The following is a 57671-nucleotide window of genomic DNA, read 5'->3' on the forward strand; positions in this document are numbered from 1 at the left end:
CTGAAACAGACGTACCTGCAGGAGACATTGGTGTAGGAGCAAGAGAAATCGGATATCTTTTCGGACAATACAAAAAAGTAAGAAACGAATTTACCGGAGTACTTACTGGAAAAGGTCTTGCCTACGGAGGTTCACTGATCCGTCCTGAAGCTACAGGTTATGGCGTTGTATACTTCGCAGAGCAGATGCTTAAGACGATCAATGAAACTTTTAAAGATAAGATTGTAAGTGTATCAGGTTTCGGAAATGTAGCATGGGGAGTAATCAAGAAGGCTACTGAGCTTGGTGCTAAAGTAGTAACGATTTCTGGTCCTGATGGATACATCTATGATAAAGACGGTATCAGCGGAGAAAAGATCGATTATCTATTAGAATTGAGATCTTCCGGAAACAACAGAGCTGAAGACTATGCTAAAAAATATCCTTCTGCTGAATTCCATGCCGGAAAACGTCCTTGGGAAGTTAAATGTGATGTAGCATTCCCTTCTGCAACTCAAAACGAACTGGATCTTGAAGATGCTAAAGTTTTGGTAGAAAACGGATGTGTTTGCGTTACTGAAGCGGCTAATATGCCTTCTACTTTAGATGCAATCAATTATTTCCTAGACAATAAAATATTATTCTCGCCTGGTAAGGCTTCCAACGCTGGAGGTGTTGCTACTTCAGGTCTTGAGATGACACAGAATTCTATCCGTCTTAACTGGACTTCTGAAGAAGTTGATGCAAGGCTGAAAGAAATCATGATCGGAATCCACAAGGCTTGTAGAGATTACGGAAAAGATGAAAATGGCTACGTAAACTACGTGAAAGGAGCCAATATCGCCGGATTCGTAAAGGTTGCGGAAGCAATGTTAGCTCAGGGAGTGGTATAAAAATAAATAAAGGTTGGGTATATTCCCAGCCTTTTTTGATAAAGCCTGTTCCCGGGATAATGGGAAAAAAGTAAAAAGTGAAAGGAGAAAGCGCAGTACATCTACTGCGCTTTTTTTATTTTTCTGGAATGTAAAAAATACTTTCTTGTGAACATTCAGATGATAAATTCTCTCTGTACATCATTTCAAGTATTCGTTGATTGATATTCTCCTGCTTTCGTTATTGGCATCTTCGATACCCTTCAGGATTGTCTTGATTTGGACCTTGTTCATTATATATGTATTAAAAAACACATATTCAATCGCCTTTGTGTTTTTAATGTTGCTTAATGGATTGCCGGCTAGCAACACCAGGTCCGATTGATACCCCTCTTTTATTTTTCCAGTCTTACTTTTCATCCATTCACCAGGGGCAACCGTGGCAGAGTAAAGGGCTTGGGAATTGGTCATTCCAGAATTAGACAGAGACTCCAGCTCATCATGTAGAGAAAACCCGGGGACAACAGTTGCTACATTAGCATCCGTTCCTGCCATAATAGTAACCTTATGATTGACCAGCGCTCGGGTCATGATATGAATCGCCTCTGCATAGGTCTTCCAAAAAGTCAATGATAGTTTCTTTGCATCAGGATCATCTTTTCCATTGTATTCATATCCGTTTCTACCTGGCAGCCAGCCCAATTTGTAAAGTGGAGTTCCTTCAATAATTTGTGGGTTAGCATATTTTAATTCAATTTCTTTAAGTTTAGAATCTAAATTAAATCTTTGGCTGACAAAACTTTCACATAACCATACCGTTGACGTAACACTAATGTTTCTCTCCTTTAGTTTTTGTGCGATTTGCTCAGAACGTATTGTAAGAAAACGGAGGTACTCCTGCGGATTTTTAGAGATTGATTTTCCAAACTCATCAATCGTTTTAACCGTTATTTCTTCAATATGTGCCACTTCTTTCTGACCCGACTGATAAAAGGTTTCTAAATTAACCAATGGGATATGTCCAATAACCGGAATATGATTTTGTTCGGCAATTCCGATTGTTGTTTTAAACATTTGGGGATTCACAAACCCATACATTTTAATAGCATCATATCCCTGCCCGCTTATTTTCTTTATTGCTTTCTGAGCATCTTTTTTATTAGAATAATTAACGGCCCGCCTGGTCCAGCTATAATAATAACCGGCTAACCCATTCTCACTAAATATCGGTGGTGAAGCAACATACATTCGTGGCCCCAAACCATTTTTCTGTATCGATCTTCTCCATTCTAAAATAACAGGCTGTCCTGCCATTTCTCTAATGTAAGTAACCCCATTCACAAGATATAAAAACAAATCATTTCTGCTTTCTTTTAAATGAACATGGCTATCTACCAGTCCCGGGATCAGATACCGTTCTTTCCCATCAATAACTACAGCTGTTTCATCTATTACCTGATCCGTCCCTAATCTGACAATTATACCGTCTTTTATAACGACATCCTGATTCTTCATAAAATGAGTGCAGTCTTCAGATAGAACATTGACATTTCTTATATGAGTAATTTTTGACTGTTTAATAACTGAAGAAAAATCAATACCCTTTACCAACTTACCCGACACCTTATTCAACTCATTATCTGCCCATAAAAATCCACACAGAAGAAGACCTAATACTATTAGAACCGAATACAGAACTCTCCTAAGCCAAAGCTTTTTCATAAATTATTTATATTTATTTCAAAAGCAAAATAAATACAAATGCTCACGAAAACATTGTAAATAAAATGATTAGGGATGAAATGCGCTGTTTTAGGGATGAAAGTTATAGGGATAATACATACTCCTTATAATTTTTAGACACCGGAATTTCAATTTGAGTAAGAGATATTGTATCCTGATTTTTCCAGGCTTTAAAATGAGACGGGTTTATCAGATGGGAACGATGAACCTGAATCAAAAAATCAAAGTCCTGCTGAATCTTTTTCAGGGTGCTTCGGATGAGTTTTGTTTTTAACTCAGTTCCGTCCATAAAGAAAATTTCAACATAATTCTGTGAATTGGAAACACAGATCAAATCATTTCTTCTGATCTTTAAAATATCAAGTTTATTTTCCCCTCTAATAATAATGTTATCGTCTTTGGCAGGAATTAATGTAACAGCATATATCCTGGCCAAAACCAGTATTGGTGTAGAAATCAAAGCCAGTTTAAGAATGATTGTCATGAAAAATTTAGAAAAATCATACCCTCCATCTAAAACGGGACTTTTGTAAAAACAATAAGTGCTTATCGTATAAAACAGCTGAAAAAAAACAATAGCTGCTATTTCAAGTCCAGAGTTCCATTTCAACAGCTTATCAAAGACTCTTTTTTGAATGACAGCAATTAAGCTATAACATAAAAATGCGATGGTGCTAAATCCAATGCTGATAAGAATCCATACTTTAAAACTTACCGTTCCATCATCGAAAGGTCTTATAAAAAAAGCGAAAATGAAAAGCCAGATACTGAGAAATATTCCAATCAGTATATGATGCTTAATCGAAGGGTTTAATCTTTTCATTAAAAAAAGGGCTGGCTGCCAGATGAGTTTATGGTTATTCTTTATGAAGAGGAAATATACATAAATATATATTGACTCGTTCACTACCCATAAAAAATCCTGAGACATACTGCCTCAGGATCCCCTTTCTGCTTTGTTCAATATTTATATTTACTTAGATGACTTTGCTTTTTTCTTACCTTTCTTTTCTGCTTTTGCAGTCTCAGAAGGCTTTGTAGCATCTGTGGCAACATCAGTACTCACCGGTGCCGCCGTTTCAGCTGTTGTCGCAGGAATCGCTGCTGGTTCTGCTGTAGTCGTTCCTGTAGTATTCTGTTTTTTGGCATCTGTAGAAGTGCTCGTTTGTGTATCCTGCTGTTGAGTTTGAGTGGTCTGGTTAACAGGTGTGCTGGCTGGCTTTTGAGTTTGTGTCTGCGCCTGAGCAGATACCGCGATTACGCCGACTAAAGTAAACGCTGCTGTTAAAACTAACTTTTTCATAATAAAATATTTAAATGGTTGTTTAATTTAAACGACACTCTTTTTATTAAATTATGCGTAAGGGTCTTATTTAACGTACTTTATCATTATTTAAGAGTTTTTACAAACTGCAATTTTACTTTGAGATATTCTTCATCATCTTTTCTACAAATTCAAATGCTGCCGGACAGATGACCGTATTTTTAATCATCAGGTCATTGATCTGGTATATTTTTTTTCGGTCTGTATGGGGGTATTCTCTGCAGGCTTTCGGCCTTACTTCATAAATAGAACAGGTATTGTCGTTATTTAGGAAAAAACAGGGAAGATTCTGAAGTACTTTATCATTATCTTCATCCACCCTTAAAAACTTGGCTTCAAAATCAGCCTGCTTCATACGCAGATGTTTTGAAATGCGCTCAATATCTTTTTCTGTATATAGAGGTCCTGTTGTTTTGCAGCAATTGGCACATTGAAGACAGTCCACTTCATCAAAAACTTCCCCATGGGTTTCCTGAACTATATAATCAAGGTTTTTGGGCTGTTTCTTTTTCAATCCGTCCAGAAACTTTTTATGTTCCTTCTGCTTCTGTAAAGCCTGCTTTTTATAGAGGTCTAAATTCATTTATTCATTATCTCCAGCTATGACCGGAAGTTCTGTTTTTTGATATTCGTTAATTTTATCCAGGTCCAATATGGTTGTCTGATCGTTATTATCCGGATAGTACATCGGGGTAAATTTGGCCCCGTACACAATCTCTTTAGAGACATATGAAGATCTCTGAACGACAGTGTTGGAAAAGACTTCATCAAAAGCGCGAACCTGGACTATAATCTCAATATCCGTATTTTGAAAGTCATCTTCAGAAAAACCATAAAATGGCGAGTCTACTGTGATCTCATGAACAACCGTCCAGTTTAGCGCCAGTGTATTGATCTTGCTCAAATGCGTCTTTAAAGAATAAAAATTGCTTTTTGGAGCCCCGTTTTCAATTACTTCAATAGCGGTAGAAACGATGACATCAGCATCGGTCAATGCATTATTTTTAAACGGTGCCAGCCTGAACATCAGAGCCCTTGAATCTTTGAACGGAGAAATAACTGCAATATCCGAAAATCTTAGATAAGCTCTCGGTCTTGAAAACCTTCCATAAAATAGCCCGGTTGCAATCGCAAAGGTAAGCAATCCCAGAAAAGCTTCAAAAGTAGCTACAAGACTTGCCGTAAAACCTACCGGCGCAATCCTTCCATAACCTACCGTAGTAAACGTCTGTGAACTAAAGAAAAACACATCAATAAATTCGTTCAGGGGATCACTTTTATCAATACCCGTCAAATGCTCTACTCCGATGAGGTAATAGATCATTGCGAATACCAGATTAATGAGAATATACGCAATCACCAGATAGGATAAAAAACGAAAAGTAGACAGGTTCAGCATCGTGTGATACCAACTTAGCCTGTTGAATACATTCACGCCTCTTCGCTTTACATTCGGAAGCCCGTCTTTATTGATAAACCTTCCGGATGCATTGCTTCCGAAACCGCTGTTTTCAGTGTTTTTCTGACGAATCTTCTGCCTGAAACCTCTTGCCATTTTTTTAAGATTTATGTTTGTTCGGATTTCTTAAAAAACATATTTGTTCTATTACCAGCAATCCCTTTAACAATGCAAAGATAAAATATTGTTTTCATGAAATTTATCAAGCTGATGATTGAATTTTTAATTTGATTTTGCAGTACTTTTGAAATATGAAAAAATTGGAATCACGAGAGGATATCGAACACCTTGTCAATTCATTTTACGCAAAAGTAATTAAAGATGAGACGATTGGGTTTTTCTTTAATGATGTGGCCAAAGTAGACTGGGACCGACATCTTCCCAAAATGTATTCATTCTGGGAATCTATTCTATTTGGAGAAATGAGTTACAAGGGAAATCCCATGGGCGTCCATTTTCCCATCAATGAGATCCAGGCCATGGAACAGAAACATTTTGACCGCTGGCTCGAACTCTGGAGAACATCCATTGAAGAAAACTTCGTAGGAGAAAATGCTGAAATGGCTATTTATAAATCTGAAAACATTGCTAAACTGATGGCTTTTAAAATGGATCTTGCCAGGAGGCTGTAATGCAGATCCTGGTTTTGTAAGTCTTTTTAATATGCCGAATTCCTAAGTATTAATTAAGGAACAATTACAGTAAAGATGTATGCGGCGAGATTCACTAATAAAACGGTTCCATACAGGATATTCGTTTTCCCCCGGCTTAAAGAAAGCATGACAATAAACACCGAAAGAGAAAGCAGGATAATATCTTTTTTATCAAGCCCCAATACCAACGGAATATCATACATAATACAAACAGTAGATACTGCCGGAATCGTAAGACCAATACTTGCCAGTGCTGACCCCAATGCCAGATTCAAACTGGATTGTATCTGATTGCTTCTTGCTGCACGTATAGCGGCCACCCCTTCAGGCAGAAGGACAACTCCTGCAATAATAACCCCAACTAAAGATTTGGGAGCTCCGATGCTCTGTACCATACCTTCAATGGTTCCGGAAAGTCCTTTCGCCATCAGTACGACAATTACCAGACAGACAACCAGGAATCCAAAGCTTATCAGTGTTTTATTCAGTGAAGGAATATAATGTTCTTCAGGATGTTCATCGGGAACGATAAAGTAGCTTCTGTGGCGCACTGTCTGTACCATCAGAAAGACTCCATAAATCACAAGACATGCAATAGAAATAAAAATTAGCTGGGCTTCGTTATAGAAAGGTCCGTTGACACTTGAAGTAAAATTGGGAAGAACAAGGGTAAGTACCAGAATGGAGACAATACTTACAAGATAGGTTGTTGCGGAAGTTCTTGCGAAAAACTGTTCATGATATTTGACGCCACCTACCAGGATACATATCCCCAAAATTCCGTTAAGAATAATCATTACGGCAGCAAAAACGGTATCTCTGGCCAGCGTGATCGCCTGATCTCCGCCGGCCACCATCAGTGAGATGATCAGCGCGACTTCAATGATCGTGATACAGAGTGCAAGAATAATAGTTCCAAACGGCTCCCCTACTTTATGGGCGACCACTTCTGCGTGATGTACTGCAGATAAGACACTTCCGGTGAGGAGAAGGCCTGCAATAATGTCATAGAAAACTCCGCTTCCCATCAATCCTGAAAAGTAATAACCCACCGCTAAAACGGGAAAGATATACGTATAATGTAAAAGTTCTTTTAATCTCATAAGCTGTCTACAAAATACAAAAAATCTATGAAATTTGAAATATCAAAAGAAAATATTAATAATATTTTAATGAATCCACAGGTTAAAATCCAGAAAATCCGTCAGCATATGGAACAAAAGACCAATAGCTGCAATTCTGATATTTCCTTTAAAAAACAGCAGCAAAAAATACACCGCAATGGCATAATAGGAATGTAAAAAATGAAAACCTATGCTATTTCTTGAAGGATCGAAGACAGGATTGGCAAAAAGATGGTCCAAATCTACGGCCATTGTACCCAGCATAATGAGATACGCTTTTTTCCAGTTTTTGCGAAAAAAGATCAAAGCAATAAAAACCGGAAAAACCAGATGTAAAAAATAGTGTGTGAATGTTTTCAGTAATGCAATTTCAGATAATGTCATTAATAATCAGTCAGTTTTAGGATTACAGGTTTCTTACCATCTCAAAATTAAAGGCAGTTCTCCCTTCTTGGCTTTGATCTTCATCCAGTAGCTTTCTGCTTTATTTCCGTAAAAAACATACTCCAAATCAGAAAGTATTCTTTTCTCACTCGCCGTTAAAGTACTTAAAGAAGACAGCAGCAATGGACTGTTGGCAATAAAGATATAATTTTCCTTAAGTTTTGGAGAAGATGGTATTGGTTTCTTTGTAGATGTAATGATAAGTCCTTCATTACTTTTTTCAATTAAATTAGGCTGAAAAGGAATTGCTGTGAATTGGTTCTGAGCGTTGATCCATTTTTTATGCTGAAAATATTGCCAGCTTTTTTCAGGAGCTTTACTCTGTAGTTCAATCACATAATTGGGTTGGATAATTTTCTGATAGGTCTTTTTCTCAATCTCATTAAAATTATCGTCATAACCATAAGTGATGATGGTATCATTCACCTGCTCAAGATCAGCAGTTGACTTTAAAGAATAGATCTGAGCTGAATCTGCAAGCTTTTTATCAAAAAAACGAGCATATTTTTTTATATTCTCCGCATCCAGTTCAGCATCCAAAAAGTGTTTTTTCTTCTTCGCTTCAGCAACCACAGATGAGAAATTTCCTGTTTCTTCCGTATTTTTTATTTCAATTTCATCAGCTTTCAGGTCAATAGAAAAATTCTGAATTTTCTCTCCTGAAATAAAAGAAATGCTCCCCAAACTGCTGTGAATAAACTCATCTGCAGAACGTGTATTCTTGTCTGAAGATTGAAAAATCATTTGGTTTATATTTTCAAATGCCAAAGCAGACGTTCCAACGATGCCATGCCCTCCCACTATTTTAATGAAAATCTGATCCTTTTGAAAGACATCAGAACCTTTACTGATAAATTGATTGCTTTTTAAATAAGCTGAAAACTGTTGTGGATCTTTCAGTTCAACCACAGTGTACCACTCTGAAAACCGGGTATCCTTAAGATGGAATATTTGTAAAAAATCCGGGATTCTGATTCCTGAGTCTTTTAATGAAATCCCTTTTTTATCTTTTGTTCTGCTTCCTGACCATTTTGAAGGATGGGCAATGAAGCTTGAAATATATTGTCCCATTAATTTTTTCACGTCGATTAAAACGATCACATCTGCATTTTTAGGGACAAATTTTAATGTTTTGTCTTTATAAAAACACACAAAATAAAGCGCAACTGCCAGTACAATAACTAACGGGACAATAAGTTTCTTTTTGTTCATCTATAATATTTGAGGCTTTTTTTCTGATTCTTTAATTTTAAAGATCTCATCAAACAGATCAAAGAAATACATCAGGCTGTTTTCTGAAGAGTTTTTAATCTTATAATCCATTTCTGTCTCTACGCTGTCTCCTTTTACCTCAGTTTTAAAATACACTTCACCCACATTTTTTCTAAACAGATCAAGCGTTTTTCTTTCAGAAGGTGTTTTAAATTCTTTTTCTAAACCGATCACAAGTTTCTGCATATCCAATCTTCCTGACAGTGGATATTTGGATGAATCTTTTGCCCATTGTTTAGAAATATCTGACTGGTTCTGAGGCATAATATTTTCTGTTGCACTTGTAAGATATACAATACCATCCTTCACAATAAAGTACAGCTGGTCCATATATCCATCTCCTTTAGCATCTTTAAAAGAATAAAAGTTTCCGGTTTTTGAGAACTTTTTAGAAGTATGCTTATTGGTCGCCAATACATTAAAAACACGGTTCCAATAGCCTTCATTTTCTGTTGCAAAAGCAAATGTAAAATTAGGAACTGCTACATCTTTGGTTTTCTTTACTTCTTTTTCATTGTAGTCCTCATCATACTCGTAGTCTGTATATTCTACTTTTTTAGATTTCAATTCATTCAGAACAAAGATTCCGTTTCCTGGAGCAATTTTAGTGATCGCTTCTTCATCCAAAACAATTTTCATTGTTTCCATCATCAGCTCCATTTCCTTTTTATATTCTCCTTCTCCTGAATCCTGAAGGAGACTGTACATCATGTCAAAAGATTTTGCTCCATTTATATTCATCACATAATAGCCGATACTTTTTTCATTGATAAGTTCTGCCAGTTTCTTGTTTTTCTTACCTTTATAGACTGATGAAATTGTTTTCTGCGTTTCAGGATCTTTATGCTGATAATTATTCACCAGCCTTACTTTATCTTTATCAAAATACAAGTTGTAAGACGAATCTGAATTGTATGCATTTCTAAGGAACTGCCAAAATTCCAGCTGCTTCATCATTTTTCCGTAGATCCCTTCGTTGACCATTTTCCCGTAATCTGTATAAACATATACATCAGAATGAGGATCTCTGAAAGTGAGCATTGTTTTTGGAACATCAATTTCTAAATTTGAACTGAAATACTGATCAAAACGGCCCTCTGCAATTTTCTTTACTATTTTGAAATTTTCAATGCGCACAGAATCCAGTTCCTTCTGATAAGCTGAATCCACTTCAGCTTCTGCATACTCTTCTTCTTTAGGGTAAACATCAGGATCACCTTCAGAATGCTGCGTATCTACATTTTCTTTCGGGTATTTATGATTCTTTTCCAGATACTTGATATCTTTCTGAATTCTTATAATTTCCTTATTGTTATCCCTGATGCTCTCTTTTAAATATTTGATATCCTGCTTAAGGCTTATGATTTCTTCCTTATAATCAAAAGCTTTTTCTGGTTCTACAGCATAAGCAGTGTCCACAGCAACAGCGGCACTATCTGTAACAGTTGTTGCACTATCCACCGCAGCATTAGACCACATATCCTTATAAGGCTTTGTATAATTCACCATGCTCAAAACAGCACGGTCATTATTCCAGGCTACAAATACATTATCGTCGATATCTACATAAGAATAACTGTTTTTCTTAGAGATTTCCTGTCCTTTTTTCTTGGTAGAATTGATGAATTCCTGGAATTTCTCCTTGTTGTCTACAATAAAATGCGTGGTGTATGTTTGTATAGAATCATTAAAACTCGCATAGTGATACTGTGTAGCATCATATTTAATCCCGGTTTTCGAATAATCGTTCCACGAAGATTTTTCTTTATCTTTCTTGGTTAATTCATGCAATAAAGGATTCAGCTTTTGCCAATTGATTTTTTGATTAAGCTGTTTCCCGTTGATCTCCATATAGAATACGGCATCCGTAGGAAGCTTCATGCTCTTCTGTGCAAAAACGAGCATAAAACCAAAAAGAACGAAAGTAATGGTTTGTGTTTTTAATAATATAGATTTCATGGCTGAGTGTTTAGAATTTATTGAAATAATATCGTGTTTTGTAATTGTTTCTTTTGAAATATAAGATCTAAAATATCCGATTCCAGTTTCACCGCTTTTTTGTTCGGAGCCAATACGTAAGAAGAATTGGTTTGAGATTTTACCGTGCTTTCAAACTGCATGATGGAAGTATATCTGGCATTATTGAAGACTTCTCTGTCCGCTTTTCCCATCTTGTCATAATCTGCTTTGAAGGTATTGACTTTGTTTCGGGTTAGGGATTTCTTTTCAAGACTCTGACTGTAAATTTGTGTAGGAATCATTTTTCCCAGAATATTTTTAGCCTTCAACTGTTCAAGTCCGGCGTTGATATTTTCTATTTTTTTGAAATTGCAGCTCAGTTTAATGATGTAATTATCAAAATCCATTGAGGTTTTTACATTGCTGATACCCGGTGTTCCTTTGAAAATTTTAGCTGCTTCATTGATTTTATTTTCAATTTCAGATTTTTTGGGAACTTTTTTTCCGTTAATGGTTTCCATTTTAGAGATAGAAGCCAATCTGGTTTTGCTTTTACTGGCATTAAGAATAATCGTATATTCTCCGGTTCCATCAGCTTTGACATTGACTTTATCCAAAATATCAAAACAACTGCTGAGCAATAGTAAAGGAAGAAAAAGCACAAACAGCCTCAGAAAATTTTTCATATTTGAGTTTTAAAACACAAAACTACTTAATTCCGTTTGAAAATACTTTATGGAGTCTGTTATTTCACTGAAAACAACCATTTTTTTAGATTCTGCCTTTCAAATAATCCTGTCTCACCTCTTCATCCAGCTTTTCGATGGCATATCTGAGGCATGTTCTCGGCATTTCATGGTAATATTTATTTAGAAAACTGATCAGTTCTCTTTCGTCCTTCTGCCCCATTTCCCTCAGCAGCCACCCGTTTGCTTTGTGCATCAGATCGTGGGGATGCCTGAGATTTTTGATGACGAATTCTTTAGTAAGTTCAAAAGATCCTTTTTTCACGTAGTGCATTGTTCCTACTACAGCAATTCTCTTGTGCCACATTTCATCAGAATCTGAAAGGTCTCTCAACAGCTCCTCCTTTCCGGTTTCAAAGGCATATCTGCCTAAAATTTTATAACAGGTTGAATCTACCAGATCCCAGTTATTGACATAAGGAAGATGATTGAGATAAAATTGTATGATTTCTTCCTTTACAGCTTTATCTTTCGTTTTTTCAAACTTGGAGATCAGCATAAAGAGCGCGGTAAGTCTATGTTCGTGGTATTTGGAAGACAACAGAATACTTAATTCCTGCAAGCTTATTTTTGAATAATATTCTTTGGCCACCGATCTCTGGTCCGGAACTTTTACGCCCAGGAATACATCTCCTTCTCCATATTCACCTTTTCCAGTTTTGAAGAATTTGGGAAAGAATTCAGCCTTCTCAGAAATGGATAATACGGCTAATGCTTCCTGTATTTCTTTGATTAGATGATCTGCCATCCTTGTAAAAATTTTTATGATGAACTGTTTTTTCGAAAATAGATCTGTCCCTTTTTTAAATATATTAAAGTAAGACCCTTGGTTCAAATTTTATTCCCCGCGAAATAATTTATTTATTTCAATGGTGTTTTATTTAGTTAAGCATGCTCGTCTAAAACCGCCGTCTCCTCTGCCTCTTCTTTCGCAATCGCTTTTGGATTGGCTACTTTAGCAATAGTAAGCCCCTGAACAATAATAGAAAATACGACCACGCAGTAGGTAATACTTAAAATGATCTCACTGTATTCACTTTTGGGAATAGACATGGCCAAGGCAATGGAAACCCCTCCACGGATTCCTCCCCACACCAAAACTTTTATGGTCTGTGGACTAAATCTTGTTTTCAGAGACATAAATCTCGTAGGCACCCAAATTGATATCAAACGGGCAAATAAAACGACTGCAATAGCCAGAAGACCCGGAACCATAAAGTGTTTCAAATCTTTGATCATTAACAGTTCAAATCCGATAAATAAGAATAATACCGCATTCAGAATTTCATCAATAAGTTCCCAGAATTTGATCAGATAATCCTGAGTGATGGATTTCATTTTAAAACTGACGTTAAAGTTACCCATGAATAAACCTGCTGCAACCATCGTCAATGGTCCGGAAATATGCATCTGTCTTGCGATAAGATATCCACCCATCACCACAGACAGTGTTACCAAAACGGAAATAATGTAGTCATCCACTTCACGCATCAGTCTGGAAGTAATCCATCCCAGTACGACACCGAGTAAAATACCTCCACCGGCTTCTTTCATCAGAAGCAATCCTATGCTTTCAACACCCAGATCCACTTCTTTTCCAACCGCCAGCTGCAAGACTACAGTAAACACCACAACAGCCATACCATCATTGAAAAGAGATTCACCAGCTACTTTGGTTTCCAGTGATTTGGAAACATTAGCCTGCTTAAGAATACTCAAAACAGCAACCGGATCGGTAGGTGAAATAAGCGCCCCAAAAACCAGACAGTAGATAAACGGAAGCTGAATTCCTAAAAACGGAAGCATATAAAACATTCCGAATCCAACTACAAATGTAGAAATGACAACTCCGGCCGTCGAAAATATGAGGACCGGCCTGAACTGCTCTTTGAGGTCGTTGATATTGATATGGATTCCTCCTGCAAAGAGCAGGAAATTAAGCATGGCACCCATAAGAACTTCTGTGAAGTCTATACTAATCATTAACTTGTTAAGATGCCTATAAGTCTTGGGAAGCGCTACTTCTCCAAACATTACCAAGAAAATAGAAACTACTATGGCAATGACCATAATTCCGATGGTACTCGGAAGTTTCAAAAATCTGTAGTTAAGATACGCGAAAATCGATGCCAGGACTATCAAGACTGAAAATGAATAATATAACTCCACTAAGTGTTCTTTTTTGTATTAAGTTTATAGGTCTAAATAAAGTATTTTAATATAGAGCTTACGCCCGTCTTTTTCCCAGATATCAAACATCCCGTCTTTGGCAACTTTTGAACCTCTTTCGTAATCTTTTCCAATATTCAGAATATTCAGAAGGATATATTCATCTCCTACAGAATTCACCAGATAGGCTGTTTTCTCAGAGGCTCCGTCTCCTGAATCCCTTATTCCCTCCGTAAGAGAACGGAACTGGCTGAGATGGTGCATGAAATTACTTCCGTCCTTCTGGGAATCATAGGCTCTTAGAAGGACCAGAAGAATATCAAGATTCGTGGGATCTTTTTCATAGAGAATTTTTCCCTGTTTGATGCATTCTTCAAAATTATTCTGTTTAAATGCATCTGCCAAACTCTTGAAGCTGTCGTCAAGCGTTGAAATTTTATCTTCTCTGAAATTTCTGCCGTAATAAAGATATTGAGCCTCAATACTGTCAAGAGATTTTGGATATACTTTATATTTAAAAATCAGTTTCTCATAATTGTATGGAGAATCTGGATTTTTAAGGCTTTTTTCAATGTTCTTTAAATCAATTTTTGACTTCTGACTGAATCCAAAAACCGAAAATAAAACCAATAACAGGAAAAAGGGATATTTCATTAATCGTTGTTTTCTTCTTCCTCGTCGTTGTCGAAATATTCGAAAAGAAAATCATTGTAAGGAAATCTGGAGATATGAATCTTCATCACCTCATCGTAGATCATTTTCTTCATTTCCGGGAAATTTTCTTTTGTTAAGGCAGAGATGAAAACTGTTGGATATTTTGATTTTCCCATCCAGGTTTTTTTCCATTCCTCTAAAGAAATATTCTTTTTCGTAGATGGCGTAAGATCATCATCATCCTTTCTGTCGTAGCTGAAACCATCAATTTTATTGAAAACCATGATCATCGGTTTTTGATGAGCATTGATCTCCATTAAAATATTATTAACAGATTCTACCTGATCTTCAAAGCTTTCATGAGAAATATCCACTACATGGATAAGCAGATCTGCTTCTCTTACCTCATCCAAAGTAGATTTAAATGATTCTACAAGCTGAGTCGGAAGTTTTCTGATAAATCCTACTGTATCGGTAAGCAAGAATGGTAAATTTCCAATAACTACTTTTCTTACTGTGGTATCAAGCGTTGCAAACAGTTTGTTTTCTGCAAAAACGTCAGACTTGGAAAGCGCATTCATCAACGTAGATTTCCCCACATTGGTATACCCTACCAAAGCAGCACGTACTACCTTTCCACGGTTATTACGCTGGGTAGCCATCTGTCTGTCTATTGTTTTAAGCTTCTCTTTTAACAGGGAAATTCTGTCGCGGATGATACGACGGTCAGTTTCAATCTCTGTTTCTCCGGGACCTCTCATCCCAATCCCCCCTTTCTGACGTTCCAGGTGGGTCCACATTCTTGTAAGACGTGGCAAAAGATATTGATACTGCGCCAATTCTACCTGAGTTCTTGCATAAGAAGTCTGTGCTCTCTGAGCAAAAATATCAAGGATAAGATTGGTTCTGTCAAGAATTTTAACTTCTATTTCTTTTTCAAGATTTTTAAGCTGAGAAGGAGATAATTCGTCATCAAAAATAACCGTCCCTATCTCATTTTCTTTTACGTACTCTTTTATTTCCTGTGCTTTTCCACTTCCTATAAATGTTTTGGAATCCGGCACCGTTAATTTTTGTGTAAAACGTTTCTGAACTGTTGCGCCTGCTGTGAAGGCCAAAAACTCCAATTCATCCATATATTCCGTAAGCTTATCTTCATCCTGATTTTGGGTAATAACCCCCACCAAAATGGCTTTCTCGTAATTATGTTCTTTCTTATCTAGCATTAATTTCTGTCTATGTTTGTGATTTTCACAAGATACCAATTTTCAGGAAAAAAAACAAAATCATTTTTTAATATTCTCTATTTTTTAATGTTAATTTAAGTTTTAGTAATCTTTCTTTTATAAAAAATTATTAACTTTATAAAGAAGATTTATGAATAATAAACATTTAAAATTATAGATCTTATAAAAAAACTAACACTACATCATGATTGCGCATATTAAATGTATGATCATTGATGATGATGAACTGGACAGACTGGTTCTTCAGCATCATATCAGACAATATGAAACTATAGAAGTTATTGCGTCTTTTAATTCGGCGGAAAAGGCTGTTCCATACCTTGAATTTCCGATCGATCTCCTGATCTGTGAAACTAAACTTCCAGGGATGAACGGATTGGAATTCAGAAAGCTCGCACACAAGATTCCTGCCTGTATCTTTGTAAGTTCCCATACCGAAATGGCTGCTGCAGCTTTCGAAATTAATGCATTAGATTTTGTTTCAAAACCTCTAATAACAAAGCGCTTTCATCATTCAATAGAGAAAGTCTTCGCCTTTTTTGAAATGAAAGAAAAATGCGAGTGTTTTGATGCTCTTCTCGGCGAAAACTGTATTAAGATAAAGGAAGGCGGACATATCACCCAGATTAAACTTACGGATATTCTTTACCTTGAAGCACTGAAAGATTATACACGGCTCGTCACCCATGATAAGAAACACTGCATCCTCGATTCGCTTGGAAATCTTCTTCATAAAAGCTTTTTCGACTCTTTTGTCAGGATACACCGCAGCTATGCTGTTCCCCGTCATTTCATCCGTGGAAAAAACAGCCACGAGATCGAACTGATTCACCAAATCAAACTGCCAATAGGAAGAACCTATAAAGAGAATCTTTCTTTTCTCAATCCATAATTCTGGAATACCTACATTTTTGCAGTAAAATGACGTTGGTCGATTATATTTACCGTTAGTCTATTTTTCTCTGATCAGGTTGTGATATGTGGTAATTTAGTGTTTACAAATTTTCTATTGAAAGTTTTGAAAACCAATTAATAACCACAAAATTATTTTACATGAAAAGAACATCTATTCAATGCTTCTTTCTAACTCTGTTCTCTTTTTCGGTCAGTATTCTCAACGCCCAGTCGGCAGTTCTGACTACAGGAACAGATGCATCAGGAAGCAGCGGCTCGGTTTCTTACAGTGTTGGCCAAACCACTTATCTGTACAAGGGAGCAAACTCTCAGGTTATGGAAGGTGTGCAGCAAGCCTACGAAATCACAACACTATCTGCCAATGAAACCGTATCAAAGCAAGAAGGCATTCTACTCTATCCCAATCCTGTCAGAGATTATCTCTACATAGATTTTACTTCAGCTCCGTATAAAGGATCCGAATATCAGCTATTTGACGCTCAGGGTAAACTGATCAAAAAGGACGTGATTTCACAATCAAAGTCTGAACTCGATTTTTCTGCTCTTCCATCGGCTGTTTATTTGATCAGAATCAATCAGAACGGGGAAAACCTAAAAACATTTAAAGTCATAAAAAAATAACGCCATGAAAAAAATATTATTATCGCTGGGGATCATGCTGGGCCTTTTTATCGGGCATGCACAGGCTCCGGAAAAAATGAGCTATCAGGCCGTGATGAGAAACGGATCCGGCCAGCTGCTGGCCAACCAAAGTATTGCAGTTAAAGTAAGTGTTCTTCAAGGTTCTCCTGCCGGAACACTGGTTTATTCTGAGAGGCTGGCAGGAAATACAAATGCAAACGGACTTATCAGTTTGGAAATAGGAACAGGAACAGTGCTTTCCGGAACCTTTGCTACGATCAACTGGCCTTCAGGCAGCTATTATTTAAAAACAGAAACTGACCCTGCAGGGGGTACCAACTATACCATCGCAGGAACAAGCCAACTTTTAAGTGTTCCCTATGCTATGTATGCAAAGTCTGCGGGAGGAACCGGTGGCAACTTCACTATACCTTATACAAACACGGTAAATAATGCATCTACTCTTTTTTCATTAGTTAATGATGGAGACGGAACATCTGTGGAAGGCATTAATAATACAACCTCTTCCAGCATAGCTGCTGTACGCGGAATCGTAAGCAACACCGCACCTGGAGGGTTCTCCAGTGCGGTGCGGGGTATCAATAACGGAACCGGCGGACTCGGAATAGGAATCTGGGGAAGCCAGGCCGGAAGCGGATGGGGCGTATATGGGGTTACTCCCGGCGGACTCGGAGTTTATGGAAATTCATCAGGGGCAGGAACGGGAGTGTATGCAAACAGCAATACAGGAACCGGCCTTACTGCAACCAGTACTAACGGGATTGCAGCAAGCATGTCTATTTTCAATAATGCCAATAACAACAATGTCCTTAATGCCAATACCCTTGGAAACGGAACAGTCATTAATGTTTCCTCTTCAGGAAGTGGTGCAGGTGTTCTCAGTTCAACAGGAACAGGATTTGCGATACATGGTATTACCAATGCTCAAACCTCCGCAGGTATCATAGGGGATAATAGCGGAGCTGGTGAAGCAGTAGTAGGCAGAACAACGAGTGATATTGCAGGAGCTGTAGTGGGTAGAAATGATGGAGGAGGTTATGGTGTAAGAGGTTTTATTTCCACCAATACTACCGGAACAGCCGTTGGGGTGTTAGGCCAGGTAGGATCAAACAATAGTAAAGGGCGTGCAGGACGCTTTGAAAACTTTAATGCTTCCAATGATATCAATAATGTATTTGAAGTGGAAACTAACGGTAACGGAAACATTCCTGATAACACGCAAGGTAATGCTGCTTCCTTCATAGTTGACAATACCAATAGTGTCGGGGCAGCGGTAAGAGGTGAAGTGAATACCATTTTCGGGAACTTTGGTGCTGCAGGTATTTTTGGGATTTCTTCAGGGACAGGCGGCCGTGCAGGTTTGTTCTATGCCTCAAACCCCTCCGGAAACGGAGCCGCACTGATTTCCCTAACTGATGGAAACGGAAATGCGATCACAGCCAATGCAGGCAAAGATGGAAACGGTGTAGAAACCAATATCGACGGTGCAGGAAATGCTCTTTATGCATGGGTCCCCACTTTTGCAACAGGACGGGCAGGAAAGTTTAATATATTCAATGACGCAAATACAAGTGATGTTATAACAGTAACTACCGTAGGTAATGGTAATGCCGGAAACTTTAAGGTTGACCGGGTAACAGGCACCTCTGCTGCTGTAAGAGGAGAAGTCAATTCACAATTTGCCAACTTTGGGACTGCGGGAATTTACGGTATTTCGTCAGGTACCGGTGGATTTGCCGGATTATTCCATGCCAGCAATCCGGCTGGAAACGGTCCTGCTCTGATCGCCATAGCAGATGGTAATGGAAATGCTATTACTGCGAATGCGGATAATCTTGGAGATGGTATAGAGAGCACGGTAAATGGCAGCGGAAGTGCTATTTATGGCTGGGTACCTAATTTCGGAACGGGACGGGCCGGATATTTCAGAAATTTTAACGCTGCCAATGGAACGCCTGTACTTTCTGTAACCAATGCAGGAACCGGAACCGGGGTATTTGTCAATCATACAGGTCCTTCAGGAAACATTGCTGTATTCCAAAGTGCCGGTGTCAATGTAGCAAGAATCAATAAGGCAGGAATGGGATTCTTCAACGGAGGGACTCAAAACAGTGGTGCTGACGTTGCTGAAGCATTTGACGTAGAAGGTAATACTTCAGATTATGAACCCGGTGATATTTTGGTGATCTCAACAGATTCGGACCGTACCGTAGAAAAATCATCAAAAGCCTACTCTACTCTTGTGGCCGGAGTGTATGCAACGAAACCCGGTGTTCTTTTAACGGAAGAAAATATTGATTCTGAATTAATCGGAAAAGTTCCGATGGGTGTCATTGGTGTGATTCCTACAAAAGTTTGTCTTGAGGGCGGAAAAATTAAAAGAGGAGATCTTTTGGTAACCTCATCAAAATCAGGAACAGCCATGAAAGCAAATCCTAAGAGGGTAAAAATCGGGCAGGTCATCGGAAAAGCTCTTCAGGATTATGACCAAAACTCTATCGGTAAAATTAAAGTATTGGTAAACATTAAATAAACGATCATGAAATCACTATATATCATCGCATTTTCAGCATTAAGCATGAGTATTTATGCTCAGGAAAACAAGAAAGCCATGGAACAGGAAGATCAGGCTCAGGAGGTGAAACAGCTCAGGGAGCGGGAAGCTCAACTGACAAAATCGTCTCAGGAAAATGCTCCGAAAAAACAGAGCGCTACCACACTTGCTTCAGAACAGTGGCTGGAAGTGAAAAAACAGGAAACAAAACCTCAAGTTTCTCAATCAAATAATCAATCAGGAAAACTACTCCCCAACACAGCAAGCCTTGCCGAAATCAAAGCTTCTATTCCCAATAGACAGGTATCCCATAACCGCACAGTAAATTCTAGGAACACAAATAATAATGTCGTAGGTCTGCCCAATACGGCGACTTTGGAAGAAATAAAAAAAACAATCCCAAAAAACTGATAACCAAAACAGATTTCAAAAAGAAAGTCCGCCAAGTGCGGACTTTTATATTTTTAAGCTCAACAACCTGAGTTAATCCCAATCTGCTGCAACAAACTTCATAGCGTTACCATTATTATCTGACAAGGTAAGAAAATGTCCTTCGATTGTATAATTGGTCATTTTATCGAATTTTTGCCCGAAAGCTGTTTCCAATTCCATATTCTGGCAGGCTTTCAGTGTACTTCCCACTCCTGATATTTTTACATTTCCATCGCTTTTAAATTCAGACGTAAAAAACATACTGTTGCATCCCATATGAGCGCCTCCGCGAATTTTTCCTTTTTCTATTGCTCCTGTCAGATTGATTTCTGCTCTATTTTTAATCAATTCTTCTTTAGAAAACTGATCAAAAGAAATCAGCATCCACTGCCTTTGAAGACCTGGATTTTTTTCGGGAACAGCAGAGCAATTGACAACGGCAGCTAAAAGCAAAACAGCAAAAAATGATGTAAGTATTTTTTTCATGCGGATTATCCTTCCATTTTCATACCATTCCGGGACAGAATATCGTAAAAATTAGTAAATTAGCGACACAAAAATTATTTTATAAAATGAAAAGACTATTTCTACTGTTCACTTTCTTATTGGGCTTTGCTCAGATGAGGGCGGATGAGGGGATGTGGCTGTTAATGCTCATCAAAAGACTTAACGGGGTCGACATGCAAAAAGAAGGACTGCATTTGACACCTGAAGAAATTTATTCGGTAAACAATTCAAGCTTAAAAGATGCTATCGTAAGCTTTGGAGGCTTCTGTACCGGGGAAATTGTTTCTGACAAAGGACTTATTTTCACGAACCACCACTGTGGTTACGGTGCTGTTGCTGCCGCTTCTACTCCTGAAAAAGATTATCTTAAGAACGGATTCTGGGCTATGAAGCAGAAGGATGAATTTAATGCAAAAGATCTTTATGTAAGATTTTTAGTAAGAATGGATGATGCTACGCAGAGAATTAATTCTAAGCTAAACAACAATATGACCGGAGCAGAGAGAAAAGCAGTTATTGATGCTGAAACAAAGGCAATCCAGACTGAAAACTCTGAAAACGGAAAATATACAGTAGTCGTAAGAGATTTCTTCAACGGAAATGAATTTTACTATTTCGTATATCAGGATTATAAAGACATCAGATTAGTAGGAGCACCTCCTTCATCATTAGGTAAATTCGGTGGTGATACAGATAACTGGGAGTGGCCAAGACATACAGCTGACTTCACCGTATTCAGAGTATATGCTGATGCAGCAGGAAATCCTGCAGAATTTGCTCCTGGTAATGTACCATTGAAGCCTAAGCATTTCCTTCCTGTTTCTCTTAAAGGAATTAAGCCTGGTGATTTCTCTATGATCTTAGGATATCCTGGAAGAACAAACCGTTATCTTACTTCTTATGGAATCCAGCAGATGGTAAACAAAGATTATCCGGCCTGGGTAGAAGCTTCTAAACTGGCTATGGATGTCATGAAAAAGTATATGGACAAAGATAAAGCTACTCAGCTTAATTATGCGTCTCAATATGCTTCTGTAGCAAACTACTGGAAAAACAGACAGGGAACTATTGACGCCGTAGAGAAAAACGGAACGATCTCTGACAAACAAAAAATCGAGGATACTTACAGAAAATGGTCTGTAATGCCTGGAAATACAGAATATGACGGAATCCTTGAAGATATTGAAGCCTATTACAAGCAGGTTTCTGAAAGAAATGTTGAGAGAAATTACGCTTCTCAGTTTTCAAGAAATGCAAAATATATCACGCTTGCTTTACAGGTAGGATCTGTTCTTAAGGCTTATTCTGCTCAGGATATGCAGGGAAGACTTGCGATGAAAGCTAAGACTGAAGCTGCGCTTAAAGCAGCTTACGAAAACTTCAATCCATCTCTTGAAGGAGAAATGCTTGCTTCTATGACCAATCTTTACCAGACAAGAGTGACTAATAAAGAAGTGGCATCTGCAACAATTCTAGGATTGGATGCTAAGACGCTTTCTAATGTAGCTTATTCTTCAATCTTCGCTAATAAGACTTCTGCTACGAATTTCTTATTGAATCCGGATGCATTGAAACTTGATGCTGATCCACTTTGGAAAATTGCCAACGGAATTGTTGCTGACCAAAAAATGGGTATGGAAAGATATGCGAAAGTTGATGATAACTTCAGCAAAAACAACCGTCTATTCTTAGCCGGATTGATGAAAGCAATGCCTGAGAAAAAATTCTATCCGGATGCTAACTCTACGATGAGATTAACATACGGAACTGTAGATAAACTTCCGGTAAGACAGGACAGAAACTACTTCGGTGTTACAGATAACTATTATACTGATATGACAGGTCTTGTAGGAAAATACAAGAAAGGTGACGAAGAATTCGATCTTCCACAAAGAGTGATCGATCTTTATAACCTTAAAGATTTCGGACAGTATGCTGATGCTGCAGGATATATGCCTGTAAACTTCCTTTCTAACAACGATATTACAGGTGGAAACTCTGGATCTCCGGTAATTGACGGAGACGGAAACCTTATCGGTATTGCATTCGACGGAAATAGCGAAGCATTAAGCGGTGATATTGTATTTGAACAGGATTGGCAAAAAACGATCAACGTAGATGTACGTTTCGTTCTTTGGACTATTGACAAATATGCAGGGGCAAGAAGACTGATCGATGAATTAAAGCTTGTAAGAGGAGAAAACACTCCTGCTGATACAAAGACTAAAAATTCAGGAACAACTCAAATGCCTAAGAAAACAAAAAGCAAAAAATAATCTTTTTAGATTTATTTTTGAAACCGTGAACAGATGTTCACGGTTTTTTTATTTTTGAGTATTAAATTTTTTATGATGAAACCCATAGAATTTACAGCAGTCATACAAAAGAACGGTGAAATGAATGCTGCATTTGTAGAATTTCCGTTTTCTACAGAAAAGCTCTTCAACAAAAAAGGACAGGTGAAAATCAGAGCCTTATTTGATCAAAAAGTGGAATACAGAGGAAGTTTAGCCAAAATGAAGTCTGACTGTCATATTTTAGGCCTGACTCAGCAGGTTCGGGATCAACTTGGAAAAAGATTCGGGGATGAGGTTTTTGTTTCCTTAATTGAAGATAATGAAGAAAGAGAAGTGGAAATCGCTGATGATATTGCTTCTGTTTTTAATGAAAATCCTGATGCAAAATCCCTGTTTGATAAAATGAGCTATACCCACAGAAAGGAATATATCCGGTGGATTGAGGAAGCTAAGAAACCGGAAACCAGAGAGAAGAGAAAGGTCAGGATGATAGAAATGATTCTGAAGGGGAAAAAGGGAATATAAAAAGAGCCCAGGAAAATCCTGAACTCTTTGGGTTTATTTTAAATTAAATTATTTATTATGCAAATGGGGCTCTTAAGCTATTAATGATATTGGCAGGCAATCCTGAAACGCCAGCATATCTTACATTATTAACCAATGATACATCGTCAGCTGAAGGAAATACGTAATTTCCGGTAAAAACACAGTTTTGAAACAGAGCATGGGTCAAGTGTTCAATTTTACCACCTTTCCATTCTACATTTTTGAACTGGATGTTGCAAGTATTGAATTCCCCTACTGTCTTATCATTGTCAAAATTACTCATCTCTCCTCCCTGAGCAATAAGATTTTTCACACCCATACCGTTAAATCTTAACCTGTTGTATCCAAAACAATTATTCAATATAACTTCTGCCCTATTATTATAATCATTGTTGTCCCTTGAGTGCACGTAAGCACTTGTTGCATTACCTACATTCGTTGTTAACGTCCCTTCAATTTCTACTGTTATATTATGATTTTCCTGATAAATACTATCTTTCAATATAAGGGCGGCAACATACGAAGATTCAGGTTTTGCATTAAGTATAGTATCGGTTATTTTCAAATGCTTAACGTTATTATACTTTGCATTAATTGCTCCTAAATTATAACAAGAAATGTCAATAGCATCTGTATTAATTATTGGTTTCATAATATTTATTCTTTCGGGAAGAGTCGGAGGAGTACTAAATGCTGGAGGAGTAGCTATACCTCCCGTAGAAGTCAATGCAAACATAAAAATATCAGCTATAGAATATGTATTAAATACCGGATTATTTATATTCACTATCCCTCCTAAATTGGGAGTATCAGCTCGGATTCCAAAAAATATTCTTGCACTCCCATTGACTATTGGAGAATTCAGGGTAACATCATTTCCTGCAAACTGAAATGCAGCCGCGTCCGGTTCCGTTTTTATGATAGTGTCATTAGCTGTAAATCTGTCCGTCCAGTGATCATCTATTCCATCCTCCCAAACGCCTCTGTTGATGGTGACGTCTACGCTGTTTCTCCCAGTATATCCGTGTCTGCAGTCCATTACATTACCATCATTAATGACTACACCTATTGATTCATAGTTTGCTATACCATAACCAACTCCATCTTTTCTAAATCCTATTATAAAAGGACTGTTGATGATAATATCAGCACATTGTTTTATTTCTAGTCCCACGAGTCCGACATTATTAAGCGTATTAATAATTCTTGGATTATTTAGCGTCACATTATCTCTATTAACAAATAAATATCTTTCTTTGTTTAGCTTTCCACCTGTTTCAATACTCAGGTTTTCTATCGTAATAGGATCTTCCAATACATACTTGGTAACGGTCAACTTCTCCATCTTAGTGTATGTGCAAACTAAGGGTGTCGTTAATTTTCCATCATTACTTCTTACAAATTCCGTTTTCATGTAAGGCCCATTTGGAACGCCCTCCCGTTCGATTAAGATCTCTTTAGAATCAAAATGCAGATTTGCGAATCCTGTATTATTAAAACCTACATCTAAACTGCCTCTTAATATTTCTTGATTCCAACTGGCTGTACTAATAATTTCACCAGCGAAACGACGAGCAATCGTTATGGACACATCCCCATTCTCATTTCTAAGAATAAATTTCCCGTCACATCTTCCGCTCGCTTTAATTTCAAAAGGCTGTTGTACAACAACTTTAAATCCATCCGGAATAACCCAAAACATATTATTGGCATTGACATAATTAAAATATGATAAAACAAACGGCGTATCATTGTATGTTCCATTTCCTTTTACCCCAAAGTATCTGACATCCAGATCGTGGGTGAAATTATGTTCCAGTTTGATTCCTCCTGTTTCGATAATACTTCCTCCATCATCCGTGCCCAATGTAGCAGATAAATGATAAATAACAGGGCCTGGAGTATCTCTTGTTTCATAATATCCTAACAGACAAACTCCCTTATAAATGCCGTTTTGGAGATCTGCTATTTCTGCAGCCGACAGATTTCTCATCTCTGTCATCGTGTTTTTTACAATACATGGAAAACTCATAAAAATATTTTTTGTTGGTTAATTTTAAGACAGAGAGGTTATTCTCTTTCTATCTGAAGCAAATATCGTCACGCACAGCGACAGAACTCGACGTATTATAATGTGATGATAAAATAAAAACTGCCCGGAGCATAGCTCCGGGCAGTCTAAAAAAGAAAATTTTTCTATTATTGCATTGGTTTCGTCAGTACAGGTGTAGAAGGTCCCGTTGTTGGTGTTGTTGTAGAAGGATTTACAGTAACTCCACAGGCACTTGCACATGCTGATATGGAAGAATATTCTCCTTTATAGGTAGTTCCACAATAGCATGCAAATCCTCCCTGTACCGATCTCATGTTTTCTCTTGTTAATTTTTTCAGATTTTTCATAGTAAATATTAATTTTATGATCCCTACTCTTTTAGCTTTTCGGGTTTCGCTTTATTTCCCTAAATATAGAAATAATATTGTTAACATTCAAATTACAACCTGATATTTAATAACTTATAATGAAATTAAATAAAAATAGGTGTCAAACCATTGGTAATATTGCCCGGCAATCCTGAAACATTTGCATATTTTATATTATTAACCAGGGACACACTATCCGCTGAAGGAAATACATAATCTCCGGTAAAAACACAGTTTTGAAACAGAGCGTGAGTCAGCTTGTCAATGCTTTACTTTGAAAACAAAACAACTGATTTTCAACAAATTAAAAACAAATAAATAAAATCCCTGTCAGGATTCACGAACCTTTTCGACAGTATTTGTGTAACAAATAATAATACCAGATAGTCTTGCTATCTGGTATTTACTCTATAACATTAATAGTTACGAAACAGGAATTCCTAAATATTTGAGATAGGCATCCAGCATTTTTTTATCAAATACCGGTTCCTCAATTCGAGAATTTTCCAGAAACTGAATCACATTCGAACAATCCCAGACATAGGTATTCTGATACAACTCCACCGTAGAAAGCCCTTCATGCATATTGTCTTTGAAAAGACTTGTCAGTGGGTACAGCCGGTTCTTACTGTCATCCTCCCACTGTTTTCTCCATTCTTTGTAGGGAAGTCCTTCCAGGGTAAGGGGATAATATTTCTTCAGCAGATCAAAGAAGCTTTCCAGAGTGAGATTGGTTTCCGGTCTGGCAATAAGGTTAAATTTTTTCCCTACCGCTTCTTTATTTTTTGTGATGTGAGCCATGGCTTTGGTCATATAGTCTACCGTGATCAGCCCTTCTCTCAATTCTGTGAGTAGAGGATAGGATTTGAATTCCACACAGTTTTTCACTAAACCAGACCACCACTGATAAGGAGCACTTGCTCCTGTTTCACTATGGCACATTGCGTAGCCCAGACGGTAAGTAATCAATGGAAGTCCTTCTTTAGCGGCCAGATCAGCTACAGCTTCCATTACCCATTTACTTCTTACATACCCAATATCCTTACTTACAGACATCAGATTCTGTTCAATATCATCGCTTTCCAACATCACTGTTTTTCCCGTGAATATATGTCCCCAACTGTAAACAGAAATAGTCGACAATAGCGCAAGGCATTTGGTCTTTTCAGCACCGGCAAGTTTTATAATCTCTCTCAATCCTTCGACGTTAGGAGCTTTCATATAAGAATATGGCTCTATGAAATTTACAGAGCTGCCTGAATGGTAGATAAGGTCAAGCATCCCTGCAAGACTTTTGAACTTTTCATCAGAAAGGCCTAGCAATGGAAGAGACAGATCGCCTATTACCGGAATGATTCTTGGCTTCTGTTCTTCTTTTCTTTCAATATTGTATTGTTTAAAGCAATGGTCTATTTTTTCTACTGCATGGAATTCATCCTGAGCTCTTACAAGACAATAAATATCTGCGTTTGTAGTATCTAAAAGTTCCTGAAGTAAATGAATTCCGACAAATCCGGTGACTCCTGTTACAAACAAGGTCTTTGGATTCTCTAATTGTTTAGGATCAAAACCTCCGGCGAAAACAGTTCCCGGTGCAAGATAGACGTCTTGCTGCAAGGCTACGTAGGGCTCTACATCTTCTTCAGGAATAGCTTCACGGGCTTCTTTCGCTCTTCGGATCAATTCACCGGCGAGCTGCTTAAGGACAGGAAACTGGTAGACATCCCGCATATAGACTTTGGTATCAACTTTTGAATTCAGTGCTGTGGCTACTATAGCTACTAAAAGGGAATTCCCTCCGATATCAAAAAAATTATCCGTTATGTTGATCACAGGTCGTTCCAGTTCCTCAGCCCAGATATCCGCAATAATTCTCTCTGTCTCATTTGTAGGCGGTTCTGTGGAAATGAGTTCATTTGCCTCTTTATCTGCGAGTTCTTTTAAGAAATGGGTATCTGTTTTTCCATTGGCTGTAAGTGGTATCTTATCAACATTTACGATCTGAGCAGGAATCATATACCCCGGTAATTCTTCTTTAAGCTGTTGTCTCAACCATACGGCGTCTGTCTTTTCTCCGGATTTCATCACGACAAAAGCTACGATATACTTATTATTTCCAGTACTGTCTTTTGTGATGACAGCAGCCTCCTGTACTCCTTCGAGTCTGGGCAGAGTCCTTTCTATTTCTCCCAATTCGACACGGAACCCTCTAATCTTTACCTGATTGTCTATTCTTCCTAAAAACTCAATATTACCGTCAGATTTCCAACGGGCAAGATCGCCTGTACGGTATATCTTTTCATTTTCACTGAATGGGCTGGTAATGAATTTTGCGGCTGTCAGTTCCTCATTATTAAGATATCCCTTAGCCAAAAGTATTCCTCCAATATGCAGTTCTCCTACTGCTCCTACTGGTAGCAATTCATTATTTTCTCCTAAAATATAAGCTTTTGCGTTGGCAACCGGTTTTCCGATCGATGGAATGTATTCTCCATTCACATCTTTTACTTTCCTGAACGTAGCATAGACTGTACATTCTGTAGGACCATAGTAATCAACCAGTTCATAACTTAATTCGCTTGTGAGTACAGGTTTGAGCTTTTCCCCACCGGTAAACAGAAATTTAAGCTGAAGGTCTGTATAATTTCTGGTTTCATTGACAAAAGAAGGAACAAGAACAGAAGGAACGAAGCCATGGGTAATATGATTTTTCCGGAAATACTTTACAAGTTCGGCAGCCTCTACCCGATCTTCATTATCTGCAATAAAGATCATCGCTCCGGCAGTAAGCGCTGACCAGGTTTCCCAGACCGAGATATCAAATGCCAGTCCCGCAACAAGGGTAAGCCGCGATGTATGGTCAACATGAAAATGATGATTGTGCCAGGTTACAAGATGCTGAATACTGTGATGTGAAATCATCACTCCTTTTGGGTTTCCAGTGGAACCGGATGTATAGATTGTATAGGCTAATGCATCCTGATGAAGTTCAATATCAGGATGTTCTTCGGATAGATGAGAATGATTTTCCAGATGGTCAAGGTGAAAAATTTCAGCATCAATTCCTTCTCCCAACAGATTTCCCCGCACCCCATCTGTCAGTATAATAACCGCTGAGGTATCTTTGAGGATATATTCTGCTCTTTTTACAGGATAGGAAGGATCTACAGGTACATAGGCCGCTCCTGTTTTCAGTACGCCAAGGATCGCCACAAGCCATTCCATTGAGCGGTCGAGCCAGACAGGTACGTACATCCCTTCCTTGACACCTTTTTCCATGAGAATATGAGCAAGCTGGCTGCTTTTCCTGTCAAGGTCACTATAGGTAATGTGCTTATCCTGATAAACAGCGGCTATATTTTCAGGATGAAGAGATACCTGCTTTCTGAAAAGTGAAACCAGTGTTTCTTCTTCAGGATAATCCCATCCCGTTGTATTGAAATGGTCGAGAAGTTTTTTACGGTCCTCAGCGGATAAAAGAACCTGCACACCAGCTTGTTGTCCTGATGATGCTGATAATGTATTGAGCATATTAGTTTTTCGTTTTGGTTGATGATAAATGGTCAGAATGATCCGCATACACAGCAGAACTGTAGACTTATTCAGAATGGTCTACTACAAATCAAACGATAAAGAATATGATTAATTCTTAAACATTACTATTTAAGACCATGTGGCTAGGTCTTGTTCATCAATTTGTCTTTCATAATGCAATATTTTTAATAATTTGGTAATCAAATTTAACATAATATTTTAAATGAAAGATTAAGCATTTCTTATTTTATCCCAAAAAAGAGAAATAATTTAGATATATCTATTCATCAACTGATAAGATAAGACATAATAAATGGTGGGAAATATTAAAGCAATTTACTTTTTTCTTTAAGACCTAAACATCAAAAAATGTGTTATTTATCGATTGACAATAGGAAACTAAACGTTCCAAAATTCTCTATCCAAACTTCTGTACTGTATGGCTTCTGAAATATGATGAGAAAGTATATTTTCGGTTCCTTCGAGATCAGCAATGGTTCTGGCCACTTTAAGGATCCGGTCATAGGCTCTCGCGGAAAGATTCAACTTTTCCATAGCCATCCTGATAAGATTAAGCGATGTTTCATCAAGGCTGCAAAACGCTTCGGTTTCTTTAGGTCCTATTTGGGCATTATAACTGATATTAAGCGCCTTATACCGTTCATTCTGAATATGACGAGCTTTTAATACCCGTTCCCGTATATCTTCACTTTTCTCTCCTTTCCTTTTTTCAGCGAGCTGTTCAAATTCTACTTTCTGCACTTCAATATGAATATCTATCCTGTCTAATAAAGGTCCGGAAAGTTTGTTCATATACCTTTGCATTTCATAAACGGAGGACGTATTGCCGGGATCATCGGGAAAAAAACCGCTGGGGCTGGGGTTCATGGAAGCAATCAGCATAAAACTGGCAGGATAATTCACTGTAAATCTTGCTCTGGAAATGGTGACTTCACGGTCTTCGAGGGGCTGTCTCATTACTTCCAAAACGGTTCTTTTAAATTCAGGCATTTCATCCAGAAACAGAACACCGTTGTGTGCCAGTGAAATTTCTCCGGGTTGAGGATAGCTGCCACCTGTCAAATATAAAATATAATGCAAAAAAAGAGCAACTAAACTCACAAAACAGCACACAAGATGATGCTAAAAATAGTTGCCAAGTGACTCGCGACAGGGGGGATTTACTAGAAGAAGATGCAAATTTTAGTAAACGCGTGAGAGAAATTACCGCAAAGAGATTTTCTTTGACTGGGGTAGTAAATTCGAAAAGGCTCAAAACAACAATTCAATTTGAATCATCGTTGGAAAGGGATTTTATCTATTTGCTAGAGTATGACGATAATGTAAAGTATTATTTAGAACAACCCTTAGAAATTAAGTATGTCGACTCTCAAGGTAATGATAGACGATATTATCCTGATTTTTTAATAGAATATTTTAATGAACAAATTCCAAGGTTAGTAGAGATTAAGTACGAAAGTACGTTAATCAGTAAAGGTGCGGAACTTCGTGAAAAATTTCATGCAGCAAAACTATTTTGCGAAAACAAAGGCTTTGAATTTTGCGTTATTACCGATTTACAAATTAGATCTGAAAGGGTTATAGAACTAAATAATTATAAATTTATAGACAGATACAAAAATTTTTTTTGTAATATTAATAAAGAAGACAGTGCATTTCCTGAGTTTAATACAGATCTTCAATTGCTATTTTCAGAAATGGAAAAACAAAAGAAAATTACCGTTGAAAATTTACTTAATGAAATTACGGATGATAAAGAGAAACAAGCTGAATTAATTTTCTTAACTTGGTATATGGTATCAAATAATTTCCTTTATACTAATTTAAAGGAAAAGCTAACTTTAAAATCTTTGATATGGCTTCCTTAAAATTTGTTCCTGGTACAAAAGTCCTTTATAATAATCAACCTGCAGTTATTCTTAAAATTGTTGATGTGAATTTAATCACAATTCAGTCATTGCAGACCAATGTATTGCATAGTGTACCTCCGAAAGATCTGCAAGCGGTAAACAATGAATCCGGCCATAATACAAATACTTCAATCGAAGTTATGACGGATTTAGAATGGAACACGGCTGTTTACAGGCATGAGATTGTCAAAAATATTCTTGACAATCAATTATCTACAGAAGAAATAAAAGATATAGCTGCAAAGAATAAAGTTCATTATTCAACCATATATCGCTGGATAAAAAAATTCAATTCTGAAGGCAGTATAAGTGCACTTAGCGCAAAGAAAAGAACAGGCGGAAAAAATAAAAGTAGATTAGACTTACACTTAGATAGCCTTGTTAATGAAACAATTGCCAATATATACTTAGACTCATCTAAAAAATCTATTACGAAAGTGATAAGAGAAATCACTCTGCGATGCAAAGAACTAGATTTGATTCCTCCTCATAAAAATACGATAAGAAATCGTATTAAAAACCTATCCGATGAAGAGGTGCTAAAAGCCAGATTCGGAACGAAAGCTGCAAGGGATAAGTTTGACCCTATTAAAGGTAATTTTCCTGGGGCTAACTTTCCACTCTCTGTTGTCCAAATTGATCATACTACGGTAGATATAATTTTAGTTGACGAGCTTTATCGCAAGCCATTTAAGCGCCCTATACTTACTGTTGCAATTGATGTTTTTAGTAGAATGGTGGTAGGATTTCATTTATCATTTGATCCCCCGGGGGAAATGGGCACCGGCATCTGTATAGCAAACGCAATTTTGACTAAGGATTTATTATTAGATAAATACGGTATTCAAGGTGATTGGCCGTGTTGGGGCACGATGGCGACAATTCATTTAGATAACGCGAAGGAATTTAGAGGAAACATGTTAAAAAAGGCCTGTCAAAATTATGGAATAAATATAGAACATAGACCTATAGCTACTCCCCATTGGGGTGGTCATGTTGAAAGATTATTAGGCACCTTCTCAAAAGAGATTCACAATCTTTCCGGTTCTACTTTTTCGAAAATTAGTGACCGAGAAAACTACAATTCAGTTGAAAAAGCATCATTAACCATAAGTGAATTTGAGAAGTGGTTGACAATTTATATTGTAAATGTTTATCATCAGAAAGTACATTCTTCGATAATGATGTCACCTTTAGAAAAATATAAAAGTGGAATTTTCGGGTTAAATGGCGAAACTGGCACTGGGCTACCACCAAAACTATTTAATGAAAGAAGAATTAAGCTTGATTTCATGCCTTTTGTTGAAAGGACAATTCAAGAGTATGGTGTGTTAATAGATCATATAACATATTATGACGATATACTTAGAAAATACATTCATTCTAGAGAAGATTCCAGTAAATACAGTAAAAAGCAAAAATATATTTTTAAGAGAGATCCGAGAGATATAAGCATTATATATTTTTATGATCCAGTATTAAATGATTATTTTGAAATACCTTATAGAGATACGTCAAAACCACCAATCTCTATTTGGGAGTTTAATGAAGTTGTAACGAAACTTCAAAAATCAAACCTAGCAGTAGATGAAGATTCAATCTTTGAAGCCTATAAAGAGATGGATGAAATTGAAATGAAAGCAATAAGAGAAACAAAAAGACTTAAACGCTTTTCAAGATTATCTGATAAAAGAAATGAAGAAATTCATAGTAATACGAAAACCACACTTCATAAAAGTGAGTTTTTACAAGAATCCATAGATATAAAATCAATACAACCTTTTGATGAAATCGATGATGAAGCATTTACATCCTAAAACAGAAGAATTTATTAATTCTTCAACCGATTCTGAACGGATTAATCATCTTAGAAAACCTCGGTGGATCGGATATACTGGCGCAAAGAAAGTTCATAATAAGTTGGATGAACTTAGAAATTATCCCACTAATTTACGCATGCCAAACCTTTTACTTGTCGGGGATTCTAATAATGGCAAAACCGCCATGTTAAACAGGTTTGCAATGATGAATCCCTCTTTCGTAGAAGAGGAAACGCAAGAATTATTTTTACCAGTCCTCATGATTCAAGCGCCTCCGGAACCCGATGAAAAAAGATTTTATAATACTATTTTAGATAGCTTACATTCTCCCTATAAAATATCTGAAAAAGCAGAATTGAGACAGCAAAGAGTTATACATCTACTTCAAAAGTTAAAGGTTAAACTTTTAATTATAGATGAGATACATCATCTTCTTGCTGGCACCATGAGTAAACAGAGATTATTTTTGAACGTGATAAAGTATCTTTCAAATGAGCTGAAAATTTCGCTTGTTTGTGCTGGAACACGAGAAGCCTTTAACGCCATCCAAACTGATCCCCAATTAGCTAATCGATTTGAACCAAGAGTATTATCGAAATGGAGGAACGATGAAGAATATTTGAGACTTTTGACCAGCTTTGAAAGAATTCTACCTCTAAAGAAGCCATCATATCTTATAGAAAGTTCAATTTCTTCCATCATACTTTCGAAAAGTGAGGGTTTATTAGGCGAAGTATCAAAGATTTTAGAATTGTCAGCTATTCTAGCTATTGAGTCTGGAGTTGAAACGATAAGTAAAAATATAATTGAGAATATAGATTACACTCCTCCTAGCGATAGGAAAAAAATGATTTTCAGATGACAAAGAAATATGTTATCCCAGGCTATATACCACCAGAAGAAGATGAGATATTATCAAGCTGGATCTTTCGCTTAGCTCGCTCTCATAAAATGAAACCTTTCACATTTGCAAAATATGGCTTAGAAGTGCCAGACTTGTGGAATAGGGATTTCGATAAGTTCTATAACCAAAAACTAGTTGATCTACTTACAACCCTGACACCATTAAATCATTGTAAAATTAATTCTCTTCATCTAATTTCTTATCAAGATATAATTTTTAATTCTAAAATAAATTCAGCCTTTACAGAAGGTATATTAAATGTTGGTGTAGAACATAGAATGAGGAATAATAAAGGGCTGTTAGCCTGTCCTCTTTGTTTAAGTAAAAAAGAATTTTATAAAAAAAGTTGGCGATTAGTGAGCTCTATAGTATGTACTGACTGTCTCTGCAATCTAATCGATGAATGTCCGGACTGTAAAATGCCTATTGTATTCCAAAGATTAGATATTGGAAAAAAAGATGTATATCTTGAAAAACCTATGTATTTATGTTGGAACTGCAATAATGATCTTCGCAAAAATTATACTTTAATCGACAAAAATTCGGATATTTTCAAATATCAAGAATACATTAACAGAACTATAGAATATGGTTATAACAAAAATACCCAATATTCATTTAATTATTTTAGCGTTCTATTCTCAATTTTGAGAAAATCCCGCTCTAACTCAACAAAATTTTTTCGACTTAGAGAAGCCTTTACTAAAGAATTTGAAATTAGTAGTGATGAGTTAAGTATTCATAACTTTGAATTATCATTACAATTAAGAAAGCTTCTTCTTCCTTTGATTTACAATCTACTTTCTGATTTAGATCAAAATTTTATACCTTTTTGCGAAAGAAATTTTATTCGAATTAGCGATATAAGAAGTGACGGTCAACCACTACCATTTTGGATATTTAATAAGTTCAGGTAAGAATTCGTTTTATTCGAGTTTCGAAAATAATACTTGCAGTTTTTCTGGTTGCAGTTTTTAAAGCTTCTTTTGGATTCTTTTTATTATCACCATTTATCTTTTTTTGGTGGTTTACTCCCGTATATATAATAATTTTTTTATCACTAACCTCATTTAGTCTTCCACTATCGTATTGATCTTTAATGTAAGTCCACAAAACTTTCCTTTTACCAACCTTTTCTGTATAATTAATAAAACCTTTTACTAATAAAGATAAATAGTCCAATCCTATTCTCTTTAGAGAGATTGATGAGAACACTCCTATAATTCCATTTCCAAATTCAATTAAATACATTGTTTTTGATTGGTTTAGTATCTCCGCTACATAAAATGAATCCTTTCCATTAGGACAATAATGTAAATTTACTTTAAATCTTGGATCAGTCAAAAAGAATTCTTTCTTTAAGATTTCAATCAGGACATTGAAATACTCAAAATTATTCGTCTTAATGACAATAGTCTTGATATTTTCAATAATATTATTAGAATCTATCTCAAGATTTTCAAGTTCTCTAGTTAGATCAGCAACTTGTAAATCATTAGGGATATAGTTTACGTCATAGGCACTTAATTGTTTGTCTCTTTTTATTATTTCCACCGGAATATTAAAAGGATTTGATACAGCATTATTTTCCTGTGTATTCAAGGGTGGATGAGGGTTTGCTGAACCAGCATTTAAGTTAAGGGAAACGCCGTCGATCGTTGGATTTCCAGGCTTGTCAATATTCTCCGGCTTGTGATTTTCTCGATCATCAGTCGAGTTTTTTTCATTTAATGGAAATAATTCTATTTTGTCAATTGTGAAAGGGTTTAAATCATTGAACTTAAAATTACAAATTCGGTGTGCTAGTAGGTAGCTTTTATCTTCATTGTAAAAGGACTTACCAATCACACTAATTTTATAATTCCAGAATTCCTGCCAGAAAAAAAGAGGATAAGAAGATTTACTACCATGAAGAGTATTTAAAAAAGCACTATTGACATGCGAGGAAATACTTTTTAAGAATTTAATACCAGCATTATTCTTTAGGACCAAATAGGGAGCAATTAAAACAGCTTCTTGTTGTGAGAGTTTTGCAACGTCATAACGTAACATTCCAATCAGTTCTCCAGTCTCTGCGCAATTACGATATTTTATTTGACTTACTTTGAAACCATCAAGAAGTTCTCCACACATAGCCTTAGTAATGAGTTCGTCATTATAGAACAGTAAATATTGAAGAATTGTATACGGTGATATAAGAATGTGTCTTTTTCTACTACTGCTTCTACCAAAAGTTTTTAAATAGCTAAAACCCGTAGGTTTGATCTCAGCGGCATTCGGTAAAAAATTTTTGATACCAATTAATGGAAACTCTTTCTTGGCTAGAAATAGATTTTCTTCAACACTAAATTCAAACAGTTCGTTCAAATCTAGATCTTCAAATTTGTTCTCTCTAACATTATAAACTGATCCAATTCCTAATTCTGACAGACTTGAAACAGGAAGTTTTGTTCTAAATAACATGTTTGACCCAGATTTATAATCATTCGCATTATGTTTATTACGAAAGTGGACATCTATCTTTCTTTCCTTTTCATAATGTATTTCATATATCCATTCGACTTCCCAGTAATTACCTGTAGCATTTGGAAAATCAATTTTAATAGGTTTTTTCTTTCTTTTAGCCATTTGCGTTTTCTAATGTACGCAATTTAACATCTTTTTTGAGAGCACAAAAATCAAATTATATTTTATTCTATGTAACTCTTTTATAATAGATTTACAAATAGTAAATCTAATAAGACATAAATGTATTTTACACATGCTAATGATAAAATAGATCTTTAGCCTACAAATAAAAAGTATCAAAAAAGGTTTATTTGCAAAACAACTAAATGAGACGGAAAATATTACTAATTTTATCCAATCAGAAAAAACGTTTATATTGTTTCATAAAACGATCGTTTATTAAAACCAAAAATATGACTGTAGGATATGCAAGAGTTTCGACTTCTGAACAGAACATTTCTAATCAAGTTGAAATTTTAAAAGAAAATGGATGTGAAAAAGTTTTTACAGATATAGCAAGTGGTGTCCGTGAAGATCGAGTGGGTTTAAATGACATGCTTTCTTATTTACGTAAGGATGATATAATAATGGTCTACAAAACAGATCGCATTTTTCGCTCACTAAAAAACATGATTGATCTGATTGAGAGGTTTAATGAAAAAGGGATTCTTTTTAAAAGTATAACTGAACCTGCGTTCGATACTACTTCAGCAAATGGGAAATTTATTATCCAAATTTTTGGAGCTGTTGCGGAATTTGAAAGAAACTTAATTAGTGAGAGAACGAAAGCTGGTTTAGAAGGAGCCCGAAGAAGAAAAAAACTTTTAGGAAGACCTAAAGGCTCTAGCCAAGTTAGTGTAGAAAAATATCAATACGCCAAACATTTATATGAAAATAAGAATATTCCTATCGATAAAGCTTGCAAGCAAGCAAGTATAAGCAAGGCTACTTTTTATAGAATTGATAAAATAAAAAAATAATTACTTTAATACGTCACGATTTGTCGCATTAAAAAATTATTATTGCCAAATAATTATTATTAGAATTAACAGGATTTTATATTATATAAAATAGACTTATGTCAAGTAAAATTTTTTTTATAGGAGGTATTCATGGTGTTGGTAAAAGTACGATATGTAAAGAAATTTGCAGAGAATTAAACTTAGAATATTTATCTGCAAGTCAGCTATTAAAATGGAATGAATTAAATAAAAATCCACAGAATAAAAAAGTTGACAACATCTTATTGACTCAAAATAACTTGATTATTGGTTTAAGAAACAATACCCAAAATGATAAAAATTATCTCCTTGATGGGCACTACTGCTTATTAAACAAAACTAATATGATTGAAGCTATTCCACTTGATACCTTTATTCAAATCAATCCTATAAATCTGAATATTATTTTGGGTAATATAGGTGAAATTAGCAAAAGGCTTGAGGATAGAGATAAAAAAATATATCCAGTTGAACTTCTGCAAAAATTTCAGAATTATGAATTATTCCATGCTAAACAAATATCTAAAGAATTAAATATTAATCTTAATATTGGTCTTCCTAATGATTATGACGAAATAATAAAAACCATTTATATTAAACTAACTAAACCATGAAAGCATTACTAGACACAAACATTATTATCCATAGGGAGGCTTCTAGGGTAATTAACCAAGATGTTGGAATTCTTTATCGATGGCTAGAAAGAGCCAAATACACGAAATGTGTTCACTCTCTTTCAATTGCTGAAATTGAAAAATATAAAGATCAAACAGTTGTTAATACCTTTCATATAAAGCTAGACAGTTATGAACAAATTGAGCTACCCTCTCCCCTACAAAAAGAGGTTTTAGAATTATCTAGTATAATAGATGTGAATGACAATGATAAAAATGACACTCAACTTTTGAATGAAGTTTATATTGGTAGAGTCGATATTTTAATTACTGAAGATAAAAAGATGCATAGGAAAGCTCTTGAGTTAAAAATTCAAGATAAAGTCTTTACTATAGATTCATTTCTGGAAAAAACATTTGCAGAGCATCCTGACCTTGTCAATTATAAGGTTCTTAATGTTCAGAAGCTCAAATTTGGTAGAATTAATTTAGATGATAACTTTTTTGAGAGTCTTAAAGAAGATTATGACGGATTTGACAAGTGGTTTATAAAAAAGTTTGACGAAGAAGCATATATTACCATAAACTCAAATAATGGTCTATTACTATCATTTTTATACTTAAAAATTGAAGACAGTAATGAAAGTTATCCTGATATTACACCTCAATTCCCTCCTAAAAAAAGGCTGAAAATAGGAACTTTTAAAGTAATAAATAATGGATTTCGCTTAGGAGAAAGATTTATGAAAATCATTTTTGATAATGCTTTAAAAAATAAAGTTGAAGAAATATATGTCACCATATTCGACAAAAGAGATGAACAAAAAAGACTCATCGACTTATTGGAGCAATGGGGTTTTGTTCTTTGGGGGAAAAAAAATAAAGAACTAATATATGTAAGAAACTTTACTAAAACTTTTAACAAAGAGAATTTAAAAGCAAATTATCCCTATATTTCAAGATCAGAAAATTGTTATATAGTTCCAATTTATCCTGATTACCATACAAATTTATTACCAGACTCAATCTTAAATACAGAATCTCCAGAGGAATATGTCGAAGATTTCCCTCACAGAAATGGCATTAATAAAGTTTATGTTTCACGAGCATACGAACCACATCCTGAACGTGGAGACATTCTCATTTTTTATAGGACAGGAGGTTACTACAAAAGTGTAATTTCAACAATTGGAATAGTCCAAGAAGTTAAATATGATTTTAAAGACGAAGATGATTTCGTTTTATATTGTAGAAAAAGCACAGTATTTCCAGAACATGACTTACGGAAAATGTGGAATTATTCTACTGAAAAGCCCTTTGTTGTTAATTTTTTATATGTTTATTCTTTTCCTCACAGGATTAATATGAAAGAGTTAATTGATTTAAAAGTTCTTAATGGCGTTAATGATTCACCGCGAGGATTCAAATATATCAGTGAACAAAAATTTGATGATATTTTAAAGAATACAAAGAGTGATGAAAGCTTTATTCTTGATTAATAGTTAATAATATTCTAAAAAATGAAAAGCATAGCTATTTGGGAATCAAGAAATGATAATAATCCATTTCAAGACATTGAATTACATTTTAATTATTGGAAAATACCTAATAAACGAAAAGAATTTCATAGATTTTTAGATATTGGTCTAAAATTAATATCAACTCAAAATACTAATTGTATAAATTTTTACTTTCCGGCTAAAATAGAACAAGATAACTTTCATGAGATAGTGTCTAAATTTATAAATAAACCTGATTTGTTGAGTGCAATATTTAATGAAAACTATAAAGTTGTTAGTCAAGTAAGTAAACAACATAAAATTTTAAATGATCAAGATGAAGAAGTTTTTACTATTTATGAGTTTTCAAGTAATGATTTAACTTTTGAATATAAGTATAATGGAACTATTGTAAGTATAAATCTTCCTAAATTAAATAAACAATTATATATAAGATTTAGAATTTCTGGTCAATTTTTAAATCAATTATCGACAATTAGTACTCCTCCAAATTCAGTTTTTGAAAGTGCTTTTTCTGAATTAGAAATGATTGATTTTAGAGTTAATGAAATAAGAGATTTAAGTAAAGACTTAGTTGAAATCTATGGGAAGATGTGCCATATTAAAAAACAACATTTCTTTTATATTTGCAGCAATAATGAAGATGTTATTGGATATCATACGCCATATTTGAGTTGTCGCAATCTCGAAAACTACAGATGGAACGGATATGTTGATCTACCTAATATTGAGAGTGCAATTTTTCTCGCATATCATTGGAAATGGGATAGCCAAGAAAACAGTTCGCTTTTAATTAAATCTAAATATGAAAAGAACAATTGGAATACTATAGCAAAATATTTGTTATTAGTCGTTGGTATATCATTGCTAGGAAGCTGTTTATATGATATATTTAAGTTAATTATAAAATTATTTATTACTGAGTTAAAATAATGAGAGTATTATTATCAATAAAACCTGAATTCGCTTTCAAAATATTTGAAGGAGAAAAAAAATTTGAATTTAGAAAAGTCATTTTTAAGAAATTGGATGTTACAACTGTTGTCGTTTATGCCTCGTCTCCCGTACAACAAGTTATCGGGGAGTTCGAAATTGATACAATTCTAACTTCTAATCCTGAAGATATCTGGCAAAGAACAAAAAAATTATCTGGAATTACTGAAAAATATTTCTACGAATATTTTGGAGAGAGAGAAATTGCACATGCGATAAAAATTAAGGAGGTAAAAAAGTATTCGAAACCACTATCATTGAAAGATGATTTTAATGTTTCCCCTCCTCAATCTTATATGTATTTGGATATTGCATGATCAAAATTTTAACAAAGAAGCCTGTGAAAAACACAGGCTTCTTTGTTAAAATTTAAATAGATAAATTAGAAATCTATTTATAACTTAAATCCATTCCTCATCAGCAGATGTAATGTTAAAAGGAACAGATCTTTCAAACTCCTGGATGTTACCTGTCAGCCTCTAAACCGACTAAATGGTGTAATAGTTGTGATAATTGCCAATCTTTTATTCTATTGATATCTTCAATTTTTATCTCATTCATTTTTTTACAATATATTTGTGTAGTGAATTTCATCAAATTTACAATCGTTTTATTTAAATCCAAATAAGCATGTGAAATTTCTATATGCTTTCAAAATATATAGACTAGTAATACATATAAATATCAATTATTTATAATAAATTTGTTTCACAGATAGTGAAAATGACTAAAGACCAAATTCATCGCGAAGATTTAAGAAAGAATATGATGAAGAACATCATATTTCGAGTATATTATCAGGGAATTATAGATTCTGAAGATATTATAAGAGTATTTAATGAGAAATTTAGAGAATGTTTTAAATCATTCGAAACAACTTTCTATAGTAAATTAGAGTTAGATTTTAATAATATTGATGATGTTATCGATACTTTATCAATCCCTCGTTCTGAAATTCAATCTCAGGAAATTTTCAGATATACAGAAAACACCTTTGGAACTGATAAGCTAACTTTTGATATTAATAAATATTTTTCCTCATTAACAATTGATTGTACAAACTATGTAAATATAGATCCTTATCTAAGCTTTTTTGCAGATTATTTAGAGTTCTTATATGAGCACAACGAATTTCTAAAGATCAAAAAAATTGCTTTACGTAAATTAGGAGGTGATATTTATCGTAGTCATGAAAGTATTTATGAAGATTTTGAGTCCAATCTTTTTAAATCAGATTTTGAAGAGTATGGTTATCGCCCAATGCAAAACAGATATGAGGATATTTTACAAAGTGGTGTCAAAGAGCCTATTATTAATATCATCCGTTCTTATGAATTTGGAACCTACAAGAACGAAAACTCTGAAGATGCTCCCGCATTTCAGGTTCTATTAGATCTTGAAGGATATTATCCGGAATATATTTTAGAAAAAATTGGTTTTGGAAAAAATCAAGCTGAAAAAACTTTAAAACATATTAATCATAATCATTTATTTAATATCTTTAAATTATCTGTAACAGAAAATTATTTAAATAAACATTCACGAAATGGCTAAAATATTTATTGATAAAAACTTCAGATCCATGAAGGATGGTCGAATTGAAAAAATTGAGTTTAAGCCATCTGTTAGAAAGAGTGCAATATCCAAAGAGGTTAATGTGTCTCATTTTTTACGTACTGCTAAGCCTATTATTCGAAAAGATCAGTGACCTATTTTGTTGAAAATATCAATGAGATCACACTTGACGTCTTTACTATAGGTTATTCTGAGAAAGGAGAAAGTCAAGTAATTTTACTTTATGATAATATCAAAAATCAATGTTTATTTTGTTTTGTTATTGATTGCTATTCCACTGCAACATTCCATAAAACAAAAGACATTTTAGATCAATATAATATTTCAAATATTGATTACTTTATTTGGACTCATACTGACGAAGATCATTCTGTCGGAATTGATATTTTAGTTGATAATTACTGTTCTGCGAAAACAAATTTTTATCTACCTGAAGGAGTTGATGGTAGTGAATCAGATGTTTTCAGCTACAGTGATGATATTAAAAATTGCCTTGAGAAGATTAATTCTTTAAATAAGAATCAAAATTACTCTGTTCATACGTTAACACTGCCTACAGGTGGAAACCTCGAAATTGCAAGAAAAACTATTAAGGAAGAAAAAACCACAAAACAGTTTAACTTTCAGGTTTTTTGTGTAGCTCCTTTCTCGGCCATTATTAGAAGAAGAAAATTAGCTAAAGAAGCAGGTGTAACACATATCAACGCAAATGACTTTTCAATAGCAACTGTCTTCAAAGTTGGAGAATTAAGTTTATTATTTAGTGGAGACATTGAAAACCAAACAATAAATTTAATTCCAGACTATCACTTCGAAGGATTATCATATGTGAAGACCCCTCATCATACTTCTAATACATCTACAAAATTATTGGATAAAATTGGAAATAGTTTTGATGGTATAAAAATTCCAACTGCTGTAACAACAACCTATAAAGTATTCAATCTTCCTAAATCAGAATTAATTGAAGAATATCGGAAGTTTGTTACATCTTTTAATTCTACAGGAAGAGGCACTGAAGGTTATGGATGCGTCAAAACAGTTTTTAATGTTATTAAAAAAGAATATACCGAAGAATTAATTGGAGACGCAATAAAACATTTTTAGATACAATGAAAGCAAAAGTCAAGGTCCCGTTTTTGAAAATCAACTCTTCCCTGTAATTGTTCCAAAATTATAGCATAACATAATTTTTATTATTTATCGATATTTTTGTTTTGTATTTCAATTCTTTCTTTCTCGAGAATATCCGCCATAATTTTCGCTTGTAGTTTGCAATCCATGAGCTCCGCTTTTAAGCTGTCAATTGTTATGTCTTTCTTATCAATAACTTTAAATGAAGTATCTGATTTTGAACAACCAACAAGTAAAAGAAGAATAATAGAGATAAGGAACTTTTTCATGATTTATATTTTCACTCTTAAATAACAGAAACTTCATATTTATAAATTTTCTATTATTTATTTTATTAGCATATTTATATTATTTATCAGGTGATGTTATTTTATCAATTAGAGATGTAAATTATCATCTCCTTTTGTATTTGACAGGTATCTCCAAAGAAATTAAAATTGAAAAGAATCTGTTTATTACCACCTGTGAAAAACAGATTTTTTATGATTAGAAATACTATAGTTTGTAAAAACAGGCCATCTTTCAAATCCCTTATGCTTTCTATTGGAACAAAGCGAAAAACCCTTTTCATCAATTTCATTTGTTCCTTATCAAATCACAGGAAAGAATATAAATAAAATAGTGAAGAGGTGTTAAGAGTAGCAATTCAAAAAGATAGACACTATTTTATTTGATTAATAAACCCTTCACTTAGTCGTCTCACTGTACTTGCCGAATTGTTCACGATCGCATTGTAGAGTGGTTGAATTTTATTTGGTAAATCAGAAAATTCGTCTAATTGATATTTAGTAAGGAAATCAGAGAAATACCCAACCATGTCGTGATGTTTCAGCTTTTCCAAAATAATATCGTCATTCGTAATTCCCTTTTCGAAATATTTTAACCACCTTTCCTCGGTAATTTTCGCAAGTTCATTTTCTGCTGTAGGTACAGCCGCATTTGATCTGCCATAATGATTCCCTAACAATACCACGAGATAGGCTTGTATGCAATCCATTAAGGCTGGTGCTGGAATCGTTCTACCTAAGGTAGCTAATTTTTTCACAGCCATTGGTTCATTATGAAAGTTATTGAATGCGAAATGTACATCAATCAACTGTTTGGCAGCTTTAATAAATGTATTAGAACGCAAATTTTCTGGCACATAATCAAAACCACCAACTTTTGACAAAGCTGTTTTTACACCACTAATGGCAATAGAATTACCAGAAGCAGTGACGTCACGATATGTAGAACCGATATTCCAGCGATCATTCTCACTTAATTTGTCCCATATCTGTGGAAGCATTGTATTTAAATTACCCAATGCGTTTTCTAATTTTGCTCCTATTTCAGTTTTAATGGCTGTAATAAGTATAGTTATGACGGTTCGTAAATAGAAAACAGGTGAATTTATCACTTGATCTAATTGCTTATCATGTAGTGGCATTGTTTCGGTTAGCAAACGGTCTCTAAATTTTGAGAATTCTAATGCTATAGATATGTCCTGTTCACCAAGAATATATTTAACACTAGTTTTAACAATGTCGAAAGCTTCAACATAATCTAAATCTTCTGTTGCGTCTTTTGAGAAATAATGAGTAATAAGTTCGTTTGCTTGCCTAAGTTTTAAAGCTGCCGTCTTCCCGATAACTCCAAGTTGCTCGGCTAATTGAATTGTTGAATAATCAGTTAATACGGAATCAATCGCAGAATATTCATCAATATCAGGTCGGTTCAACATTTCACCAATAAATGTCATACCTAATGTTCCGATTGTATCTTTCAACTTTACTATCGCCTTTTTCCAGGCGTATTCAGCTGCCATATCATATGCTCCCCCGTTGAAAGCATTTACAATGTTTCTTTGCTGAATAGGACTTAGATATGTTGCAAAAGTTATAATTTCAGCTGGTTCCTTAATCGCAGGTGGCAGATCTATACCATCTGCACCCTGCCAAAGTTGCTTGCTTTTCATTGTTTTTCCCAAATTTTTAAGTTTCCATCCTGTGATTTATAAAAACAAAACTCAAAATGACCACAGTTCGTCATTGATAAAAATGCTTTTGAACGAGCTCCTCCAGTAAGTTTGTCCCCCGGGCGAACATCATCTGCTATAAGCATATGATACCCCAGAATCTTTCCTTTATCTGTCATTATCGTAATTCCATCATGGTTCAGCATTGCTTGAAAAATTGCCCCATGTGATCGAAGATTTACAGATGATTGGCTATCGCCCTCTTGGGTTTGCATAAGCAAATTCTGAAAGTCTATTGGGATCTCTAAATAAATACCGCCATTAACCTTCAAGCCACTTTTAACTTTTGCAATATTCTCTTCAGTATCTCGAACGATGCCAATTAAATTTCCATGACCTAATTTTAATGCTTCATCAATTAGCTTCTCAAAATAGGTATTTAACTTTACAACCAGATCAGCATCACAATCTTTAGTCGCAGCATTACAAAGTTTATTTAGCTCATTCTTTGAATAATCCCCAAGTGGTTCAAGATTCAATGATACAATAACCTTGTTTTTTATTCCGGATAGTTCAACAACTTTCTTCCCTATGTTACGGATGTATGCGACTGAATGTTCTGATTCTCCAGACTTTAGATCCCCAACTACTTGCGAATGGATGGAAGGACTAGTTTCATCAACATCGGCACTTACTAATCCATACCTCATTTCGCTCCCATTAACCTCGACAAATATGATCCATCCACTGGTCGCTAATGGGGCGCACAACTTGATAGCCATGCCGAATTCTTCTTTAGTCAATTCTTGACGTTTGATCGTAATAATCTTTGGAATAATCGAATCGAGAAACTCAATATTACTTACTATTATAACTTCAGGAAACAAAGGCTTTCCTTCTTCATAATAATCCGAAATTAAATCAATAATATTTAAGATCCCATCCTTAACAATACCAACATTGGGCATTTTGAAATTTTCCATCAATAGAAAATTTCCTATAGCATTTAGTACTTCTTTACGAAGTGAAGAGTGTTCTAGTTCAGCCACTGAAAGCATTTATTATGGATAAAAATAATGTTTTTTTTTTACAGAATGTCTATAATAAGAAATTTAACGCATTTAACTTTTAATTCACTCTAAAAATGAGGACGTGTAGCTTATTAGTTTATGTCCAATTGCATTTACCTTGCAAAATTACAACATTTCCCAAAGCGCCTTTTAAATTTTAGTGTAGTGTGGCATTCGGAAAGCGACTACTTATTAATTCGCATTACCTTATAGAATTTTCGCGCTAACTAATGTATTTTAGCAATTTCTATTGTAATTGACAAAAATACCCGGAACTCTTTTGGCGAGCATTGTTTTTCCGCTGCCCGGAGGTCCTATCAAAATAATGTTGTGCCCTCCCGCTGCGGCAACTTCCATGGCCCGCTTTGCGGTTTCCTGTCCTTTAACTTCAGAAAAATCAAATGGAAAATCGTTAATCCTTTCCTGAAATTCTTTTCTGGTATCTAACGTTACTTTTTTAATTGGTTTTCCTTCGTTAAAGAAATCGATGACTTCTTTCATATTTTCAGCTCCGTACACCTCAAGACCATCTACAATAGCTGCCTCTCTTGTATTCTGAAGGGGAAGTATAATTCCTTTGAAACCTTCTTCCTTTGCCTGAATGGCAATGGGAAGCACTCCTTTGACAGGTTGTAAACTTCCATCCAGAGACAGTTCGCCCATAATAATATAATCCTGAATGTTTTCTGCCACAATCTGATCTGATGCTGCAAGAATTCCTATAGCTATGCTGAGATCGTAGGCAGCCCCTTCTTTCCTAAGGTCCGCAGGTGCCATATTAATGGTAATTTTTTTTCCCGGAATTTTATATCCCACATTTCTTAACGCTGCAGAGATCCGGTAGCTGCTTTCTTTAATGGCATTATCGGGAAGACCTACCAGGTGATATCCTACTCCTCCGGTATCTACATTAACCTCAATCGTAATGGTTTGTGCAGCTACCCCATGGATAGCACTGCCATAAATTTTTATTAACATGATCTGCGTGTTTTTGTAAAAATAAATAATATATTATTTCAAAATATCCTCATTAAAATTGACAGTTTTAAGTTTCATTATATATTTTAAAAAAAATATCAACAAAAAGACAAACCGATACAGAATGTTTCTGTACCGGCTTATCAGCTATAAAAAAATTAAATTCTAATGTGTACTGTTATTGGTCTATGACCCGGAGATTTATTCTTCACAAGGCATCAGCAGGTTATTACCTATTTTACAGATCGTAAGGCTTGAAAAATAAAAGTCTTTGGCAGGCCCATTTATCTCTAACAACATCTCATCTTTCCTGTCGGATACAACAACTATAATTTCACCATCTTCATTTTTCAAAAGTTTCCATTTTTGGTATTTAACTGCGTTTAACTTTATACAGTTTTGAACCACAATATCCAAAAACCAATAGCAGTTCTCCTGTTCTGCCACATATAATATTCCTTCACTAACACTGATCTTTTCAGAGTATTCAATGAACATTTCGGCTTTGGAAAATTCGTTGTACAACTGATTTGCACAGTTCTCTATTTTCTTATTTTTTCTCATCACGCTCTCATTTTAGCTCGGAAGAAACTTTTTTTGAGTAAAAAAAGCCACTTCAAAAAAATGAATGAAATGGCTCAAAAAAAAAATAATCCTAAATATTTAATATCATTTAATATCACATGGGTTTAATCAATTCCAAGACTTAATCTTCCAGCGTTTACAGTGAAAAATCAGCCTATTTTTATTGGATGGAATACCTTACACCGAATTCTAAATTCAGATTCAGTGGTTTTTCCCTGTAGATGGTTCTAATCTCACTTCCGTCATTAAAATTATATCTTAAGCTCGGCTCAAAATAAATCCCAAAATTTTTAAATAGTTTATACTGAACTCCTCCTCCCGCATTCAACGACATTTGTAATGAGTTTACCGTTAGTTCTTCTGAAAAACTTTCCTTTATTTCATGATTAACTATATAATTTGTTTTCATTTTTCCAAGGATTGATTTTTCAATCTGGGCACCGGCACTTGCATAAGCAGATATATTTCCTTTCTGCCATATTCGATAATTTATCTGAACAGGAATTCCTATATATTTGACGGTTTGCTCTCCTTTGATCATATTGGCTTCAGTTCCAGATAAGAGATCTGATGAAAGCTTTGAATAGGTCAGCCCTGTCGTCACAGACCATTGATCATTGAGCTGGTAAGAAACAGATAATCCCAATTTTACAGGGAGCTTATGCCTTATATCTGTTTTTACATCTTCGTATCTGTTTCCTGCAAAGATTTCACCTAACGGATCTTCTTCTGTTTCCGCTCCACTGTCAGCCGGAATTTCAAGCTGTTGTCCGTTCATCATAACGTAGCCTTCCTGTTGATGGGAAGAAAGAGAAGAATTGGATGAAGGCGGCCCCGATATTAGACCCAAAATCCACTTGTGATTAAAATTGTTCCTGTTCTTATCTCCATCAGTCTGAGCCAGATTTTCCTGGGAATAAGCTTCAGCAGTCAGAGAATCAAGACTGTATTTATCATTTATTTCTGAAACAGAAAAATGTCCAGCCATTAACGGTTCACTTATGTTATCATAGGAGTCCTTCGTTTCAACATCCTTCATGTTTACTTTTAGAGATTCATAAGATAAATCTTCTAATAGCTTTGTTTTCTTATTGGTCCTGATATGAGAAAACACCTTTTCATTCGTTGTGCGAGCTTTATGGTTTACCTCTTTTTTATGAATATCAAAACTGAAAACAATAGCGTCCGTATTTAAGCTTCCTGACAAAGAAGATGCCTGTACAGTCTTTTTTTGTGTTCTATTTCCCGTAAGGTTTTTAAAATCATCGTCCTGTATCTTTAGAAAGAATATAACAGAAACCAAAACTGCGATTCCAGCAGCAATACTTAATGCACCTATTCTGTGTTTTAAATTCTTTTGATCATGCTTTTTGTCATCATTTTTCTCTGTCGAAGGTTGGTCAGGCATCAACGGAAAAACATTGTATTCTTCTTCCGGAAACAGTTCTTTTTCAATACTGAGCCAAAGGCCATCCGGCGGATCATCCTCATGACCTTCAAACTTATTTTTTAGGTCGGCTAACCATTTATCTTTCATAGGGCCTCCTTTTTAAATTGTTTGTATGTATTAATTTCATGTACGAGTTTCCGTTTAGCCTTATGCAGTTGAGATGCCGAAGAACCTTCACTTATAGACAGTAATTGCGAAATCTCTTTATGGGATTTATTCTCAAATACATATAGATTAAAAACAACCCTGTACCCATTGGGCAGCAATTTTATCATGGTCATAAGCTCCTCCATAGGAACATCTGACAGCTCGGGCTCTTCATCATCTTCCTTACCTATCATTTCCTCTTCCATTGTCGAAAACTCCATCTTTGAAAAGCTTCTTATATATTGCAGCACTTCATTAATAACAATGCGTATTATCCAGGCTTTTAAGGAACCCTTTCCCATATATTTAAAAGAATCGATGTGATGAAACATTTTAATAAAGCTGTTTTGAAGTATATCATGAATGTCATCATTTCCTTTCAGATATCTCCTGCATATGGACGTAAGCTCTCGTGAATAAGAATTATATAATTCTTTCCAGGCCGATTGTTCCTTTTTAACCAAACGCGTCAACAGTTGAATCTCTGGACTATCTTTTTCAGGCATTTAACGTATCCCAAATTTAATATGAGTAAAAAGGTGTGCTTTCCCAATTCAAGCACACCTGAACAATGTTTCCTTACGGCAGTTTCTTCAACATCGGAAAATTATATTTTATTTTATCGTAGGGATTTACTGCGGTTCCCTCAACAGTTATTTTAGTGGCTTCCAGTTCGAAGTTTAGATTTTGAGTCTTTCCTTTTGTAAACACTCCTTTTTTAGCTGGGACAAATGTTACAACTACTTTTTTACTCACCCCTTCTATTGGAACCTGAAGGGTCAGCTCCTTGGGAGAAAAAGCAAGTTCAACTTCTTTTTTTTCTTTATTCAGGGCCGAAGTATAATTTAGCTCATACTTAACTTTTCCAATAGCTGTTAAAGCCTGACCCGCTTTCACAGGATCACTAATCACGGATGCAATGATCTCTTTCATTGGAAATTCTGTGAAGTTGATTATATTTTTCTGAGCACTGAAAATCACATTTGTTTCACCATTAACCGTTCCTTTTGATATAACAGCTTTTCCAGTATAATCGCCATTGACGTCTTCTATCTTTAGGGCATCGGGATTGGTTTTAGGTTTATCATCATCATCCCTGCAGCTTATGATACTAAAAGTAAAACTTAGCAGGATGAATAACACGGATAAGGCTTTGAAGCTTACGAACTTTTTCATTTTAAATTTGAATTAATTATTGATTAAAAATATTTACTTTGAGTACTCATTTATAAAATGCAGCAATTGTAAATCCTTGCCTGAAAAATTCAATAAAAAACATAATACACTGATTATCAATATCATTATTTTATAAATAAAACATCATATTTGTTTTAAATCATCATCTTGTAAGAAGTTTTGCAACAGGATTTTATAAACAAAAAGACAAACCGGTACAGACTGTCTCTATACCGGCTTATCAGCGATTAAAAAAAACTAACTCAGGATATTTACTATTACTTTTTTATGAACTTGTTCTTGTAGGTATTTCCTTCAGAATCTTTGGAAAGGATGATATAATTTCCAGGAATAAGACTGCTTACGTCAATAGGTTCATTAAAACGGTGACTGTTTTTCTTCAACGCTATTTTTCCGGACATATCAATAATGGAAATTTCTTTATAAGTCTTATCAGATTCTTTTCCTATAAAAAGGAATTGCGCTGTTGGATTTGGGTATACTTTCAGGCTGTTGGACTTTGTTTTCACGTCGTCTGTTCCCAGGTTACAGAATTCCCAGTCTCCAAAATTCAGTTTTACAAAATTTCCTGTCCCTAAAAATTCACACTGATCAGGACAGTACTCGGTGCACGCGTAGAATCCATATATTCCAGGTTCTGTAGCTGTATAGCTGTCTCCCATTACTCCGCTTATTATACAGGGATCTCCTCCGGGAGGCGGACTTGTCGGAATACATCTGTACCATACGTGTTTACCATACAGATCAGGAAATACATCATCAAATTTTACTGATGCTCCGTTACAAATATTATACTCTCCCTCTCCCACCTGCATAAACGTTCCGGGTGTAAGGGTAGTCATCATTGCTGGAAGTCCGTAAGCAAATCCATCTGCCATAACAGCAGGGCTTTCCGCGCTGCAATCACCTTCTGTAACCTGAACTTTAAAATAATAAAGCTGGTCGTCATTCCCATTAATGGTAAGCGTTTGTGAGGTGGCTCCAGAAATAGGGACCCAGGGATTGGTATTAGGTGTCTGCCAGGTCCATGCCTGTTTGTACCATTGGTAATTTCCGAATGCCTGCGTAGACAGTATCTCTGTTTCGGTATTGCAGAATACAATTTTATCCGGAAATTTCACGCCCAGTCGGGGGCTTGTAATAGTGGGATTACACTGTGCTTTTACATTCATAATACTCATGAATAATAAAGCCAAAAAAATCAGTTTGGTTTTCATATTTAAATATTTAATGGTTGGTTTAGTCTTATTTAAGGGGGTCAGTCGAGTAATATTCTGATCCCGAATTTCATATTGAAGTTTAAAGGTTTTTCTTTGTAAACGGTGTTGAGCGGGCTGTCATTTTTGAAGTGATATCCTATTCCTGGTTCTGCATATATCCCGATCTTATCTACAATTTTCATCTGCAGACCGATGGCAGAATTCACAGAAAACTGAACAGGCTTCACATCCAGGCGTTCCTCCTGTGTGTCCTGTACCTCATCATTAACAATATATTTTGTCCTGAGTTTTCCTGCTACAGCTTTTTCAGCAAGTACGCCTCCGGTTACATATCCCGTAAATCGTCCTTTCTGAATCACATTATAATTGATCTGTACAGGAATGCCAATATAATGGACACTCTGATCTCCTTTTATATAGTTGGAATTACTTCCGGAATGAAGCTCTGAGGTAAGTTTTGTATAGTTGATTCCGGTTCCTATTCCCCATCTTTTCCCAAGATTATAATACATGGATAGCCCGAATGTAACGGGAACTTTATGTCTGATCCTTGCCTCAACTTCTTTGCTCTGATTGGCCAGCAGGACTTCTGTAAGGGGATTACTTTCGGCACCTGAAATCCATACTTCACTGAATGCCATGGGACTTCCACTCATGGAGGCATAACCCGGAAAATTCTGTTCGGAAGAATTTGAGGAAACATTACCTGTAAGCATACTGAGCATCCATTTTCTGGACTTGCGTACCTGAGGTTTGGCCCTGTCATTATCTGCATACTTTTCGGGAATCTCCTTTTGAATATGATTATATATTTCCTCAGCATTCTTATTATCTTTTTCTGTTGGATTTTCAGTGACCAACGGCCTGTTAACGACCGCTGAATGGTCTTCTTTAGCCAGCCCGTCCAGTAGATTTTCTTTTTCATCAGGTGCTGATATGCGCTTATCATGGGTTACAGGCTCGAATATATTTTTAAAATATGGATTCGTTTTTATTTTATCTGTGAGTGCAGCACCAAGGTTGCTGTATTTTTCATTGCCTACAGCCTGTATCTTATCATTCGTCTCTTTTTCTGCAGGTACTGTTGTTTCCTTCCTGTTTATTTTTTGAGTTTTATCAGCAAGTTTAGATCTGTCTGCTATATTCGGATTGGTATTTTCAGGATTCGTCTCTAACAGGATTTTTCCTGTGAATAAGAGCATAGCAACAGCTGCCGCAATTCCTCCGATACGGTACAGAAGAGATTTCCCAGTGCCGGAAGGTTTATTTATATTTTCTTTTACATCATCAGTTTCAGGCATTATAATTCCCGCTATTCTGTTTTCTTCTTCTTCAGAAAAAAGCTCATCTTTTATATCTTCCCACAGCCCATCCGGAACATCCTCTTCGTGGTCTTCCATTTTCCTCTGCAGGTCATTTAGCCACTGATTATTCATATTGTGCTTTTTTTGACATTTTAAATTCTTTAATTTTCTGTACCAGCAGTCCTTTCGCTCTGTGAAACTGGGATGCGGAAGAATTTTCTGCTATTCCTAAGAGTCCGGCAATCTCTTTATGGCTTTTTTTCTCAAATACAAAAAGGTTAAAAACAGTTCTGTACCCATCAGGAAGTGACTGTATCATGTTCATAATTACTGTTTGTGGAATTTCCTCCAAATCGGGTTCTTCATCATTGGGAACATCCGGGAATTCATCCAGATCAGTGTGGGCAGTAAGCCCTGAATGCTGTTTTATATGTTTTAAAGATTCATTGACAGTAATCCGGATCATCCAGGCTTTTAAGGAGCCGCTGCCTCTGTATTCAAATGTTTCTATGGACCGGAACATTTTGATAAAACTATTCTGAAGAACATCATGAATATCATCTTTTCCAGAAATATAACGGGTACAGACCCCGGAGAGGTTTCCGGAATAAGATCCGAAAAGTTCTTTCCAGGCAGCTTCCTCCTTCGTGAGAAGGCGTTTTATCAAAATCTGCTCCTTGTTTTGTTCCATGTATGACTGAGGTCCGGTCTAGTGGCCAATTAAATTTTAAGCAAAAATAGACTGCATCCGGCCAATCACAATCTATTGTTCATATGATCTTATCTATCAATTTGTTTTCACACAGTATGGGAAGTTAAAATTAATCGCCTCAAAAGGATTCAGCACTGTGCCATCTACTGTAATTTGTTCTGCTGCCAAAATATATCTCAACGAATAATCTAATCCTACAAAGTATCCTTTCTGCTTTGCTGTGAGGGTGACGATTGTTTTTTTATTTACTCCATCTACCGGTATCTGAAGCTCCAGGTCCTTCGGAACAAAAGTGAGTTCTACCCAGTTTTTTTCAGCATTTAATACCGATGTATATTTAATATCGTATTTCACTTTTCCCATCGCTGTAAGTGCACTTTGGACTTTTACAGGATCCTTTACTACTGCCGTTACAATTTCTTTGATGGGAAACTCAGAAAATGTAAGGGTATCTTTTTTTACTTTAAAGTCTACAATTTTCTCGGTTCTAAGATCTCCCTGCATGGTAATCAGTCTTCCTTTATAATTACCGTAAACGTTTTCCACTTTTACAGGCGGTATATCTATCCTGTCCTCATTCAAGCATGAGAACAGGGAAAAGATGATTGATATGGCCAAAACGGTGGTAATAACCTTAAGTACTATTAAGTTCTTCATTTCATTATTTTTTTTGCATTAAACATTCATTGTATTGAGTACTCATCTATAAAATCCGTTTTTTCGGAAATCTTGCATGGGATGTTGAAAAAAAGAACAAGAAACCACATAACTTGTTGATTTTAAGTAAATAAAATTTTAGTATTTATTTTAGAAATGAAAAACCAGCGTGAATTTTGACGCTGGTAATTGTTTTTTAAATATAATAGATTTATCCCAAACTGCTAAATATTCCTTATATTTATTCCATGTCAGTACAGATACAATCCTATTGCCTATCCTCATTTCCTTCAGATTTCACTACTGAGAATTACTGCGTGGTTCTATTGAACGGGTCTGGTGTCTTTTCAATTGATCAGATTAATTATTCTTATGAAGGATGTACTGTTCTTTTCCTTACCCCTTATCAAAAATTAAAGCTGATTTCAGAAACTGATGATTATATTTTCATTCTTTTCTTTCACGGAGATGATTACTGCATAGAATACCATAAGGAAGAGGTCGCCTGCAACGGACTTCTTTTTAATAATATTTATCTAAATCCAGGCATTAAACTAAGTCTTGATCATTACCAATATATACTTGGAATCTTTGACCATATCAAAAAGGAGCTTTCCGAAAAACATCTTTTTTCGGGGTCTATTATTAAGACCTATATACAGCTTATACTGGCTATTTGCAGTAAAGAGAAAAGTGGAATTATTGAAGATCAGATTTCCGGCAAAAGGCTTCCGAACAAAAATGCCGTGGAATTCCAAAAACTGCTGGAACTTTATTTCAGAGAGGAAAAAGAGCTGTCATTCTACAGCGGAAAACTCCATATTACAAGTAATGCCTTAAGCAAATCGGTTAAAAAAGAATTTGGAAAGCCCCCCAGCCAGCTTATTAATGAAAGATCCATACTGGAAGCTAAAAAACTTCTTCATTTGACGTATCGTTCCATCAAGGAAATTGCTTTGGAACTTGGATTTGATGATGAGTTTTATTTCAGCAGGTATTTTAAGAACTCAGTAGGATCTTCCCCGAAGAAATACCGGGAAAAAGTAGGCATCTCCATTGTGGCTAAAATGTCCATGTAATATCCTGATATCTCTATTCTCACACGTACAGCATCAATTTACCTTTGTAAAAAAGTAAATCAAATGCAAACCAACACCCTTTACAACCACCTTACCAGATGGGATTCTTACTTCCTTAACTTTTTAAGAATCTCTATTTTTATCGTGATGGCCTGGATCGGCGGCCTTAAAGCTTTCCAGTATGAAGCCGACGGAATTGTTCCTTTTGTGGCCAACAGCCCTTTTATGAGTTTCTTTTATAAAAATGCCAACCACAAAGTCATTAACGACGACCAAAAATTGGTTTCAGAATACACCCTCCATAAAAATCCGGAAGGAAAGACTTTAAAGAAAAATATAGACTGGCACACAGAAAACGGAACTTATGCATTTTCATACGGATTGGGAACAATGATTATCACTATCGCTCTTCTGGTTCTGCTGGGAATATGGTATCCAAAGATTGGAGCTATTGGCGGAGCTTTAACTTTCATCATGTCTTTTGTCACGCTTTCTTTTCTTTTGACGACTCCGGAAGTGTATGTCCCTGATCTGGGTGGAGATCTTCCCACTCCACAGTACGGATTTCCTTATCTCTCAGGAGCAGGCCGTCTGGTTTTAAAAGACATTATCATGATGGCTGCAGGATTAGTTCTTTTTTCCGACAGTTTAAAGAAAGTTTTACGATTAATGGGCAATCATTTGGAGGAACAGAACTAAACATTTAGTTTTAAAGCTTTTGACTGCCTTAAAAATAAGAAAGAAGCTACACAATGTAACTTCTTTCTTTATCTTATCTGTTCAGTTAATTAATTGACACCTCCTCCCAGTGCTCTGTACAGCTCTACCTCAGCATTGAGTTTTTCAAGGGTGACATTCACTGCCTCCAGATCATTCTGCAGTTTATTGTTTTGAGCTGTGATCACTTCAAGATAAGTAGCCATTCCGCTTTTATACAGCTTCAACGCATCATTGATTCCTTTATCTAAAATAGCCGTTCTCTGTTCAAGCAATTCCAGCCTTTCAGATGATCCCTTAGATTTAACCATGGCATCTGATACTTCTCCTACAGCGGTCATTAAAGACTGCTTAAAGTTCATTACTGCTTTTTCCTGCTCTATCACCGCCGTTTCATAAGCTGTTTTCAGCTCTTTTTTTTGAAAGATGGGTGCCGCAAGATTGGCCGCCAGGGTTTTGGTGATGGATCCCGGTAAATCAAACCAGCTATTAAATTGGTTGGAGTTTAATCCTATCTGTGGAGACAGGCTGATGCTCGGGTACATCGCAGCTTTTGCCAATCCGGTTTTTGAATTGAGACTGATCACATTGAATTCTGCAGCTTTCAAATCCGGACGGCGGCTCAGAAGCTGTGCGGGAAGGCCTTCTGAAAGCTTATTTTCAGGAATCATCTGCTGCAAAGTTCCGGTTCTTTCAATACGTCCCGGATATTCGCCACAAAGTATGCTCAGTGCATTTTCCTGAACCGAGATATTCTGTTTTGCCAACGGAATCAGAAGTTCTGCTGTTTTCTTCTGAGCCTCCGACTGCTGCACCGCCAGTGAATTGATTTGCCCTGCTTTGAACTGAAGATTCATCATAGAAAGTGTACTGTTGCTCAATTCTATATTTTCTTCAGCTATTTTCAGCTGTTCGTCAAGGCTTATCAGATTGTAATATGCTTGCGCGACCTGAACAACGATTCTGCTTTTTACAGCATTCAGATTTTCTTTCTGTTCAAAATATCCTGCTGCGGCTGACTCTTTCTGCATTTTGGATTTACCCCAGATGTCCACTTCCCATGACAGTCTCAGTGAAGCACTGAAATCGTCTATATATTTGTTCC

At 35.6% G+C, this 57671-nt stretch carries 52 protein-coding genes and 2 pseudogenes (2 of these 54 cut by a window edge); 21 read left to right on the forward strand and 33 right to left on the reverse strand.

Annotated elements, in window-relative coordinates; all coding sequences use genetic code 11:
- On the forward strand, positions 1-872 hold the 3' portion of the coding sequence (gene gdhA / locus IW16_RS02610; protein WP_034739395.1) for an NADP-specific glutamate dehydrogenase. Its footprint begins 487 nt before the window's first position; 872 of the gene's 1359 nt are visible here — the last part of the coding sequence; its start codon lies off the left edge, out of view; the stop codon is at positions 870-872.
- 180 nt (positions 873-1052) lie between these two features.
- Here the strand turns inward: gdhA and IW16_RS02615 are convergent, their stop codons facing one another.
- The 5 genes from IW16_RS02615 to IW16_RS02635 all read right to left on the reverse strand — a co-directional run bounded on the left by IW16_RS02615 (position 1053) and on the right by IW16_RS02635 (position 5473).
- Positions 1053-2573: an amidohydrolase family protein gene (locus IW16_RS02615; protein WP_034739397.1), complete on the reverse strand. Its 1521-nt coding sequence runs from the start codon at positions 2571-2573 to the stop codon at positions 1053-1055.
- A gap of 103 nt (positions 2574-2676) precedes the next feature.
- Positions 2677-3417: a LytTR family DNA-binding domain-containing protein gene (locus IW16_RS02620; RefSeq protein ID WP_034740506.1), complete on the reverse strand. Its 741-nt coding sequence runs from the start codon at positions 3415-3417 to the stop codon at positions 2677-2679.
- 150 nt (positions 3418-3567) lie between these two features.
- Positions 3568-3897, reverse strand: coding sequence for a hypothetical protein (locus IW16_RS02625; protein ID WP_034739399.1), 330 nt, complete (start codon positions 3895-3897; stop codon positions 3568-3570).
- 115 nt (positions 3898-4012) lie between these two features.
- The gene (locus tag IW16_RS02630; RefSeq protein WP_034739401.1) at positions 4013-4501 is read right to left on the reverse strand and encodes a YkgJ family cysteine cluster protein; all 489 of its coding nucleotides are present in this window, start codon (positions 4499-4501) and stop codon (positions 4013-4015) included.
- Complete coding sequence (locus tag IW16_RS02635) at positions 4502-5473, reverse strand: ion channel (RefSeq protein WP_034739405.1); 972 nt, start codon at positions 5471-5473, stop codon at positions 4502-4504. It lies immediately after the preceding gene.
- A gap of 155 nt (positions 5474-5628) precedes the next feature.
- On the opposite strand from IW16_RS02635, the gene IW16_RS02640 reads away from it, so the two are divergent.
- Positions 5629-6009 (forward strand): group III truncated hemoglobin, encoded by a 381-nt coding sequence (locus tag IW16_RS02640; protein ID WP_034739407.1) that lies wholly within the window; start codon positions 5629-5631, stop codon positions 6007-6009.
- 53 nt (positions 6010-6062) lie between these two features.
- Here the strand turns inward: IW16_RS02640 and IW16_RS02645 are convergent, their stop codons facing one another.
- The 9 genes from IW16_RS02645 to hflX form a co-directional block, all read right to left on the reverse strand.
- Positions 6063-7133, reverse strand: coding sequence for a calcium:proton antiporter (locus tag IW16_RS02645; protein ID WP_034739410.1), 1071 nt, complete (start codon positions 7131-7133; stop codon positions 6063-6065).
- A gap of 66 nt (positions 7134-7199) precedes the next feature.
- Positions 7200-7538 (reverse strand): DUF6122 family protein, encoded by a 339-nt coding sequence (locus IW16_RS02650; protein ID WP_034739411.1) that lies wholly within the window; start codon positions 7536-7538, stop codon positions 7200-7202.
- Positions 7539-7571: 33 nt separating this feature from the next.
- Entirely contained in the window at positions 7572-8810 is a 1239-nt protein-coding gene (locus IW16_RS02655) for a hypothetical protein (RefSeq protein ID WP_034739412.1), read from the reverse strand.
- The gene (locus IW16_RS02660; RefSeq protein ID WP_034739413.1) at positions 8811-10829 is read right to left on the reverse strand and encodes a hypothetical protein; all 2019 of its coding nucleotides are present in this window, start codon (positions 10827-10829) and stop codon (positions 8811-8813) included.
- A gap of 17 nt (positions 10830-10846) precedes the next feature.
- Positions 10847-11515 (reverse strand): hypothetical protein, encoded by a 669-nt coding sequence (locus tag IW16_RS02665; RefSeq protein WP_034739414.1) that lies wholly within the window; start codon positions 11513-11515, stop codon positions 10847-10849.
- Positions 11516-11600: 85 nt separating this feature from the next.
- Positions 11601-12323 carry a DNA alkylation repair protein gene (locus IW16_RS02670; protein WP_034739416.1) on the reverse strand — a complete coding sequence of 241 codons (723 nt, stop codon included), beginning with the start codon at positions 12321-12323 and terminating at the stop codon, positions 11601-11603.
- 137 nt (positions 12324-12460) lie between these two features.
- Complete coding sequence (locus tag IW16_RS02675; protein ID WP_034739419.1) at positions 12461-13744, reverse strand: cation:proton antiporter; 1284 nt, start codon at positions 13742-13744, stop codon at positions 12461-12463.
- A gap of 24 nt (positions 13745-13768) precedes the next feature.
- The gene (locus IW16_RS02680) at positions 13769-14398 is read right to left on the reverse strand and encodes a DUF4919 domain-containing protein (protein ID WP_034739422.1); all 630 of its coding nucleotides are present in this window, start codon (positions 14396-14398) and stop codon (positions 13769-13771) included.
- Entirely contained in the window at positions 14398-15624 is a 1227-nt protein-coding gene (gene hflX / locus IW16_RS02685; RefSeq protein ID WP_034739425.1) for a GTPase HflX, read from the reverse strand. The genes IW16_RS02680 and hflX overlap by 1 nt, the downstream gene beginning before the upstream one ends.
- 205 nt (positions 15625-15829) lie before the next feature.
- On the opposite strand from hflX, the gene IW16_RS02690 reads away from it, so the two are divergent.
- The 4 genes from IW16_RS02690 to IW16_RS02705 all read left to right on the forward strand — a co-directional run bounded on the left by IW16_RS02690 (position 15830) and on the right by IW16_RS02705 (position 20167).
- Positions 15830-16537, forward strand: a complete 708-nt coding sequence (locus IW16_RS02690; protein ID WP_034739427.1) for a LytR/AlgR family response regulator transcription factor — start codon at positions 15830-15832, stop codon at positions 16535-16537.
- A gap of 161 nt (positions 16538-16698) precedes the next feature.
- A complete protein-coding gene (locus IW16_RS02695; RefSeq protein WP_034739431.1) occupies positions 16699-17181 on the forward strand; it encodes a T9SS type A sorting domain-containing protein in 483 nt (160 codons plus the stop codon).
- Positions 17182-17185: 4 nt separating this feature from the next.
- Positions 17186-19735: a beta strand repeat-containing protein gene (locus IW16_RS02700; RefSeq protein ID WP_034739434.1), complete on the forward strand. Its 2550-nt coding sequence runs from the start codon at positions 17186-17188 to the stop codon at positions 19733-19735.
- A gap of 6 nt (positions 19736-19741) precedes the next feature.
- The gene (locus tag IW16_RS02705) at positions 19742-20167 is read left to right on the forward strand and encodes a hypothetical protein (RefSeq protein ID WP_034739436.1); all 426 of its coding nucleotides are present in this window, start codon (positions 19742-19744) and stop codon (positions 20165-20167) included.
- A gap of 72 nt (positions 20168-20239) precedes the next feature.
- On the opposite strand, the gene IW16_RS02710 is transcribed toward IW16_RS02705, so the two are convergent.
- The gene (locus IW16_RS02710; RefSeq protein WP_034739438.1) at positions 20240-20674 is read right to left on the reverse strand and encodes an META domain-containing protein; all 435 of its coding nucleotides are present in this window, start codon (positions 20672-20674) and stop codon (positions 20240-20242) included.
- 86 nt (positions 20675-20760) lie between these two features.
- Here IW16_RS02710 and IW16_RS02715 point away from each other — a divergent pair, with 86 nt between their 5' ends.
- Positions 20761-22971 (forward strand): S46 family peptidase, encoded by a 2211-nt coding sequence (locus tag IW16_RS02715; RefSeq protein WP_034739440.1) that lies wholly within the window; start codon positions 20761-20763, stop codon positions 22969-22971.
- 72 nt (positions 22972-23043) lie between these two features.
- Positions 23044-23517, forward strand: a complete 474-nt coding sequence (locus tag IW16_RS02720) for a YdeI/OmpD-associated family protein (RefSeq protein ID WP_084694500.1) — start codon at positions 23044-23046, stop codon at positions 23515-23517.
- A 55-nt stretch (positions 23518-23572) separates the two neighbouring features.
- On the opposite strand, the gene IW16_RS02725 is transcribed toward IW16_RS02720, so the two are convergent.
- The 4 genes and pseudogenes from IW16_RS02725 to IW16_RS02740 all read right to left on the reverse strand — a co-directional run.
- Positions 23573-25570 carry a hypothetical protein gene (locus tag IW16_RS02725; protein WP_131327827.1) on the reverse strand — a complete coding sequence of 666 codons (1998 nt, stop codon included), beginning with the start codon at positions 25568-25570 and terminating at the stop codon, positions 23573-23575.
- 167 nt (positions 25571-25737) lie between these two features.
- Entirely contained in the window at positions 25738-25938 is a 201-nt protein-coding gene (locus IW16_RS02730) for a bacteriocin-like protein (protein ID WP_034739444.1), read from the reverse strand.
- Between the two features lie 444 nt (positions 25939-26382).
- The gene (locus tag IW16_RS02735) at positions 26383-29490 is read right to left on the reverse strand and encodes a non-ribosomal peptide synthetase family protein (RefSeq protein WP_051889859.1); all 3108 of its coding nucleotides are present in this window, start codon (positions 29488-29490) and stop codon (positions 26383-26385) included.
- A gap of 402 nt (positions 29491-29892) precedes the next feature.
- Positions 29893-30570: pseudogene (locus IW16_RS02740) on the reverse strand (ATP-binding protein); the annotation flags it as partial.
- Between the two features lie 137 nt (positions 30571-30707).
- Here IW16_RS02740 and IW16_RS02745 point away from each other — a divergent pair.
- Genes IW16_RS02745 through IW16_RS02760 form a run of 4 tightly spaced genes read left to right on the forward strand, consistent with a single transcriptional unit; the run spans position 30708 to position 35065 of the window.
- Positions 30708-31382: a Tn7 transposase TnsA N-terminal domain-containing protein gene (locus IW16_RS02745; protein ID WP_228376907.1), complete on the forward strand. Its 675-nt coding sequence runs from the start codon at positions 30708-30710 to the stop codon at positions 31380-31382.
- A complete protein-coding gene (locus tag IW16_RS02750) occupies positions 31370-33241 on the forward strand; it encodes a helix-turn-helix domain-containing protein (protein ID WP_034739453.1) in 1872 nt (623 codons plus the stop codon). The genes IW16_RS02745 and IW16_RS02750 overlap by 13 nt, the downstream gene beginning before the upstream one ends.
- Complete coding sequence (locus tag IW16_RS02755; protein ID WP_051889860.1) at positions 33219-34106, forward strand: TniB family NTP-binding protein; 888 nt, start codon at positions 33219-33221, stop codon at positions 34104-34106. The genes IW16_RS02750 and IW16_RS02755 overlap by 23 nt, the downstream gene beginning before the upstream one ends.
- Positions 34103-35065: a TniQ family protein gene (locus IW16_RS02760; protein ID WP_034739457.1), complete on the forward strand. Its 963-nt coding sequence runs from the start codon at positions 34103-34105 to the stop codon at positions 35063-35065. Before IW16_RS02755 ends, IW16_RS02760 begins: the two co-directional genes overlap by 4 nt.
- Here IW16_RS02760 and IW16_RS02765 read toward each other — a convergent pair.
- Positions 35058-36776 (reverse strand): hypothetical protein, encoded by a 1719-nt coding sequence (locus IW16_RS02765; protein WP_034739459.1) that lies wholly within the window; start codon positions 36774-36776, stop codon positions 35058-35060. The two genes, IW16_RS02760 and IW16_RS02765, sit on opposite strands and share 8 nt — an antisense overlap.
- Positions 36777-37069: 293 nt before the next feature.
- On the opposite strand from IW16_RS02765, the gene IW16_RS02770 reads away from it, so the two are divergent.
- From IW16_RS02770 to IW16_RS02800, 7 genes are all read left to right on the forward strand, one after another.
- Entirely contained in the window at positions 37070-37636 is a 567-nt protein-coding gene (locus tag IW16_RS02770; RefSeq protein ID WP_034740512.1) for a recombinase family protein, read from the forward strand.
- 98 nt (positions 37637-37734) lie between these two features.
- Entirely contained in the window at positions 37735-38271 is a 537-nt protein-coding gene (locus tag IW16_RS25565; RefSeq protein ID WP_051889861.1) for an ATP-binding protein, read from the forward strand.
- A complete protein-coding gene (locus tag IW16_RS02780; RefSeq protein WP_034739462.1) occupies positions 38268-39770 on the forward strand; it encodes a PIN domain-containing protein in 1503 nt (500 codons plus the stop codon). Before IW16_RS25565 ends, IW16_RS02780 begins: the two co-directional genes overlap by 4 nt.
- A 21-nt stretch (positions 39771-39791) precedes the next feature.
- The gene (locus IW16_RS02785; protein WP_034739464.1) at positions 39792-40724 is read left to right on the forward strand and encodes a hypothetical protein; all 933 of its coding nucleotides are present in this window, start codon (positions 39792-39794) and stop codon (positions 40722-40724) included.
- A complete protein-coding gene (locus tag IW16_RS02790; protein WP_034739468.1) occupies positions 40724-41101 on the forward strand; it encodes a hypothetical protein in 378 nt (125 codons plus the stop codon). Before IW16_RS02785 ends, IW16_RS02790 begins: the two co-directional genes overlap by 1 nt.
- Before the next feature lie 406 nt (positions 41102-41507).
- On the forward strand, positions 41508-42338 hold the full coding sequence (locus IW16_RS02795; protein ID WP_034739471.1) for a hypothetical protein: 831 nt from the start codon (positions 41508-41510) through the stop codon (positions 42336-42338).
- 150 nt (positions 42339-42488) lie between these two features.
- Positions 42489-43466: a ComEC/Rec2 family competence protein gene (locus IW16_RS02800; protein WP_034739474.1), complete on the forward strand. Its 978-nt coding sequence runs from the start codon at positions 42489-42491 to the stop codon at positions 43464-43466.
- An 89-nt stretch (positions 43467-43555) separates the two neighbouring features.
- On the opposite strand, the gene IW16_RS02805 is transcribed toward IW16_RS02800, so the two are convergent.
- From IW16_RS02805 to IW16_RS02865, 12 genes and pseudogenes are all read right to left on the reverse strand, one after another.
- Positions 43556-43762, reverse strand: coding sequence for a hypothetical protein (locus IW16_RS02805; RefSeq protein ID WP_034739476.1), 207 nt, complete (start codon positions 43760-43762; stop codon positions 43556-43558).
- A 392-nt stretch (positions 43763-44154) separates the two neighbouring features.
- On the reverse strand, positions 44155-45450 hold the full coding sequence (locus IW16_RS02815) for a hypothetical protein (protein ID WP_131327828.1): 1296 nt from the start codon (positions 45448-45450) through the stop codon (positions 44155-44157).
- A complete protein-coding gene (locus tag IW16_RS02820) occupies positions 45447-46499 on the reverse strand; it encodes a hypothetical protein (RefSeq protein WP_131327829.1) in 1053 nt (350 codons plus the stop codon). Before IW16_RS02820 ends, IW16_RS02815 begins: the two co-directional genes overlap by 4 nt.
- 285 nt (positions 46500-46784) lie before the next feature.
- Positions 46785-47498 (reverse strand): annotated as a pseudogene (locus IW16_RS02825) (magnesium chelatase domain-containing protein); the annotation flags it as partial.
- A gap of 201 nt (positions 47499-47699) precedes the next feature.
- Positions 47700-48062: a DUF6876 family protein gene (locus tag IW16_RS02830; RefSeq protein WP_034739484.1), complete on the reverse strand. Its 363-nt coding sequence runs from the start codon at positions 48060-48062 to the stop codon at positions 47700-47702.
- A gap of 181 nt (positions 48063-48243) precedes the next feature.
- Complete coding sequence (locus IW16_RS25570) at positions 48244-49620, reverse strand: outer membrane beta-barrel protein (RefSeq protein ID WP_051889863.1); 1377 nt, start codon at positions 49618-49620, stop codon at positions 48244-48246.
- Positions 49617-50186, reverse strand: a complete 570-nt coding sequence (locus IW16_RS02840) for an RNA polymerase sigma factor (RefSeq protein WP_034739486.1) — start codon at positions 50184-50186, stop codon at positions 49617-49619. The genes IW16_RS25570 and IW16_RS02840 overlap by 4 nt, the downstream gene beginning before the upstream one ends.
- A 73-nt stretch (positions 50187-50259) precedes the next feature.
- A complete protein-coding gene (locus tag IW16_RS02845) occupies positions 50260-50856 on the reverse strand; it encodes a DUF4840 domain-containing protein (RefSeq protein WP_034739488.1) in 597 nt (198 codons plus the stop codon).
- 278 nt (positions 50857-51134) lie between these two features.
- On the reverse strand, positions 51135-52094 hold the full coding sequence (locus tag IW16_RS02850; protein ID WP_034739489.1) for a T9SS type A sorting domain-containing protein: 960 nt from the start codon (positions 52092-52094) through the stop codon (positions 51135-51137).
- A 41-nt stretch (positions 52095-52135) separates the two neighbouring features.
- Positions 52136-53533, reverse strand: coding sequence for an outer membrane beta-barrel protein (locus IW16_RS02855; RefSeq protein ID WP_034739491.1), 1398 nt, complete (start codon positions 53531-53533; stop codon positions 52136-52138).
- Complete coding sequence (locus IW16_RS02860; protein WP_034739494.1) at positions 53526-54092, reverse strand: RNA polymerase sigma factor; 567 nt, start codon at positions 54090-54092, stop codon at positions 53526-53528. The genes IW16_RS02855 and IW16_RS02860 overlap by 8 nt, the downstream gene beginning before the upstream one ends.
- A gap of 96 nt (positions 54093-54188) precedes the next feature.
- A complete protein-coding gene (locus tag IW16_RS02865) occupies positions 54189-54770 on the reverse strand; it encodes a DUF4840 domain-containing protein (protein WP_034739496.1) in 582 nt (193 codons plus the stop codon).
- 248 nt (positions 54771-55018) lie between these two features.
- Between IW16_RS02865 and IW16_RS02870 the strand changes: the two genes are divergently transcribed.
- Positions 55019-55849 (forward strand): helix-turn-helix domain-containing protein, encoded by an 831-nt coding sequence (locus tag IW16_RS02870; RefSeq protein WP_034739498.1) that lies wholly within the window; start codon positions 55019-55021, stop codon positions 55847-55849.
- Positions 55850-55912: 63 nt separating this feature from the next.
- Entirely contained in the window at positions 55913-56548 is a 636-nt protein-coding gene (locus tag IW16_RS02875) for a DUF417 family protein (protein ID WP_034739500.1), read from the forward strand.
- An 89-nt stretch (positions 56549-56637) separates the two neighbouring features.
- Here the strand turns inward: IW16_RS02875 and IW16_RS02880 are convergent, their stop codons facing one another.
- Positions 56638-57671, reverse strand: partial view of an efflux transporter outer membrane subunit gene (locus IW16_RS02880; RefSeq protein ID WP_034740520.1) — the 3' portion only. It continues 382 nt past the right edge of the window; only the last 1034 of its 1416 coding nucleotides appear in the window; its start codon lies off the right edge, out of view — the gene reads right to left on this strand; the stop codon is at positions 56638-56640.

It is taken from the genome of Chryseobacterium vrystaatense (genome assembly GCF_000737765.1).
GTDB classification, from domain to species: Bacteria; Bacteroidota; Bacteroidia; order Flavobacteriales; family Weeksellaceae; genus Chryseobacterium; species Chryseobacterium vrystaatense.

What these genes read in the sequence shown, in the direction of transcription:
- IW16_RS02615 (WP_034739397.1), bottom strand. Translation starts at nt 2,573, where the DNA reads ATGAAAAAGCTTTGGCTTAGGAGAGTTCTGTATTCGGTTCTAATAGTA.
- IW16_RS02620 (WP_034740506.1), bottom strand. Translation starts at nt 3,417, where the DNA reads ATGAAAAGATTAAACCCTTCGATTAAGCATCATATACTGATTGGAATA.
- IW16_RS02625 (WP_034739399.1), bottom strand. Translation starts at nt 3,897, where the DNA reads ATGAAAAAGTTAGTTTTAACAGCAGCGTTTACTTTAGTCGGCGTAATC.
- IW16_RS02630 (WP_034739401.1), bottom strand. Translation starts at nt 4,501, where the DNA reads ATGAATTTAGACCTCTATAAAAAGCAGGCTTTACAGAAGCAGAAGGAA.
- IW16_RS02635 (WP_034739405.1), bottom strand. Translation starts at nt 5,473, where the DNA reads ATGGCAAGAGGTTTCAGGCAGAAGATTCGTCAGAAAAACACTGAAAAC.
- IW16_RS02640 (WP_034739407.1), top strand. Translation starts at nt 5,629, where the DNA reads ATGAAAAAATTGGAATCACGAGAGGATATCGAACACCTTGTCAATTCA.
- IW16_RS02645 (WP_034739410.1), bottom strand. Translation starts at nt 7,133, where the DNA reads ATGAGATTAAAAGAACTTTTACATTATACGTATATCTTTCCCGTTTTA.
- IW16_RS02650 (WP_034739411.1), bottom strand. Translation starts at nt 7,538, where the DNA reads ATGACATTATCTGAAATTGCATTACTGAAAACATTCACACACTATTTT.
- IW16_RS02655 (WP_034739412.1), bottom strand. Translation starts at nt 8,810, where the DNA reads ATGAACAAAAAGAAACTTATTGTCCCGTTAGTTATTGTACTGGCAGTT.
- IW16_RS02660 (WP_034739413.1), bottom strand. Translation starts at nt 10,829, where the DNA reads ATGAAATCTATATTATTAAAAACACAAACCATTACTTTCGTTCTTTTT.
- IW16_RS02665 (WP_034739414.1), bottom strand. Translation starts at nt 11,515, where the DNA reads ATGAAAAATTTTCTGAGGCTGTTTGTGCTTTTTCTTCCTTTACTATTG.
- IW16_RS02670 (WP_034739416.1), bottom strand. Translation starts at nt 12,323, where the DNA reads ATGGCAGATCATCTAATCAAAGAAATACAGGAAGCATTAGCCGTATTA.
- IW16_RS02680 (WP_034739422.1), bottom strand. Translation starts at nt 14,398, where the DNA reads ATGAAATATCCCTTTTTCCTGTTATTGGTTTTATTTTCGGTTTTTGGA.
- hflX (WP_034739425.1), bottom strand. Translation starts at nt 15,624, where the DNA reads ATGCTAGATAAGAAAGAACATAATTACGAGAAAGCCATTTTGGTGGGG.
- IW16_RS02690 (WP_034739427.1), top strand. Translation starts at nt 15,830, where the DNA reads ATGATTGCGCATATTAAATGTATGATCATTGATGATGATGAACTGGAC.
- IW16_RS02695 (WP_034739431.1), top strand. Translation starts at nt 16,699, where the DNA reads ATGAAAAGAACATCTATTCAATGCTTCTTTCTAACTCTGTTCTCTTTT.
- IW16_RS02700 (WP_034739434.1), top strand. Translation starts at nt 17,186, where the DNA reads ATGAAAAAAATATTATTATCGCTGGGGATCATGCTGGGCCTTTTTATC.
- IW16_RS02705 (WP_034739436.1), top strand. Translation starts at nt 19,742, where the DNA reads ATGAAATCACTATATATCATCGCATTTTCAGCATTAAGCATGAGTATT.
- IW16_RS02710 (WP_034739438.1), bottom strand. Translation starts at nt 20,674, where the DNA reads ATGAAAAAAATACTTACATCATTTTTTGCTGTTTTGCTTTTAGCTGCC.
- IW16_RS02715 (WP_034739440.1), top strand. Translation starts at nt 20,761, where the DNA reads ATGAAAAGACTATTTCTACTGTTCACTTTCTTATTGGGCTTTGCTCAG.
- IW16_RS02720 (WP_084694500.1), top strand. Translation starts at nt 23,044, where the DNA reads ATGATGAAACCCATAGAATTTACAGCAGTCATACAAAAGAACGGTGAA.
- IW16_RS02725 (WP_131327827.1), bottom strand. Translation starts at nt 25,570, where the DNA reads ATGAGTTTTCCATGTATTGTAAAAAACACGATGACAGAGATGAGAAAT.
- IW16_RS02730 (WP_034739444.1), bottom strand. Translation starts at nt 25,938, where the DNA reads ATGAAAAATCTGAAAAAATTAACAAGAGAAAACATGAGATCGGTACAG.
- IW16_RS02735 (WP_051889859.1), bottom strand. Translation starts at nt 29,490, where the DNA reads ATGCTCAATACATTATCAGCATCATCAGGACAACAAGCTGGTGTGCAG.
- IW16_RS02750 (WP_034739453.1), top strand. Translation starts at nt 31,370, where the DNA reads ATGGCTTCCTTAAAATTTGTTCCTGGTACAAAAGTCCTTTATAATAAT.
- IW16_RS02755 (WP_051889860.1), top strand. Translation starts at nt 33,219, where the DNA reads ATGATGAAGCATTTACATCCTAAAACAGAAGAATTTATTAATTCTTCA.
- IW16_RS02760 (WP_034739457.1), top strand. Translation starts at nt 34,103, where the DNA reads ATGACAAAGAAATATGTTATCCCAGGCTATATACCACCAGAAGAAGAT.
- IW16_RS02765 (WP_034739459.1), bottom strand. Translation starts at nt 36,776, where the DNA reads ATGGCTAAAAGAAAGAAAAAACCTATTAAAATTGATTTTCCAAATGCT.
- IW16_RS02770 (WP_034740512.1), top strand. Translation starts at nt 37,070, where the DNA reads ATGACTGTAGGATATGCAAGAGTTTCGACTTCTGAACAGAACATTTCT.
- IW16_RS25565 (WP_051889861.1), top strand. Translation starts at nt 37,735, where the DNA reads ATGTCAAGTAAAATTTTTTTTATAGGAGGTATTCATGGTGTTGGTAAA.
- IW16_RS02780 (WP_034739462.1), top strand. Translation starts at nt 38,268, where the DNA reads ATGAAAGCATTACTAGACACAAACATTATTATCCATAGGGAGGCTTCT.
- IW16_RS02785 (WP_034739464.1), top strand. Translation starts at nt 39,792, where the DNA reads ATGAAAAGCATAGCTATTTGGGAATCAAGAAATGATAATAATCCATTT.
- IW16_RS02790 (WP_034739468.1), top strand. Translation starts at nt 40,724, where the DNA reads ATGAGAGTATTATTATCAATAAAACCTGAATTCGCTTTCAAAATATTT.
- IW16_RS02795 (WP_034739471.1), top strand. Translation starts at nt 41,508, where the DNA reads ATGACTAAAGACCAAATTCATCGCGAAGATTTAAGAAAGAATATGATG.
- IW16_RS02805 (WP_034739476.1), bottom strand. Translation starts at nt 43,762, where the DNA reads ATGAAAAAGTTCCTTATCTCTATTATTCTTCTTTTACTTGTTGGTTGT.
- IW16_RS02815 (WP_131327828.1), bottom strand. Translation starts at nt 45,450, where the DNA reads ATGAAAAGCAAGCAACTTTGGCAGGGTGCAGATGGTATAGATCTGCCA.
- IW16_RS02830 (WP_034739484.1), bottom strand. Translation starts at nt 48,062, where the DNA reads ATGAGAAAAAATAAGAAAATAGAGAACTGTGCAAATCAGTTGTACAAC.
- IW16_RS25570 (WP_051889863.1), bottom strand. Translation starts at nt 49,620, where the DNA reads ATGAAAGATAAATGGTTAGCCGACCTAAAAAATAAGTTTGAAGGTCAT.
- IW16_RS02840 (WP_034739486.1), bottom strand. Translation starts at nt 50,186, where the DNA reads ATGCCTGAAAAAGATAGTCCAGAGATTCAACTGTTGACGCGTTTGGTT.
- IW16_RS02845 (WP_034739488.1), bottom strand. Translation starts at nt 50,856, where the DNA reads ATGAAAAAGTTCGTAAGCTTCAAAGCCTTATCCGTGTTATTCATCCTG.
- IW16_RS02850 (WP_034739489.1), bottom strand. Translation starts at nt 52,094, where the DNA reads ATGAAAACCAAACTGATTTTTTTGGCTTTATTATTCATGAGTATTATG.
- IW16_RS02855 (WP_034739491.1), bottom strand. Translation starts at nt 53,533, where the DNA reads ATGAATAATCAGTGGCTAAATGACCTGCAGAGGAAAATGGAAGACCAC.
- IW16_RS02860 (WP_034739494.1), bottom strand. Translation starts at nt 54,092, where the DNA reads ATGGAACAAAACAAGGAGCAGATTTTGATAAAACGCCTTCTCACGAAG.
- IW16_RS02865 (WP_034739496.1), bottom strand. Translation starts at nt 54,770, where the DNA reads ATGAAGAACTTAATAGTACTTAAGGTTATTACCACCGTTTTGGCCATA.
- IW16_RS02870 (WP_034739498.1), top strand. Translation starts at nt 55,019, where the DNA reads ATGTCAGTACAGATACAATCCTATTGCCTATCCTCATTTCCTTCAGAT.
- IW16_RS02875 (WP_034739500.1), top strand. Translation starts at nt 55,913, where the DNA reads ATGCAAACCAACACCCTTTACAACCACCTTACCAGATGGGATTCTTAC.